Source organism: Paracoccus sp. PAR01 (genome assembly GCF_014851995.1).
GTDB lineage: Bacteria > Pseudomonadota > Alphaproteobacteria > Rhodobacterales > Rhodobacteraceae > Paracoccus > Paracoccus litorisediminis.
The window spans coordinates 556,625-612,206 of record NZ_JACVAW010000001.1 but is presented as its reverse complement, the minus strand read 5'-3'; the positions used below and the strand labels follow the sequence as shown (position 1 = coordinate 612,206).

The following is a 55,582-nucleotide window of genomic DNA, read 5'->3' as shown; positions in this document are numbered from 1 at the left end:
CTGGCTCGACCTACAAAGCGGTGATCCGCATCGGCCATGGCTGCGACGGTAAGCCGACCAAGACGCTGCGCGTCCAGATCCCCGAAGGCTTCTACAATGCCAAGCCCATGCCGAAAGCCGGCTGGCAGCTGAAGGTCGTGACCGGCGATTACGCCCGTCCCTTCGACAATCACGGCACGCCCATGACCAAAGGCGCGCGCGAAATCATCTGGACCGGTGGCGAACTGCCCGACGAATTCTACGATGAATTCGTCCTGCGCGGCTCGGTCGGGCCGGATCTGGCGCCGGGCAGCACGATCTATTTCCCGACCATTCAGGAATGCCAGAACGCCAAGGAAGCGTGGATCGACGTGACCGGGGCCGAGGATGTCGCCTATCCCGCCCCCGCGCTGAAGATCACCGAGAAGAAGGCGGGCGGTCATGGCCACCACGCCGCAGCAGCCCCGGCCCATGCCGGTCACGCCGAGGCAGGCCATGCCGAAGCGGCAGGCGATGCGGTGATCGGCGATCTGACCATCACGCAGGGCTATAGCCGCGCGACGCCTCCGGGCGCGCCGGTGGGCGGCGGCTTTCTGACCGTCGCCAATGGCGGGGCCGAGGCCGACCGGCTGGTCGCGGCGACAAGCCCGGCGGCCAAGAAGGTCGAGATCCATGAAATGGCGATGGAAGGCGACGTGATGAAAATGCGTCAACTGCCCGAAGGCGTGGAAATCCCCGCCGGCACCAGCGTCGAGCTGAAACCGGGCGGGCTGCACCTGATGCTGATGGGTCTGGAACATCCGCTGGTCGAGGGTGACAGCCTGCCGCTGACCCTGACCTTTGAAAAGGCAGGCAAGGTCGATCTGTCGCTGAAGGTCGGGCCGATGAATGCCAAGGGGGATGCCCATGCCCACTGATCCCTTGCGCAAGATCCGCTGGCTGCTTTGGGCATTGGTCGGCATCGCCGCGCTGGCGGCGGCGTGGTTCACGGTGATCTCGCCCCGGCTGACGACGCTGTCCGAGGCCGGGACCGACAATCTGGGTCGCGGCGACTACAAGCTGGTCGCCACCGACGGGACGGAATTCACGCAGGACAGCCTGAAGGGTCAGCCCTCGGCGGTGTTCTTTGGCTTTACCCATTGTCCCGATGTCTGCCCGACCACGCTGGGCGAGGTCGCCGGCTGGCAAGAGGCGGTGGGCGGCAAGCTGCGCGTGTTCTTTGTCACCGTCGATCCCGAACGCGACACTGCCGAGAAGCTCAAGGAATATGTCTCTTGGGTGGATGGCGTGACCGGCGTGACCGGCTCGCCCGAGGAGATCGCCAAGGCCACGCGTGCTTTCCGCGTCTATGCGCGCAAGGTTCCGGCCGAGGACGGCTACACCATGGACCATTCCGCGATGACGCTGCTGTTCGATGCCGAGGGCCGCTATTCCGGCCTGATCGGCTATCAAGAGGACCCCGCCCGGACCAAGGCGAGTCTGCAGAAGCTGCTGGGAAGCTGAAAATGGAAATGCCGGGCCTGAGCGCCCGGCATTTTCCTTTGCCTGCATGCGTGGCTGTGGGTGGGCTGATGCCTGCCTGTCGCTGCGGATGTAGGGGATCTGGGATGCTGGCTGGCGATGTGCTGGCTTGCTTCCTGAAGCCTATGTAGGGGTTATCTGCGGGAGTGTCAAGAAACTCAATTAAATCAAATACTTGAGTGTTTTGATTGGGTTTTTGCCACCCGGCAAGCCACTGGAATTGCTGCGGCTTTTCCGCAGCCTCTTGACCGCGTGACCGCAGGGGTTAGCCTTGCGCGAGATTTTCGGAGGGCATGATGGATCTGATGGGCAAGGCGACCGAGCTGGTCGGCGCGGCGATGGTGGCACTGCGTCGCAAGGATTCGCCGGAAAAGCAGGCCGTGGGTACCAGCCCCGCGATTCCCAAGGCGCGCGAACAGGGCATCATGACCCTGAAGATGCCGACTGCCGCAGGCTGGGCCGCAGGGCAAAAGCCGGTCGCGGCAGCGGGATTGCAGGTCAATGCCTTTGCCAGCGGCTTGCAGCATCCGCGCTGGATCGAGGTCCTGCCCAATGGTGACGTGCTGGTGGCCGAGGCGCTGCAATCGGACCGCAAGCCGCGTTCGCTGATGGATCACGCAATGATCGCCACCATGCGCCGCGCGAAAGCCGTGGGCATCAGCGCCAACCGCGTCAGCCTGTGGCGCGACAAGGATGGCGATGGCGTCGCCGAACATCGCGAGGTTTTCGTCGAAAAGCAGAACCAGCCCTTTGGCATGGCGCTGGTCGGCGACACTTTCTATCTGGGCAATACCGACGGGATTGTGGCTTTCGGCTATGATCACGGCACCGGCAAGCTGGTCGGCAATGGCAAGAAACTGGTCGATTTCAAGCCCGGCGGGCACTGGACGCGCAGCCTGATCGCCTCAACCGATGGCAAGCGGATCTATGCGGGCGTCGGCTCGCAAAGCAATATCGGCGATGAGGGGCTGGAGGCCGAAGAAGGCCGCGCCGCGATCTGGGAATTGGATCTTGAAACCGGCAAGGCCCGGGTCTTTGCCGGGGGGCTGCGCAACCCCGTCGGCCTTGCATGGGAGCCGGTCACCAATGCGCTGTGGACCGTGGTCAATGAACGCGACGGTCTGGGCGATGAGACGCCGCCGGATTACCTGACCTCGGTCAAGGATGGCGGCTTCTATGGCTGGCCCTATTGCTACTGGGGGCAGACGGTCGATGACCGCGTGCCGCAGAATGCCGGGCTGGTCGCCAGCGCGGTGCAGCCGGATTACGCGCTCGGTGGGCATACCGCCTCGCTGGGGCTGTGCTGGATGCCCGAGGGCACGCTGCCCGGTTTCGGCGCGGGGATGGTGATTGGCCAGCACGGGTCGTGGAACCGCTCGATCCTTAGCGGCTATCGGCTGATCTTTGTGCCCTTCGCGAATGGCAAGCCCTCGGGGCCGCCGCGCGACATCCTGTCGGGCTTCCTGTCGCCGGATGAAAAGCAGTCCTATGGCCGGCCGGTTGGCGTCGCGGTCGGCCCGGATGGCAAATCGCTGCTGATGGCTGACGATGTGGGCGATGTGATCTGGCGGGTCAGCGCGGCCTAAAACCTCAGCAGGAAATGGTTGGCAATGTCGGGCTTGGTCCCGGTCAGGTTGGCCTTGGCGATCTGGTAGAGAAAGCCGAGGCCGCCGGTGCTGTTCCAGATCTCGGCCTCGGTGATGCTGAATTTCAGCAGCCGCAGGTCGGGGTCCTCTTGCCCGCCCTCGAACCAGGCCGAGGCGGTGCTGTTCCAGATCTCGTCCAGTTTTTCGCGGTCATCGGATAATTCCAGCTGCCCTTCGATCCGCGCCCATAGCCCCTCGGAATCCTCGCCGACGACGTGGATGGCGGGCTTGGGGCCGTCTGCCAGCTCTGCGACCAGATCGGTGCCTTGCGCGGTGATGAACCACAGGGCAAGGCCATGGGCAGCGGCGTAATGCGACATCGGGACCAGCTTCAGCCGGTCCCTTGTGCCCAGCATGCCGGCATTGACCTCATCCATGCGACGCCAGAACAGCTGCTGTTCCTGTGACATCATCATCCCCTTCTGCCGCTGGGGAAACGTCCGGGGCAGGGCGGGGTTCCTGCGGGGGCGTTTGACAAACTGCCCTCGCGCGGGTTCAAGCGGCGAAAGGCCGCGTGGTCGGCGAAGGAGTGTGTGATGGTTGAGATTCCGCAAGTGGCAGAGCTGCGATCCTTGGGCGATGAGGCGAAGGCGGTCGAGGCGGCTGCCTATCACAAGGCGAAACGGGTCTATCTGGGCGTAAGCGTCCCCGAGATCGATGAGCTGGCCAAGGGCTGGCGTGCCGATCTGGATGTCGAAGGCCGCCTGGAACTGGCGCAGGCGCTGTGGGAGACCGATATCCACGAAGCTCGGGTGGCGGCGGCGAAACTGCTGACGCAGGCGCGGATCCGGCCCGATGACGGGGCGTGGCGGCTGATCGCCTCATGGGTGCCGGATTTCAACGGCTGGGCGATTGCCGATCAGGTGATGAAGGCGGGTGAGAAACGGCTGGTCGCCGATCCCTCACGTCTGGATGAGGTCGAGACATGGTTGGTGCATCCCAGCTTCTGGGTGCGTCGCGCGGCATTGGTCGGCACGCTGCCTTGGACCCATCTGCGCAACCCCAAGCCCGATGAACTGGCGCAGCGCGAGCGGATACTAGGTTGGCTGGAGCGTCTGGCCGATGACCGCGACGGTTTCGTCCAGAAGGCCATCGGCTGGTGGCTGCGCGACCTGTCCAAGCACGAACCGCAGCGGGTGCGCGACTGGCTGGAAGCGCATGGAGCGCGGCTGAAGCCTTTTGCCCGACGCGAGGCCCTGCGCCGGATCGGAGACTTGCCCGGGATGGACGATCAGCCGGGGACCGAAGATCTGCCCCCGGTTGACGATCAGCCTTCGTAGACCTCGATCGAGGGCAGGTCGGTCAGGCTGACCCCCAGCATCTGCAGTGCCGGCAGCGACACCTGGCTGCCTGCGCTGGCCGGGCCACCCAGCGGGATCAGCCGGACATTGGCGGATTTGCCGGTGGCCGGGTTGACGATGCGACCATTCCCCTCGGATTTCACGAGCGGCGTCTTGATCCAGAAGCCCGATTGCGACGGATCACCCAGCGAGGCGATGGTGACGCCCAGCTTGCGCCCCGCGGTCGTGGGGGCTGCGGCCTGCGCCTTTTCGGCACCGGTGGTGGTATCAAGCTGTGCCGCCGATTGCGCGCCAGCGACGCCGATGGACGAGGTGCCCACGGTCTTGCCCGAGCTGCGCGGCGCGGTCGCGCCCGCAATCGCGGCAGATTCGGTGGTAACCCCCACGTCATCGGCGGCAGTGCCCTTGGCGGGCGGCTTGGCGCTGTCGCCCGTCTGAGTGCAGGCGGCAAGGGCAAGGATGGTCACAAGGCCGCAAAGGCGCAGGAATGGCTTGGTCATGGTCATGTCCCCGTCATTCTTTTCAATTGAATGTCGCGGAAAGGCTAACCCCGGCCTCGGCGTACTGTCCACCCGAACCCTCGATTTAGGTTGCGACAATCTTAACCAGTCGACACGCTTGTGCCGATGCCGCGCCGCTCTTATCTTGAGCGTATGGACGCGCAGGCCCCTCTGATCGACCCGTTTGCCCGACCGATCACCTACCTTCGGGTGTCGGTGACGGATCGTTGCGATTTTCGCTGCACCTATTGCATGGCCGAGCACATGCAGTTCCTGCCCAAAAAGGATCTGCTGACGCTTGAGGAACTGGACCGGCTGTGTTCGGTCTTTGTCGGCATGGGCGTGCGCAAGCTGCGGGTAACCGGGGGCGAGCCCTTGGTCCGGCGCAATATCATGGAATTCTTCCGCGCGATGTCGCGGCATCTGGGGCAGGGGCTGGATGAGCTGACCCTGACCACGAATGGCAGCCAGCTGGCGCGTTTCGCGGATGAGCTGGCCTCATGCGGCGTGCGGCGGGTCAATGTCTCGCTGGACACGCTGGACCCGGAACGCTTTGGCAAGATCACCCGCTGGGGCCGGTTGCCGCAAGTGCTGGAGGGGATCGAGGCCGCCAAAGCCGCCGGTATCCGCGTCAAGATCAACACCGTCGCGCTGAAGGGCTTCAACGAGGATGAGCTGTTCCCGCTGCTGGACTGGTGCGCGAAAAACGACCACGACCTGACTTTCATCGAGGTCATGCCGATGGGCGACATGTCCGAGCAGGAGCGTCTGGGCCAATACTGGCCAATCTCGGACCTGAGCAGCCGGTTGGAGGATCGCTTCACCCTGACGCCACTGTCTGAGCGCACCGGCGGTCCCGCGCGCTATGTGCGGATCAATGAGACCGGGCAAAAGGTCGGCTTCATCACGCCGCTGACCCATAATTTCTGCGAAAGCTGCAATCGGGTGCGGATGACCTGCACCGGTGAGCTGTTCATGTGTCTGGGGCAGGAAGACCGCGCCGATCTGCGCGCGCCGCTGCGGGCCAGTGAAAGCGACACCGCCCTGCGCGACGCCATCCGCGAGGCGATCCGCCACAAGCCCAAGGGCCATGATTTCGACTATTCGCGTCAGCATGTCGCCGGTCAGATGACCCGCTACATGAGCCATACCGGCGGCTGATCAGCGATAGTCCAGCGTGACGATATCCTTGATGTGACGCGCGCCGCGCAGATCGCCGGGCACGACCATGCGCAAGCCATCGGGGATCGGCGCGCCATTCATCTCATAGGCCAGCAGCACCGGGCGATTGCCGAATTCGGGCGCGATTTCCCCGATGGAGAAGGCGACTTGGTGCCCGTCCCCCGCCGTGACCAGCAGCGTATGGCGCAGGGCGGCCTTGTGATCCTCGGTCACGACACCCTGCGCGACCAGCAGATCCCACAGCAGCACGCCCTTATACAGGCCCGATTCGATGCCCTTGGAGCTGCGATAGACGGTGGTGGTTTCCGTCACCGGCAATTGCGTAAGGCTGGCCGCGTCCAGCGTCACCGGCGGGTGGTCCGGCGTGTTCAGCCGGGCGCTTTCTCCGGCCACGGCGCTGCCCGTCCAAAGCATGGCAAGGACGAGCAGGCCGGGGAGGGAAGCGATTCGATGTGTTTGTATGTGCATATCGAAATGCTGGCAGATGCCGACGGCTCGGGCAAACGGAATCTGGACGGGTCAAGAATGTTCGCGAGATGTTCTTTCAAGGTTGCCATTTTCCATCCGATGCCTATCTGATGCGTTTGGCGGAATCAGGACGTGACGATGGAACAGAAGTTCATCGAGGTTCGCGGCGCGCGCGAGCACAATCTGAAGAACGTGGACATGGATATTCCGCGCGACAAGCTGGTGGTGATCACCGGCCTGTCTGGCAGTGGGAAATCCAGTCTCGCCTTCGACACGATCTATGCCGAGGGGCAGCGACGCTATGTAGAAAGCCTGTCGGCCTATGCGCGGCAGTTCCTCGACATGATGGGCAAGCCGGATGTGGACCATATCAGCGGTCTTTCCCCGGCGATTTCCATCGAGCAGAAGACCACCTCCAAGAACCCGCGCTCGACCGTCGGCACGGTGACCGAGATTTACGACTATATGCGGCTGCTGTTCGCGCGCGCGGGCACGCCCTATAGCCCCGCCACCGGCCTGCCGATCGAGGCGCAGCAGGTGCAGGACATGGTCGACCGGGTGATGGAGATGCCCGAGGGCACCCGCGCCTATCTGCTGGCCCCCATCGTCCGCGACCGTAAGGGCGAGTATAAGAAAGAGTTCCTTGAGCTGCGGAAGCAGGGCTTCCAGCGCGTCAAGGTGAATGGCGAATTCCACGATCTGGACGAGCCGCCGACCCTCGACAAGAAATTCCGCCACAATATCGACGTTGTCGTCGACCGCATCGTCGTGCGCGAGGGGATGGAGACGCGGCTGGCCGACAGTTTCCGCACCGCGCTGGATCTGGCCGATGGCATCGCGCTGCTGGAAACCGCGCCCGCCGAGGGCGAGGGCGATCCGGAACGCATCACCTTCAGCGAAAACTTCGCCTGTCCTGTCAGCGGCTTCACCATCCCGGAAATCGAGCCGCGGCTGTTTTCCTTCAACGCGCCTTACGGGGCCTGCCCGGTCTGCGACGGGTTGGGGATGGAATTGTTCTTTGACGACCGGCTGATTGTGCCGGATCAGGCGCTGTCGCTGGCGCAGGGCGCGTTGGTGCCTTGGGCCAAGTCGAAATCGGCCTATCTGACCCAGACCATCAATGCGCTGGCCAAGTTCTATGGCTTCGACAAGAAGACCGCGTGGAAGGACCTGCCGCATTCGGTGCAGGAAATGTTCCTGCGCGGCTCGGGCGCGGATGAGATCCCCTTCCGCTTCGACGATGCCGGTCGTGTCTATGAGGTCACCCGCCAGTTCGAGGGCATCATCCCGAACATGGAGCGGCGCCTGCGCGAAAGCGACAGCGCCTGGGTGCGCGAGGAATTCGAGAAATACCAGAACAACCGCCCCTGCGGCGCCTGTGAAGGGTTCCGCCTGAAGCCCGAGGCGCTGGCGGTGAAAATCGCCGGCAGCCATATCGGCAATGTCACCCAGCTTTCGATCCGCGAGGCGCTGGCCTGGGTGACCGATGCGCCGAACCATCTGACCAAGCAGAAGAACGAGATCGCTCATGCGATCCTGAAGGAAATCCGCGAGCGTCTGGGGTTTTTGGTCAATGTCGGTCTGGATTACCTGACGCTGTCTCGCGCGGCGGGCACGCTCTCGGGGGGTGAAAGCCAGCGGATCCGGTTGGCAAGCCAGATCGGCTCGGGGTTGACCGGGGTGCTTTACGTGCTGGACGAGCCCTCGATCGGGCTGCATCAGCGCGACAATGACCGATTGCTGGCGACGCTGAAGGGGCTGCGCGATCAGGGCAATTCGGTGCTGGTGGTCGAACATGACGAGGACGCGATCCGCCATGCCGATTACGTCTTCGACATGGGGCCGGGCGCTGGCGTGCATGGCGGGCAGGTGGTGTCCAAGGGCACGCCTGCGGAAATCGCCTCGGACCCGAGCAGCCTGACCGGGCAATACCTGTCCGGTCTGCGTGAGATCCACATCCCCGATGAGCGCCGCAAGGGCAATGGCAAGGCGGTCAAGGTCGTCGGCGCAACCGGCAACAACCTGAAAAACGTCACTGCCGAATTCCCCTTGGGCAAATTCGTTTGCGTCACCGGGGTCTCGGGCGGCGGCAAGTCGACCCTGACCATCGAGACGTTGTTCAAGACTGCCAGCCTGCGCCTGAACGGCGCGCGCCAGACCCCCGCGCCCTGCGAGACGATCAAGGGGCTGGAACTGCTGGACAAGGTCATCGACATCGACCAGCGCCCGATCGGTCGGACGCCGCGCAGTAACCCCGCGACTTATACCGGCGCCTATACCCATATCCGCGACTGGTATGCGGGGCTGCCCGAATCCAAGGCGCGCGGCTACAAGCCGGGCCGCTTCAGCTTCAACGTCAAGGGTGGCCGCTGCGAGGCCTGTCAGGGCGACGGCGTCATCAAGATCGAGATGCATTTCCTGCCCGACGTCTATGTCACCTGCGAGACCTGCAAGGGCAAGCGCTACAACCGCGAGACGCTGGAGGTCCAGTTCAAGGGCAAGTCCATCGCCGACGTGCTGGACATGACCGTCGAGGACGCGCAGGAGTTCTTCAAGGCCGTGCCGACCATCCGCGAAAAAATGGACGCGCTGCTCGAGGTGGGCTTGGGTTACGTCAAAGTCGGCCAGCAGGCCACGACGCTGTCTGGCGGCGAGGCGCAGCGGGTCAAGCTGTCCAAGGAACTCAGCCGCCGCGCCACCGGCAAGACGCTGTATATCCTTGATGAACCCACCACCGGCCTGCATTTCGAGGATGTGCGGAAACTGCTGGAAGTGCTGCACAGCCTTGTCGATCAGGGCAATACGGTGGTGGTGATCGAGCATAACCTTGATGTCATCAAGACCGCCGACTGGATCATCGACATCGGCCCCGAGGGCGGGGATGGCGGCGGGCGCATCGTCGCCACCGGCACGCCCGAACAGGTGGCCGAGAACCCCGAAAGCCATACCGGCCGTTATCTGGGTCCGATGTTGGAGGCCGCGCGGCAGCGCGCCGCCGAATGAACGCAAAGCTTTGGCAGCGGGCCGAGGGGGCGGGCATGGCGCTTGGCGGCGTCATGGTCGCGGGCTTTTCCTCGGTTGGCTGGCCGTGGTGGGTCTGGTTGCTGGCGCTGGCCGCGCCGGATCTGGGCATGCTGGGCTATCTGGCCGGGCGCCGGGTCGGGGCTGCGGTCTATAACGCCGCGCATCTTTATGCCGTACCCTTCCTGCTGATGATGCTGGGCGTGGCTGCGGGTCATGTCGGCCTGATCGCCGCGGGTGGGTTGTGGCTGGCGCATATCGGGGCTGACCGGGCGCTGGGATATGGGCTGAAACTGCCGACCGGGTTCCGCGACACCCATCTGGGACGCATCGGTTCCGACTGAATTGCTTGGTTTTTGACGTGACCTCGCCTTGCCACGCGGCAAATCGTTGGCGGGGGCAGGTCCATGTGGTTACAATCCCGAACATTGCAGCCGCCACCGTTGACCCTGCCCGCAGGCAGAGCTAAAGGGGCGCTTAGCCAAACCCATCGCGGGCCGCCAACCGGGTTCCTGCGAGCGAAAGGGAGCCCAAATCCAGTGGAATACCTGCTGCAAGAATATCTGCCGATCCTGGTTTTTCTGGGAATGGCCTCCGCGCTGGCGATCGTGCTGATTCTGGCCGCCGCCATCGTTGCCATCCGTAACCCGGACCCGGAAAAGGTCAGCGCCTATGAATGCGGCTTCAACGCCTTCGACGATGCGCGGATGAAGTTCGACGTCCGGTTTTATCTGGTGTCGATCCTGTTCATCATTTTCGACCTTGAAGTCGCCTTCCTGTTCCCCTGGGCTGTCGCCTTTGCGGGCCTGACCGAAGTGGCCTTCTGGTCGATGATGGTCTTCCTGGGCGTCCTGACGGTTGGCTTTGCCTATGAATGGAAGAAAGGGGCGCTGGAATGGGCGTGATGACCGGTGCCAATACGGCCGGCGCAGATCGTGAATTCGCCACGGCCGAACTGAATCGCGAGCTGCAGGACAAGGGTTTCCTGCTGACCACGACCGAAGACATCATCAACTGGGCGCGCAACGGCTCGCTGCACTGGATGACCTTTGGTCTGGCCTGCTGCGCGGTCGAGATGATGCATACCTCGATGCCGCGCTACGACCTTGAGCGCTTCGGGACCGCGCCGCGCGCTTCCCCGCGCCAGTCGGACCTGATGATCGTCGCGGGCACGCTGACAAACAAGATGGCCCCGGCTTTGCGCAAGGTCTATGACCAGATGCCCGAGCCGCGCTACGTCATCTCGATGGGCAGCTGCGCCAATGGCGGCGGCTATTACCATTATTCCTATTCCGTGGTGCGTGGCTGTGACCGCATCGTGCCGGTGGACATCTATGTTCCGGGCTGCCCTCCGACTGCCGAGGCGCTGCTTTACGGCATCCTGCAACTTCAGCGCCGCATCCGGCGCACCGGCACTCTGGTGAGGTAAGCCATGTCTGACGAGGCCCTGCTGGAACTGGCCGAGCATATTTCGCTGCGCCGTCCGAACGACGTCGTTTCGACCGAGGTGGCCTATGGCGAGCTGACGGTAAACGTCACGCCGTCCGGGCTGATCGGTCTGATCGAGTTCCTGCGCAACGACGCGAACTGCCGTTTCTCGACGCTGATCGACATCACGGCGGTCGACAACCCGGCGCGTCCGGTGCGCTTCGATCTGGTCTATCACCTGCTGTCGATGTACCAGAACCACCGCATCCGCGTGAAAGCGCAAGTGCGCGAAGACGAGATCGCCCCTAGCCTGACCGGGGTTTTCCCCGGTGCCGATTGGTATGAGCGCGAGGTCTTCGACATGTTCGGGATCCTGTTCTCGGGGCACCCGGACCTGCGCCGCATCATCACCGATTACGGCTTCCGCGGCCATCCGCTGCGCAAGGACTTCCCGACCACGGGTTATGTCGAGGTGCGCTGGAACGACGAAGAGAAGCGCGTGGTCTATGAACCCGTGAGTCTCGTTCAGGAATATCGCCAGTTCGACTTCCTGTCCCCGTGGGAGGGCGCGAAATACGTGCTTCCGGGTGACGAGAAGGCGCCCGAGGCGAAGAAGTGACCGCAGCGGCGCAGCTCAACTGCGCGCCACGCATCGCATGTAAGGGATGACCATGGACGGCGACATCCACAAGAACAACTATGACGACGGATCGATCGACGCCCTGACCGGCGAACAGAGCATCCGCAACTTCAACATCAACTTCGGTCCGCAGCACCCTGCGGCCCACGGCGTGCTGCGCATGGTTCTGGAACTCGACGGCGAGATCGTCGAGCGTGCCGACCCGCATATCGGCCTGCTGCATCGCGGCACCGAGAAGCTGATGGAAAGCCGCACCTATCTGCAGAACCTGCCCTATCTGGACCGCCTCGATTACGTGGCCCCGATGAACCAGGAACATGCATGGTGTCTGGCGATCGAGAAACTGACCGGCACGGTCATTCCGCGCCGCGCCAGCCTGATCCGGGTGCTTTTCTCGGAAATCGGGCGGATTCTGAACCACCTGATGGGCCTGACCACCGGCGCATTGGATATCGGCGCGCTGACCCCGCCGCTTTGGGGCTTTGAAGCTCGCGAAGAACTGATGATCTTCTATGAGCGCGCCAGCGGTGCCCGTCTGCACGCGGCGTATTTCCGTCCCGGCGGCGTCCATCAGGATCTGACCCCGGACCTGCTCGATGACATCGAGGAATGGTGCGAGCGCTTCCCGCGTCTGGTCGATGACCTTGACACGCTGCTGACCGAGAACCGGATCTTCAAGCAGCGTCTGGTCGATATCGGCATCGTGACCGAGGAAGACGCGCTGAAATGGGGCTATACCGGCGTCATGGTGCGCGGCTCGGGCATGGCCTGGGACCTGCGTCGCAGCCAGCCCTATGAATGCTACGACGAGTTCGATTTCCAGATCCCGGTCGGCAAGACCGGCGACTGCTATGACCGCTTCCTGTGCCGTATGGCCGAGATGCGCGAATCGACCAAGATCATGAAGCAGGCCATCCAGAAGCTGCGCGCGGAACCCGCGGGCGACGTTCTGGCACGCGGCAAGCTGACCCCGCCGAAGCGCTCGGACATGAAGCGCGACATGGAAAGCCTGATCCACCACTTCAAGCTTTACACCGAGGGCTTCAAGGTTCCGGCAGGCGAGGTCTATGCCGCCGTCGAGGCGCCCAAGGGCGAATTCGGCGTCTACATGGTCTCGGACGGCACCAACAAGCCGTGGCGTGCCAAGCTGCGGGCTCCGGGCTTTGCCCACCTCCAGTCCATCGACTGGATGTCCAAGGGTCACATGCTGGCCGATGTACCGGCGATCATCGCCACTCTTGATATCGTTTTCGGAGAGGTTGACCGCTGATGCTGCGCCGTCTTTCCCCTGTTCAGCCGGACTCGTTCGAGTTCAGCCCCGCCAACCTTGAATGGGCGAATGCCCAGATCACCAAATATCCGGAAGGTCGCCAGCAATCGGCGATCATCCCGGTCCTGTGGCGTGCGCAGGAACAGGAAGGCTGGTTGTCCCGCCCGGCGATCGAATATTGCGCGACCCTGCTGGGGATGCCCTATATCCGCGCGCTGGAAGTGGCGACCTTCTACTTCATGTTCCAACTGTACCCGGTCGGCACCGTCGCCCATATCCAGATCTGCGGGACCACGACCTGCATGATCTGCGGCGCCGAGGACCTGATCCGCGTCTGCAAGGAAAAGATCGCGCCGACCTCGCACACGCTGTCGGCCGATGGCCGCTTCAGCTGGGAAGAGGTCGAATGCCTTGGTGCCTGCACCAACGCGCCCATGGCCCAGATCGGCAAGGACTTCTACGAAGACCTGACCGTCGAGAAACTGGCCGCGCTGATCGACAGCTTTGCCGCTGGCGAAGTGCCGCAGCCCGGCCCGCAAAACGGCCGTTTCTCGGTCGAGCCGCTGGGCGGGCCGACGGTCCTGAAGGATCTGTCGGGCGAGGCGCATAATGGCAGCGTCGCCATCGCAGTGGGTCTGGGCGACACGATCAAGCGCATCGACGGCACCGAGGTTCCGGTCACAACGCCTTGGCTGGCAAAGTGACCACTTCGGAAAAGGGTGTTATCAACGACTGACGGATAGGGCGCGCGCCTCGGACAGACAGGAGACTGGCGACGATGGAACGTAAGGTTTGCAACAGGAATTGCTGGATCTTGGGTGCGATTGCCGGGGTCGTTGTCTTGTTGTTCACCTCGGGCATCGGGGATCGGGGCTTCTTTACCGGACTTTTCCTTGGGGTGCTGACCTTTGGCATGTTCGGCGCGACTCTGGTCTGGTTGCTTTGCGCCGACCGCCCCGAACTGTCGCAGTCCGATGACATCGTGTCGGCGCAGGATTGGCGGCGCGAGGCGCTGGACAGCGAGCCCGAGACGATGCTGGTTCCGGCCAGCCTGTCCGAGCCGGTGACCGGGGCCAGCCAGATGCCGATCATGGCAGGGGCGATGCCTGCGGCCAAGCCTGCAGCCGCGACCGCGCCAGTGGTCGAGGCTGCTCCGGTGGCGGCGAAGCCCGCGCCGACGCCAAAGCCCGCGCCCGCCAAGGCGGCTGCGGCCAAGGCCGAGGAACCCGCAGACGATCTGCGGCGGATCAAGGGGGTCGGGCCGAAGCTGTCGGACTGGCTGCGTGAAAACGGCGTGACGCGCTTTGCGCAGATCGCGGCCTGGGACGCGGCGACTGTTGCCGATTTCGCCCACCGGCTGGGCCGGATGGGTGGCCGGATCGAGGCGGATGACTGGGTGGGCCAGGCCCGTTTGCTGGCCGAAGGACATCAGACCGAGCATTCCCGCGCGGTCGACCGCGGCGAGGCCACTTGATGCCCCGCCCGGCAAAGGATAGCTCGTCGCGCGCGGCAGGGGCCGGTGCGACGGTCGTGGATTCGGGCCAGATGCGGCTGGTGGCGGTGGTGATCACCGTGACCATGCTGGGCTGGCTGGGTCTGCAATGGATGGGGGGCCAGATGGGCTGGCCCGCGAAATACGCCTTTCTCGCCGATCTGGTGGCGATGGGGGCCTTGATCTGGTCGCTTCTGGTGACCTGGCGGATCTGGCGGCGGCGCAATGCGCCCTCGCAGGGACAAGGATGAATTTGGGATGCTGAACGATCAGGACCGGATCTTTACGAACATCTACGGCATGGGCGATCGCAGCCTGGCCGGGGCGCGTAAGCGCGGCCACTGGGACGGCACTGCCGGAATCATCCAGCGCGGTCGCGACTCGATCATCAATGAAATGAAGGCTTCGGGCCTGCGTGGCCGTGGCGGCGCAGGCTTCCCGACCGGCATGAAATGGTCCTTCATGCCCAAGGAATCGGATGGCCGTCCGTCCTATCTGGTCATCAATGCCGACGAATCCGAGCCCGCGACCTGCAAGGACCGCGAGATCATGCGCCATGATCCGCATACCCTGATCGAGGGCGCGCTGATTGCCAGCTTCGCCATGGGCGCACATGCCGCCTATATCTATATCCGTGGCGAGTTCATCCGCGAGCGCGAGGCCCTGCAACTGGCCATCGACGAATGCTATGACGCGGGCCTTCTGGGCAAGAACGCCTGCGGCTCGGGCTGGGATTTCGACCTGTACCTGCATCACGGTGCCGGCGCCTATATCTGTGGCGAGGAAACCGCGCTGATCGAATCGCTGGAAGGCAAGAAGGGCATGCCCCGGATGAAGCCTCCGTTCCCGGCGGGCGCGGGGCTTTATGGCTGCCCGACCACGGTGAACAACGTCGAATCGATCGCGGTGGTGCCGACCATCCTGCGTCGCGGCGGCGAATGGTTCGCGGGCTTCGGCCGTCCGAACAACGCGGGCGTCAAGCTGTTCGGCATGACCGGCCACGTCAACACGCCCTGCGTCGTCGAAGAAGCCATGTCGATCCCGATGCGTGAGCTGATCGAGAAGCATGGCGGCGGCGTCCGCGGCGGCTGGAAGAACCTGAAGGCCGTGATCCCCGGCGGCGCGTCCTGCCCGGTGCTGACCGCCGAGCAGTGCGAAAACGCCATCATGGACTATGACGGCATGCGCGAGTTGCGTTCCAGCTTCGGCACCGCCTGCATGATCGTGATGGATCAGGACACCGACATCATCAAGGCGATCTGGCGTCTGTCCAAGTTCTTCAAGCATGAAAGCTGCGGCCAATGCACGCCCTGCCGCGAAGGCACCGGCTGGATGATGCGCGTCATGGAACGTCTGGTCCGCGGCGAGGCCGAGGTCGAGGAAATCGACATGCTGTTCGACGTGACCAAGCAGGTTGAAGGCCACACCATCTGCGCCCTTGGCGACGCAGCCGCCTGGCCGATCCAGGGTCTGATCCGCAATTTCCGCGAGGAGATCGAGGATCGCATCAAGGCGAAACGCACCGGGCGCATGGGCGCCATGGCTGCGGAGTAATCAGGGCATGGTCGCCATCCCCCAACATGATCCGGCACGGCGGTCCCCCTCGGGGGACCCTGCGCGTTTGCGCGCCGAGATTATCGGGGGGATCACGACCGGCTCGCGCCTTGGTGTGCGGAATGGGCAAGGCCCCGATGTTATGACGAAGCGCCATGACAAGGAGGCATTTGCCATGAAACCCATTGCCGCCGCACTGATCGCGGCCACGCTTCTTGCTGCCGGTCCCGCCGCCGCGCTGGAACCGCTGGCGCAGGAAAAGCACATCAACGACCGTCTGGTCTCGGCCCGGATCGCCGACCGTATCCGCCGCGAATGCCCGACCATCGACGCACGCATCCTTTACGCCTATGGTGAGGCCCGCAAGCTGAAGCGCTATGCCGAGCAGAAGGGCTATTCCGCCAAGCAGATCGACGCCTTTCTGGACGACAAGGCCGAGAAGAAACGCATCTATGCCACCGCCGAGGATTACCTGACCCGCCATGGTGCGAAAAAGGGTGACGCGCAAAGCTTCTGCGCGATCGGCAAGCAGGCGATCGCCGACAAGAACCTGATCGGCAGCTTCCTGGTGGCGAAATGAAAAAGTGGATGAACCGCATTGGGCTGGCCCTCATGGCCGCGTCCGCCGCTGCCATGATCGCGGCGGATGCCTTTGCCGGTGAGCCCTCGGATCCGTTCGCGCCGACGGCGCAGAAATTCTACCTTGAATTCGACATGCTCGCGCCGACCGACATCAATTGCGATGCCGATGGGCCGGGCGTGCGCACATGGGTCACGCGCAATATCGCCGGCAAGCCGATCCTGCGCGTCACCGGCAATGCGCGGGACGCCCATATCGAGTGCTGGCGCTCGGATGGCAGCCGCTACACCACGACCGCCAATCGCGAGCTGTTCTACAATACCGGCGAAGCGATCCATGGCACCGTCACCTTCAATCGCGGCAGCGACGCGATGACCGTCGTCCTGCGGCGCGGCGAACGTGAGCGGATCGCCAAGGTCGTTCACCGTTCTTTCGTCAGGGTGAAGTGATAATGACCCTGCGCGCAGACATGACTGCTGAAATGAAAACCGGGCCAGCCTTCGGCCAGCATTTGAATCGTGCGGAAACCGCCGGAGCTTGTTCCGGCAAGGCGACGCTTCGCCACCGCGACGGATAAGGAAAGACAAGATGGCAGATCTTCGCAAGCTCAAGATCGACGACAAGATTATCGAGGTCGATCCGAACATGACCCTGATCCAGGCCTGCGAATTGGCCGGGGTCGAGGTGCCGCGCTTCTGCTATCACGAGCGGCTGTCCATCGCCGGCAACTGCCGCATGTGCCTTGTCGAGGTTGTCGGCGGCCCGCCGAAGCCTGCCGCCTCCTGCGCGATGCAGGTCAAGGATCTGCGTCCCGGTCCGGATGGCGCGCCGTCCGAAGTCCGCACCAACTCGCCGATGGTCAAGAAGGCCCGCGAAGGCGTGATGGAATTCCTGCTGATCAACCACCCGCTGGATTGCCCGATCTGCGACCAGGGCGGCGAATGCGACCTGCAGGATCAGGCCATGGCCTATGGTGTCGATTTCTCGCGCTTCCGCGAGCCGAAGCGTGCGTCTGAGGACCTGAACCTTGGGCCGCTGGTCGAAACCCACATGACCCGCTGCATCAGCTGCACCCGCTGCGTGCGCTTCACCACCGAAGTCGCGGGCATCACCCAGATGGGCCAGACCGGTCGCGGCGAAGACAGCGAGATCACCAGCTACCTGAACGAGACGCTGGTCTCGAACATGCAGGGCAACATCATCGACCTGTGCCCGGTTGGCGCGCTGGTCTCGAAGCCCTATGCCTTCACCGCCCGTCCGTGGGAACTGACCAAGACCGAGTCGATCGACGTGATGGACGCGCTTGGCGCCAGCATCCGTGTCGACACCAAGGGTCGCGAAGTCATGCGCATCCTGCCGCGCAACCATGACGGCGTGAACGAGGAATGGATCAGCGACAAGACCCGTTTCGTCTGGGACGGTCTGCGCCGCCAGCGTCTGGACAAGCCCTATATCCGTGAAAACGGCCGCCTGCGCGCCGCCACCTGGCCCGAGGCGCTGGAAACTGCCGCCCGCGCGATGAAGGGCAAGAAGGTCACCGGCCTGATCGGTGATCTGGTCCCGGTCGAGGCCGCCTTCAGCCTGAAGCAGCTGGTTGAGGGTCTGGGCGGCAAGGTCGAAAGCCGCACCGACGGTTCGCGCCTGCCCGCAGGCAACCGCTCGGCCTATGTCGGCAATGCCAGCATCGCGGACATCGACAGCGCCAAGCGCATCCTGCTGATCGGCACCAACCCGCGCGAGGAAGCGCCGGTCCTGAACTCGCGCCTGCGTCGCGCTTGGGCCAATGGCGCGCAAGTCGCGCTGATCGGCGAGGCCGTGGACCTGACCTTCGATTACGCCCATCTGGGCACCGACCGCGCCGCTTTGGCCGATCTGCTGACGCAGGATCTGGCCAGCGACGGCACGCCGGGTCTGGTCATCGTGGGGCAGGGCGCGCTGAGCGAAGCCGATGGCGAGGCCGTTCTGGCCCATGCCATGCGCATCTGCGAACTGGGCGGTTGCAAGCTGCTGGTCCTGCATACCGCCGCTGGCCGCGTCGGCGCGCTGGATGTGGATGCCGTGACCGAAGGTGGCCTGACCGCCGCCATCGAGGGCGCCGAGGTCATCTACAATCTGGGCGCGGATGAGGTCGACATCGCCGCCGGTCCCTTCGTGATCTATCAGGGCAGCCACGGTGATCGCGGGGCGCATCGCGCCGACCTGATCCTGCCGGGTGCCTGCTACACCGAGGAAAGCGGGCTGTTCGTCAATACCGAAGGCCGTCCGCAACTGGCCATGCGCGCAAACTTCGCGCCGGGCGAGGGCAAGGAAAACTGGGCGATCCTGCGCGCGCTGTCGGCCGAACTGGGCAAGACCCAGCCTTGGGACAGCCTTGCCGGGTTGCGCCGTGCGCTGGTTCAGGCTGTGCCGCATCTGGCGCAGATCGATCAGGTCCCGGCCAATGAATGGCAGGCGCTGGAGCTGCGCGACATGGGTCGCGCGACCTTCCGCCTTGCGGTGAAAGACTTCTACCTGACCAACCCGATCGCGCGCAGCTCGCCGCTGATGGGGGAACTTTCGGCAATGGCGGCGGCGCGCAAGGCGCCTGCAATGGCAGCGGAGTAAACACGCATGGGGAGCCGCTTTGCAGCGCTTTTCGGGATCGGACTGATGGCGTCGCTGTTGGCGGGCTGCGACTCGGACAGCACTGACGCCTCGCGGCCCCCCGCAAAGCCGGAAGAGCTGAACGTGACGGTCGTGCAAAGCGATGCCGGCGCACCCGGCAAGAAGGTGATCTCGCGCGGGCGGGTCTCGACCAAATCGGGCGAGATCTTGATTCTGGAACCCGACGGCTCGGTCAGCGAGATGACGCTGGACAGCCCCGAGGGGAAGGACGCCTTCGCGCTGACCGAAGCGGACCTGCTGATGCTGAACGAGAACATGCAGCTTGACCTGTCGGGCGTGCCCAATATGGGCCCGGTCCGTGCACGCGGGCTGACGGCGCAGGAAAAGGCACTGGCCGATTTCCGTGCCCGCACACAGCCGCTGAAGCTCAATCTTCCGGCAAGTTTCACGGCCGAGCCCAAGGACTTCCAGGGCGCGACCGTCAAAGCATGGCCCAGCAAGCGCAAGAGCGGGGATAGCCTGATCGAAGTGACGGCAAATCTTCGCAGTGGGGTGGACGCCGACACGGCGTTCGCCTATGCCACATGCGCGCTGGCCAATTGGGCGGATGCGAACGGAACGCCGTACGCTCGCCACATTCGGACATTGCGCGACAAACGCAATGGCAAGATCGTCGTCGGCTCGGTTTTTACCCTGTCAGGGAAAAAACCTATGGGGCTGACGGTGATGACAACGAAAGACACCTTGCAGGAATGCAAGTCGCGCGGCATTCCCGCGGCGTGATGAGAGGGACGAAAGATCATGGCTGAGTTTTGGGCCTCATCCTACGGTTTCGCGCTGATCCTGCTTTTGCAGGGTCTGGCAGTCATTGCCTTTGTCATGGGCTCGCTGATCTTCATGGTCTATGGCGACCGTAAGATCTGGGCCGCCGTGCAGATGCGCCGTGGTCCGAACGTGGTCGGTCCCTGGGGCCTGCTGCAGACCTTTGCCGACGCGCTGAAATACATCGTCAAGGAAATCGTGATCCCGGCCGGGGCGGACAAGTTCGTCTTCTTCCTGGCCCCGTTCCTGTCGATGATGCTGGCGCTGTTCGCCTTTGTCGTGATCCCCTTTGACGAGGGCTGGGTCATGGCCAATATCAACGTGGGCATCCTGTTCGTGTTCGCCGCGTCCTCGCTTGAGGTTTACGGCTCGATCATGGGCGGCTGGGCCTCGAACTCGAAATACCCGTTCCTCGCCTCGCTGCGTTCGGCCGCACAGATGATTTCCTACGAAGTCTCGATGGGCCTGATCATCATCGGCATCATCATCTCGACCGGGTCGATGAACCTGACCGAGATCGTGCATGCGCAGAAGGGCGACTGGGGTCTGCTGAACTGGTACTTCCTGCCGCATTTGCCGATGGTCGTGCTGTTCTTTGTCTCGGCGCTGGCCGAAACGAACCGCCCGCCCTTCGACTTGGCGGAAGCTGAATCGGAACTGGTCGCGGGCCACATGGTCGAATATTCGTCCACGCCCTACCTGCTGTTCATGGCCGGTGAATACATCGCCATCTACCTGATGTGCGCGCTGCTTTCGCTGCTGTTCTTCGGCGGCTGGCTGTCGCCCGTCCCGTTCATCGCCGACGGCTGGTGGTGGATGGTCATCAAGATGTGGTTCTGGTTCTACATGTTCGCGATGGTGAAGGCGATCGTGCCGCGCTACCGCTACGACCAGCTGATGCGTATCGGCTGGAAGGTGTTCCTGCCGCTGTCGCTGGGTTGGGTTGTGCTGATCGCGATCCTGGCCCGTTACGAAGTCTTCGGCGGCTTCTGGGCCCGCTGGGCGATCGGGGGATAACATGTCTTCCAACAAGCTAGCCGAGGCATTCGCCACAGCCAGTGAGACCGACAAGATCGAACTGGCCCATTTCCTCGCCAATAATCTTGACACGGCGGAGCATGCGAAGGACGGCGCGCGGGTGCGCGAGTATGTCGCCGCATTCGACCGCTTCGCGGCACCCAGAAAAGGGGAGCATTTCTGATGGCCTTCGATTTCGCGCGGGCGACCAAATATTTCCTGATGTGGGATTTCATCAAGGGTTTCGGCCTGGGTATGCGCTATTTCGTGTCGCCCAAGCCGACGCTGAACTACCCGCATGAAAAGGGCCCGATTTCGCCGCGTTTCCGCGGTGAACACGCCCTGCGCCGCTACCCGAACGGGGAAGAACGCTGCATCGCCTGCAAGCTGTGCGAAGCGGTCTGCCCGGCTCAGGCCATCACCATCGATGCCGAACCGCGAGAGGACGGCTCGCGCCGCACCACGCGCTACGACATCGACATGACGAAATGCATCTATTGCGGCTTCTGTCAGGAAGCCTGCCCGGTCGATGCCATCGTCGAAGGCCCGAACTTCGAATACGCGACCGAAACCCGCGAAGAGCTTTTCTATGACAAGGAAAAGCTGCTGGCCAATGGCGAGCGCTGGGAATCGGAAATCGCGCGCAACCTGCAACTGGATGCGCCCTACAGATGACCGACGCGTTCACCAAGCTTTTCGCGCAGATGATGGCATCTAGCCAGGAAATGGCGCGGGCGTGGAATCCCGCGCTCGAACATTTCGACATGCGCGCGATGGAAAAGCTGGTGCCCGTCATGCCGGCGGACATGCTTGAGCTGTGGTTCGGCAAGACTTTCAACCGTGAGGGGCTGGACGCCAAGACGCGTCTGCTTCTGACAATCGGCGCGATTACCGTTCAGGGCGCGCTGGCCGAGCCGCAACTGCGTCTGACCATCCGTCAGGCGCTTGCGACCGGCGCCACCAAACGCGAGATCGCCGAGACGATCTTTCAGATGAGCATGTTCGGCGGGCTGCCTGCGATGCAGAAGGCGCTCGAGATCGCCCAGAGCGTCTATGCCGAGGAGGACGAGGAATGATGACCTTCGCTTTCTACCTGTTTGCGATCAGTGCCTGCGTCGCAGGCTTCATGGTCGTGATCAGCCGCAACCCGGTTCACTCGGTGCTGTGGCTTATCCTTGCCTTCCTTTCCGCGTCGGGCCTGTTCGTCCTGCAAGGGGCGGAATTCGTCGCCATGCTGCTGATCGTCGTCTATGTCGGCGCGGTGGCGGTGCTGTTCCTGTTCGTGGTGATGATGCTTGACGTCGATTTCGCCGCGCTCAGGGGGGAACTGGCGCGTTATCTGCCGCTGGCCTTGCTGATCGGTATCGTGCTGCTGGCGCAGCTGGGCATCGCCTTCTCGGGCTGGACCCCGGCCGAGATCGCCGAAAGCCAGCGTGTCGCCCCCATCGTCGAGGGCGTGCAGAACACCAAAGGTCTGGGCATGCTGATCTATGATCGCTACCTGCTGAACTTCCAGATCGCAGGCCTGATCCTGCTGGTCGCGATGATCGGGGCGATCCTGCTGACCATGCGCCACCGCCGCGACATCAAGCGCCAGAACGTGCTGGAGCAGATGTGGCGCGACCCGGCCAAGACCATGGAAATGAAAGACGTGAAGCCGGGGCAGGGGCTGTAAGCCCGCACCTCGCGCGAACCTTAGCCAATCGGGACCGCCACAGGGCGGTCCATCCAGCGAACGGATTTTTCAACGGGCGAAGGCCCGGAGGGACCACGAAGATGATCGGATTGACACATTATCTTGTCGTAGGGGCGATACTTTTCGTCACCGGCATTTTCGGGATCTTCGTGAACCGAAAGAACGTCATCGTCATCCTGATGTCGATCGAACTGATGCTGCTGGCGGTGAATATCAACTTCGTCGCCTTCTCGACCCATATGGGCGATCTGGTGGGGCAGGTCTTCACCATGTTCATCCTGACGGTCGCTGCCGCCGAGGCCGCCATCGGCCTTGCAATCCTCGTGGTCTTCTTCCGCAACCGCGGCACGATCGCGGTGGAAGACGTCAACGTGATGAAGGGTTAAGACGGCATGGAAAAGATCGTCCTCTTCGCGCCCCTGCTAGCCTCGATTATCGCGGGCTTCGGCTGGCGGCTGATCGGCGAGAAAGCCGCGCAATATCTGACCACAGGGGTTCTGTTCCTGTGCTGCCTGCTCAGCTGGGTGCTGTTCCTGGGCTTTGACGGCGTGCCGCGCCACATCCCGGTCATGGACTGGGTTGTGTCGGGTGATTTCGTCACCGAATGGTCGATCCGCATGGACCGGCTAACCGCGATCATGCTGATCGTGGTGACCACGGTTTCGGCGCTGGTCCACATGTATTCGCTGGGCTACATGGCCCATGACGACAACTGGGACCACCACCACGAGCATTACAAGGCGCGCTTCTTTGCGTACCTGTCGTTCTTCACCTTCGCCATGCTGATGCTGGTGACGGCGGATAACCTGCTGCAGATGTTCTTCGGCTGGGAGGGCGTCGGTGTCGCCTCGTACCTGCTGATCGGCTTCTACTACAAAAAAGAAAGCGCGAACGCCGCTGCGATGAAGGCATTCATCGTCAACCGCGTCGGTGACTTCGGCTTCCTGCTGGGCATCTTTGGCCTGTACTGGCTGACCGGCTCGATCCATTTTGATGCGATCTTCGCCCAAGTGCCGGAAATCGCTCAGACCAACATGCATTTCCTGTGGCGCGAGTGGAACGCAGCGAACCTGCTGGGCTTCCTTCTGTTCGTCGGCGCGATGGGCAAGTCGGCGCAGCTTCTGCTGCACACCTGGCTGCCGGACGCGATGGAAGGCCCGACGCCGGTTTCGGCGTTGATCCACGCCGCGACCATGGTGACCGCGGGCGTGTTCCTGGTCTGCCGCATGTCGCCGCTGTATGAATTCGCCCCGGATGCGAAGAACTTCATCGTGATCGTCGGTGCGACCACCGCCTTCTTCGCGGCGACGGTTGGTCTGGTGCAGAACGACATCAAGCGCGTCATCGCTTATTCGACCTGTTCGCAGCTGGGCTACATGTTCGTGGCCGCGGGCGTCGGCGTCTATTCGGCCGCCATGTTCCACCTGCTGACCCACGCCTTCTTCAAGGCGATGCTGTTCCTTGGTGCCGGCTCGGTCATCCACGCGATGCATCACGAACAGGACATGCGGAACTATGGCAATCTGCGTAAAAAGATCCCGTTGACCTTCTGGGCAATGATGATCGGCACTTTTGCGATCACCGGCGTCGGCATTCCGCTGACCCATATCGGCTTCGCAGGCTTCCTGTCGAAAGACGCGATCATCGAAAGCGCCTGGGCTGGCAATACCTATGCCTTCTGGATGCTGGTCATCGCGGCCTGCTTCACCAGCTTCTATTCGTGGCGCCTGATCTTCCTGACCTTCTTCGGCAAGGAACGCGGCGATCACCATGCGCATGAACATGCCCATGAAAGCCCGGCCATCATGACCATTCCGCTGGGCGTTCTGGCCATCGGCGCGGTCTTTGCCGGTATGGTCTGGTTCGGTCCGTTCTTTGGCGACCACCACAAGGTCACCAGCTTCTTCCACATCCCCGGCGCGCATGAGACGACCGAGGGTGAGGCGGTCCCGGCTGAACACGGCACGGCCCCGGTCGAGCATGTCGCGACCGAGACCGCTACGGCTGAACACGCAGCACCTGCTGCCCCGGCTGCTACCGCGACCGAACATGCCGCCCCGGCTGCCGAGGGTGAGCATGCGGCAACCACCGCCCATGAAGTCGCAGCCCCGGTCGGTGGCGCGATCTACATGGCGCCTGACAACCACATCATGGACGAGGCGCACCACGCCCCGGCCTGGGTGAAGGTCTCGCCCTTCATCGCGATGCTTCTGGGCCTGTTCACGGCGTGGATCTTCTATATCCGCAGCCCGGAGATTCCGGCCAAACTGGCAAAGGCCCAGCCCGCGCTTTACCAGTTCCTGCTGAACAAGTGGTACTTCGACGAAATCTACAACTTCATCTTCGTCCGCCCGGCGCTGTGCCTTGGCCGTCTCCTTTGGAAAAAGGGCGACGGGGCCACGATCGACGGGGCGATCAACGGGGTTGCCATGGGGATCATCCCGCGCCTGACGCGCGCGGCGGTCCGGGTGCAATCGGGCTATCTGTTCCACTACGCCTTCGCCATGGTCGTCGGCATCGTGGGCTTGCTGATCTGGGTGATGATGCGGGGCGCGCACTGATATGACGAACCTTCTTTCCATCATCACCTTCCTGCCCATCGTTGCGGCAGGGATCATGGCTCTGTTCCTGCGCGGTCAGGACGAGGCGGCGGCGCGCAATGCCAAATGGCTTGCGCTGCTGGCGACGACGGCCACCTTCCTGATCTCGCTTTTCGTTCTGTTCGGGTTCGATCCGGCCAATACCGGCTTCCAGTTCGTCGAGGACAAGGCCTGGATCATGGGCCTGCGCTACAAGATGGGCGTGGACGGGATCTCGGTCCTGTTCGTCCTGCTGACCACCTTCATGATGCCGCTGACCATCCTTTCGTGCTGGACGGTCGACACGAAGGTCAAGGAATACATGATCGCCTTCCTCGTGCTGGAAGGTCTGATGATCGGCGTGTTCACCGCGCTGGATCTGGTCCTGTTCTACCTGTTCTTCGAGGCCGGCCTGATCCCGATGTTCCTGATCATCGGTATCTGGGGTGGCAAGGACCGCATCTATGCGTCCTTCAAGTTCTTCCTTTATACCTTCCTCGGCTCGGTGCTGATGTTGGTCGCGATGATCGCCATGTATCGCATGGCGGGCACCACCGACATTCCGACGCTGCTGACCTTCGACTTCCCGCATGAGACCTTCCGCCTGCTGGGCGTGACGGTGATCGGCGGGATGCAGATGCTGCTGTTCCTGGCCTTCTTTGCCAGCTTCGCGGTCAAGATGCCGATGTGGCCGGTCCATACCTGGCTGCCCGACGCGCACGTTCAGGCGCCGACCGCCGGTTCGGTCCTGCTGGCCGCGGTTCTGCTGAAGATGGGTGGCTACGGCTTCCTGCGCTTCAGCCTGCCGATGTTCCCGGTCGCCTCGGACATCATGCAGCCGGTGGTGTTCTGGATGTCGGCCATCGCCGTCGTCTACACCTCGCTGGTGGCACTGGCGCAGTCGGACATGAAGAAGGTCATCGCCTATTCCTCTGTCGCCCACATGGGCTACGTGACCATGGGGATCTTTGCCGCGAACCAGGTCGGCGTCGATGGCGCGATCTTCCAGATGCTGTCGCACGGCTTCATCTCGGGCGCGCTGTTCCTTTGTGTCGGCGTCATCTATGACCGGATGCATACCCGCGAGATCGACGCCTATGGCGGGCTGGTCAACCGGATGCCGGCCTATGCCGCCGTGTTCATGTTCTTCACCATGGCGAACGTGGGCCTGCCCGGCACCTCGGGCTTTGTCGGCGAATTCCTGACGCTGCTGGGGACGTTCCGCGCGAATACCTGGGTGGCGCTGGTCGCGGCCTCGGGCGTGATCTTCTCGGCGGCCTATGCGCTGTGGCTGTATCGCCGCGTGACGCTGGGCCAGCTGCTGAAGGAAAGCCTGAAGTCGATCACCGACATGACCCCGCGCGAGCGCTGGATCTTTGTGCCCCTGATCGCGATGACGCTGATCCTGGGTGTGTATCCGCGCCTTGTGACCGATGTGACCGGCCCGGCTGTCGCCGCGCTGCTCAATGACTACAACCAAAGCCAGCCGGTGGTGGAAACCGCCGCGGCTGCGACAAGCCACTAGGGGGCGGACATGACCTCGCTCGATTTCACGACCATTCTGCCCGAGGCGCTGCTGGCAGCCTATGCGCTGGCCGCCCTCATGGTCGGAGCCTATCTCGGCAAGGACAAGCTGGCCCGGACGCTGCTCTGGACCACGGTCGCGGCCTTCCTGATCGTCGCCGCCATGGTGGGTCTGGGTGGCCGTCCCGATGCGCAGGCCTTCTACGGCATGTTCACCGATGACGGCTTCTCGCGCTTTGCCAAGGTGGTGATGCTGGTTTCGGCCGCCGCCGTCCTTGCGATGAGCGTCGATTACCTCGAACGCCGCCGCATGCTGCGCTTCGAATTCCCGATCGTGGTGACGCTGTCGGTCATCGGCATGATGCTGATGGTCTCGGCGGGCGACCTGCTGACCCTGTATATGGGCCTTGAGCTGCAATCGCTGGCGCTTTACGTGATCGCCGCGATGCGCAAGGACTCGGTGCGTTCGTCGGAAGCCGGTCTGAAATACTTCGTTCTGGGCTCGCTGTCCTCCGGCCTGCTGCTTTACGGCGCCTCGCTGGTCTATGGCTTCTCGGGCACGACCAATTTCAGCGGCATCATCAACGCGGTGCAATCCGGTCACCTGTCGCTGGGCGTGCTGTTCGGTCTGGTGTTCATGCTGGTCGGCCTGTCCTTCAAGGTGTCGGCGGTTCCGTTCCACATGTGGACCCCGGACGTCTACGAAGGCTCGCCCACGCCGGTCACCGCCTTCTTCGCCACCGCCCCCAAGGTTGCGGCGATGGGTCTGATCGCGCGTCTGGTCTTTGACGCCTTCGGTCAGGTCATCGGCGACTGGAGCCAGATCGTCGCGGCGCTGGCCGTGCTGTCGATGTTCCTGGGTTCGATCGCCGGTATCGGCCAGACCAATGTCAAACGCCTGATGGCCTATTCCTCGATCGCCCATATGGGCTTTGCGCTGGTTGGCCTTGCCTCGGGTTCGACGCTGGGCGTGCAGGCGATGCTGATCTACATGACCATCTATGCGGTGATGAATGTCGGCACCTTCGCCTTCATCCTGTCGCTGGAGCGTGACGGCACGCCGGTCACCGATCTGGCCTCGCTGAACCGTTTCGCCTGGACCGACCCGGCCAAGGGTCTGGCCATGCTGGTGCTGATGTTCAGCCTTGCCGGTGTGCCGCCGACCTTGGGCTTCTTTGCCAAGTTCGGCGTGCTGAATGCGGCGGTTGATGCGGGCATGGGCTGGCTGGCGGTGCTGGGCGTGATCGCCTCGGTCATTGGCGCGTTCTATTACCTGCGTATCGTCTACTACATGTATTTCGGTTCCGAGACCGACGGCGTGACCAGCCGCATGAGCGCCGTCCAGTATCTGGCGCTGATGATCCCGGCTGCAGCCATGCTGTTCGGCGCGATCAACATGCTGGGCGTCGATGCCGCTGCAGGCCGCGCCGCCGAGGCTCTGGTCGGCCACACCGCCGAGATTGCCCCGACTGCCGCCCCCGAAACGCTGCCGGCCGAGCCCGAACGCGTTGAGTGATACCTGGCCCGAGGGCGTGGGCCGGCATGTGCTGGCCCGCACCGACAGCACGAATAGCGAGGTCCTGCGCCTTGCACCGTCGCTGAGCGGTCCGGCCTGGATCATGGCACATCAGCAGGCGGCCGCACGCGGTCGCCGCGGACGAGAATGGGTGATGCCTGCGGGTAACTTCGCCGGCACGCTTTTCTTGCGGCCCAAGGGCGGTCCCGCCGCTGCCGCGCAGATTTCCTTTGTCGCCGCCTTGGCCCTGCATGACGCGCTTGGCGATGCCTGCGGTCCTTCGGCACGGCTTTCGATCAAATGGCCCAATGACGTGCTGCTGAATGGCGGCAAGGTCGCGGGCATCCTGCTGGAAAGCGCGGGCTCGGGGAATGACCTGACCGGGCTTGCCGTCGGCATCGGCGTGAACCTTGCCGCCGCTCCGGATCGGGGCGCGGTCGAGCCGCATGCCGTCACCCCGGTTTCCGTGCTGGGCGAGACCGGCTTTGCCGTCAGCGCCGAAGAATTCCTTGATCTGCTTGCCCCGCATTTCGCGCGATGGCTGGCGCAGCTGGACACTTATGGCTTTGCGCCGATCCGCAACGCTTGGCTGTCCCGCGCCGCCCGTCTGGGCGAGACGATCATCGCCCGCACCGGCGCGACCCAGACGCAGGGCGTCTTTGAGGGCATCGACCAGACCGGCGCGCTGGTCCTGAACACTCCGTCCGGCCGGCAGATCCTGCCCGCGGCGGATGTCTATTTCGGAGTCTGAGCAATGCTGCTCTGCATCGATACCGGGAACACGAACACCGTCTTCTCGGTCTGGGATGGTGAGCGTTTCCGCGCCCTGTGGCGGATCGCGACCGACCACCGCCGTACGGCGGATGAATATTTCGTCTGGCTGTCGACGCTGATGACGTTGCAGAAGCTGGACCTGAACATCACCGACTGCATCATCAGCGCCACCGCGCCGCGCGTCGTGTTCAATCTGCGGGTTCTGTGCAACCGCTATTTCGACACGCGCCCGCTGGTCGTGGGCAAGCCCGACTGCCTGCTGCCGGTCGCGCCGCGCGTCGATCAGGGCACGACCGTCGGTCCTGACCGGCTGGTGAACACGGTCGGCGCATTCGACCGCCACGGGCCGGACCTGATCGTGGTCGATTTCGGAACTGCGACCACGTTCGATGTGGTCGATACGGACGGCGCCTATGTCGGCGGCGTGATTTCTCCGGGCGTGAACCTCTCGCTCGAAGCTTTGCATATGGGTGCGGCCAGTCTTCCGCATGTCGACGTGACGATGCCCATGAAGGTCATCGGCACCAATACCGTTGCCTGCATTCAGTCAGGCATTTTCTGGGGCTATATCGGCCTTGTGCAGGGGATCGTCGAAAAGATCCGGCAGGAACGCGGGAGGGCGATGAAGGTCATCGCCACCGGCGGACTTGCGCCGTTGTTCGATCAAGGTTTTGATCTGTTCGACGCGATCGAGGATGACCTGACCATGCACGGCCTGCGCCTGATCCACGATTATAACAAGGAGATGGCCCATGGCTGAACGCCTGATCTATCTGCCGCTGGGCGGCGCGGGCGAAATCGGCATGAACGCCTATGTCTATGGCTACGGCGAATCGGGCAAGGAACGCCTGATCGTCGTCGACCTGGGCGTGACCTTCGGCGACATGGACACCGCACCCGGCATCGACCTGATCATGGCCGATGTCGCCTGGCTTGAGGAGAACCGCCACCGTATCGAGGCGATCTTCATCACCCACGCGCATGAGGACCATGTCGGCGCGCTTGGCCTGCTGTGGGGCAAGGTCCAGAAGCCGATCCATTGCCGCCGCTTCACCGGTGCCATCGCGCGCCTGAAGATGGAGGAGATGGGCCAGCCCATCGATCAGATCCACATCCACGCCCCGCGCCCCGAGGTCATCACCGCCGGGCCGTTCCAGGTGCAGTTCGTGCCGGTCAGCCACTCGATCCCGGAAAGCTCGGCGCTGGTCATCGACACGCCCGCTGGCCGCATCGTCCATACCGGCGACTTCAAGCTGGACGGCACCCCCGTGGTGGGCGAGCGCTTCGACCCGATCCTGTGGCGCGAAATTTCGCGCGAGGGTGATGGGGTCAAGGTGCTGACCTGCGATTCCACCAACATCTTCTCGACCCATCCCGGCCGGTCCGAGGCCGTGCTGGCCAACCCGATCCTCGACTGGGTGATGGCCCAGCCGCAGTTGGTCGTGGCCACCACCTTTGCCAGCAACGTCGCCCGCCTGATGACCCTGGCCGAGGCCGCCATTGCCTCGGGGCGCAAGATCTGCCTGCTGGGCCGCGCCATGCGCCGTATGGTCACCGTGGCGATCGAAACCGGCATTCTGGACCGCTTCCCGCCGGTGGTCAGCCCCGAGGAAGCCGCCGAGATGCCGCGTGACAAGGTCATGCTGATCGTCACCGGCAGTCAGGGCGAACGCCGCGCCGCCAGCGCGCAACTGTCGCGCGGCCGTTATCTGGGTATCCAGCTGAAGGAAGGGGACAGCTTCCTGTTCTCGTCCCGCACCATCCCCGGCAACGAACGCGGCGTGATCCGCATCCAGAACCAGCTGAGCGAGCTGGGCGTTGACCTTTATGACGCCGATGACGGGCTGTATCACGTCTCGGGCCATGCCAACCGCCCCGACATCGAGGCCGTGCATGACCTGATCAAGCCGCAGATGGTCATCCCGATGCATGGCGAGCACATGCATCTGCGTGAGCATATGAAGCTGGCGGAATCGCGCGGCATCGCCTCGATGGTGGTGACGAACGGGATGATGGTGGATCTGGCCGGGAAAGCCCCCCGCGTGGTCGACCAGATCGATACCGGGCGGCTGTATCTGGACGGCACGGTGCTGATCGGTGCGATGGACGGCGTGGTCCGCGACCGTATCCGCATGGCGCTGAACGGCAAGGTCATGGTCTCGGTCATCGTGGACGAGGATGACAGCCCGCTGCCCGACGCTTGGGTTGAACTGTCCGGCCTGCCCGAAACCGGCCGCGCGGGCGTTCCGCTGGCCGGGAATATCGAAAGCGAGCTGGCCGAGTTCCTCGAACGCGCCGATGACCGCACGGTGATGGATGACGACCGGCTTGAGGAAGCCATCCGCAAAATCACCCGTCAGGTCTCGATGGAAGAGATCGGCAAGAAGCCCGAAGTTCAGGTGATCATTTCGCGACTCGCTGCGGAATGACTTGACGTCGCGCCGCGCCCTTCTTATGGGCGCGGCATGACCGAATTCGATCCGAATCCCCCGCGCCGCAATTTCTATGGCCGTCGTCACGGCAAGACCCTGCGGCAAAGCCAGAAGGGCTACCTGTCCGAGGACCTCGGGACATTGCGTCCGCGCGGCATCACGCTGCAGGACAATCCCGACCGCGCGCCGGTTTCGCCGGCCTCGATCTTTGGCGATGACCGCCCGGTCTGGCTGGAAGTAGGCTTCGGCGGCGGCGAGCACATGGTCCACATGGCTGCCCGCTACCCGGAAATCGGCATCATCGGCTGCGAGCCCTTCATCAATGGCGTCGCCATGCTGCTGGGCAAGATCCGCGCCGCGGGCGTGGAAAATGTCAGCGTCCATCCCGGCGATGCGCGCGACCTGATGGACGTGTTCCCGGAAAACTCGGTCGACAAGGCCTTCCTGAACTATCCGGACCCCTGGCCCAAGGCGCGCCACCACCGTCGCCGCTTCGTGACGCCGGAGCACCTGATCCCGCTTGCCCGCGTGATGAAGCCCGGTGCGGAATTCCGCGTGGCCAGCGACATTCCCGACTACATCCGCCAGACGCGCGAGGAAGTGCCGCCTGCGGGCTTCGACCTGATCCATGACAGCGCCGAGCCTTGGGACGATTGGCTGTCGACGCGCTACGAACAAAAGGCGCTGCGCGAGGGTCGCGTGCCGCATTACGTGACCTTCCGCCGCCAAGGCTGAAGGGCAGGGGCGGAATCTGTCGGGGGCTGATTGCAAGCGGCCCCCGTGACCGCTATCACCTTGCGCGACAAGCCAAGGGGGCCCTCCATGTCACATTCCGCCGAACCGCTTCCGATGACCTCCCGCCGCTCGGGTCCGCTGAAGGGCGAGGCCAAGGTTCCCGGCGACAAGTCGATCAGCCACCGCGCGCTCATCCTTGGCGCGCTGTCGGTGGGCGAAACCCATATCACTGGCCTTCTGGAAGGGCAGGACGTTCTGGACACCGCCAAGGCCATGCAGGCATTTGGCGCGCAGGTCGAGCGTCTGGGTGAGGGTGAGTGGAAGGTCAATGGCGTCGGCGTCGGCGGCTTCTCCGAGCCCGAGGGCGTGATCGATTGCGGCAATTCCGGCACCGGCGTGCGCCTGATCATGGGCGCGATGGCGACAAGCCCGATCACCGCGACCTTTACCGGTGACGCCAGCCTGTCGCGCCGCCCGATGGGCCGCGTCACCGACCCGCTGGAGCTGTTCGGCTGCGAAGTCACCGCACGTGAAGGCAAGCGCCTGCCAGTGACTATCAAGGGCGCGGCCGAATCCGTCCCGGTGCGCTACAAAACCCCGGTGGCAAGTGCCCAGATCAAATCCGCCGTGCTGCTGGCCGGGCTGAATGCGCCGGGCCAGACGGTGGTCATCGAAGCCGAACCGACCCGTGACCATACCGAGCGCATGCTGGCCGGTTTCGGCGCGACCATCACCACCGAGGTGACGGATGAGGGGCGTGTGATCACCCTGACCGGCCGCCCCGAGCTGAAACCCCAACCCGTGGCCGTACCGCGCGACCCGTCCAGCGCGGCCTTTCCGGTAGCGGCGGCGCTGATCGTGCCCGGATCGGAAATCCGCGTTCCAGGCGTCAGCCGCAACCCGACGCGCGACGGGCTTTACGTCACGCTGCTGGAAATGGGCGCGGACATCACCTTTGAAAACCCGCGCGAAGAGGGCGGCGAGCCGGTCGCCGACCTGCTGGTCCGCCACGGGCCACTGAAAGGCGTGACCGTTCCACCCGAGCGCGCCGCCAGCATGATCGACGAATTCCCGATCCTGTCGGTCATCGCCTGTTTCGCGACCGGCACGACCGTGATGCAGGGCGTCCATGAGCTGCGCGTCAAGGAAAGCGACAGGATCGAGGCCATGGCCACCGGCCTGCGCGCAAACGGTGCCTCGGTCGAGGAAACTCAAGATACCATGACCGTTCATGGCTCCGGCGGGTTGCGGGGCGGCGCCAGCGCCGTCACCCATCTGGACCACCGCATTGCCATGTCCTTCCTTGTCGCGGGCCTTGCCTCGGAGCAGCCGGTCAGCGTTGACGATGGCAGCCCGATCGCGACCTCGTTCCCTGACTTCCTGCCGCTGATGAAGGCGCTTGGCGCGGATATCGCGTAAGGTCGAAAGCCCGCGACTGTCGAACTGCCCGGAATGGGTATTTAGAAAACGGTGAAATCCCTTGGGGGTCTCACCGTTTTCAAATAGCCAGACCCTAAGCTGCGCAGGGCGCGTCCCTAGTCGGTCTTGGCGATGGCGGGATAGCCGATCGTGGCCAGCGTCGCGCGGATCTCGTCGAGGATGGCGGGGTCGTCGATTGTTGCCGGAGGTTTGAAATCCAGCCCGTCGGCCATCTTGGTCATCGTCGCCCGCAGGATCTTGCCCGAGCGGGTCTTGGGCAGGCGTTTGACCACGCAGGCCGAACGAAATGCCGCGACTGGGCCGATACGCTCGCGGACCAGTTTCACCACCTCGGAAACCAGTTGCTCATCGGGGATATTCACACCTGACTTGAGGCAGAGCAGCCCCAGCGGGATCTGACCGCGCAGCGGGTCTGCCGCACCAATCACCGCGCATTCGGCGACGGCGGGGTGGCTGGCAAGGACTTCCTCGATCGCGCCGGTGGACAGGCGGTGCCCGGCGACATTGATCACGTCATCGGTGCGGGCCATGACGTAAAGGTAGCCGTCCCGGTCAAGATAGCCCGCATCGCCGGTTTCATAATAGCCGGGGAAGTGGTCGAGATAGCTTTTGCGGAAGCGCTCATCGGCGTTCCACAGCGTCGGCAGGGTGCCGGGTGGCAAAGGCAGGCGGATGGCGATGGCGCCCAGCGTCTCGGGTGGAACCGGGTTGCCGCCCTCATCCAGCACGCTGATGTCATAGCCGGGCATCGGGACCGAGGGGCTGCCGGGTTTGATCGGCAGCGGCTCGATCCCCAGAGGGTTTGCGGCGATCGGCCAGCCGGTTTCGGTCTGCCACCAATGATCGATCACCGGCACGCCCAGATGTTCCTGCGCCCACATAACCGTATCCGGGTCGGCGCGTTCGCCGGCCAGGAACAGGGCCTGCAGATCGTGCAGCTTGTAGCGCTTGATCCATTTCCCTTCCGGGTCCTCGCGGCGGATGGCGCGCAGCGCGGTGGGGGCGGTGAAGAAGCTTTTGATGCGGTGGTTCTGGATCGTGCGCCAATAGACGCCGGGATGGGGCGTGCCGACGGGCTTGCCTTCAAAGACGACGGTGGTGGCCCCGGCCAGAAGCGGGCCATAGCAAATATAGCTGTGGCCGACGACCCAGCCGACATCCGAGGCGGCCCAAAAGCGGTCCCCGGCCTCGATATTGTAGACGTTCTTCATCGACCATTGCAGCGCGACCAGATGGCCCGCCGTGTGGCGCACGACGCCCTTGGGCTGGCCGGTCGTACCCGAAGTGTAAAGGATATAGGCGGGGTGGTTGCCCTCGACCGGGACGCATTCGGCGGGGCGGACGCCGTATTGGAAGCCGTGCCAGTTGAAATCGCGGCCCTCGACCAGCTTGGCCACTTCCTGTTCGCGCTGGAAGATGACGCAGAATTCGGGCTTGTGGCTGGCAAGGTCGATGGCGGCATCCAGCAGCGGCTTGTAATGGACGACGCGGTCGGGTTCCAACCCGCAGGAGGCCGCGATCATCGCCTTGGGCGTGCAGTCGTCGATGCGGACCGCCAGTTCATGCGCGGCAAAGCCGCCGAAAACCACCGAATGGATCGCCCCCAGCCGCGCACAGGCCAGCATGGCGACCACCGCTTCGGGGATCATCGGCATGTAGATGATGACGCGGTCGCCCTTTTCGACGCCGCGCATGCGCAGCGCCCCGGCCAGCGAGGCCACGCGGTCCTGCAATTGGCGAAAGGTGATGCCCTTGGTCGAAAGCGTGACCGGGCTGTCATGCATGATCGCGACCTGATCGCCGCGACCGGCCAGAACATGGCGGTCCACCGCGTTCCAGCAGGCGTTCACCATCCCATCCGAGAACCATTCATAGAACGGGGCATTTTCGTCGAAGAGCGCCTTTGAGGGCTTTTTGACCCAGTCGATCGCCTCGGCAGCCTGCATCCAGAACCCTTCCGGGTCGGCCTGCCAACCGGCATAGATGTCCTGATACCCCATTCCTGCTCTCCTCCCAAAGACGGGAAGAGAGTTGCGCGTCAGGATCGGTCGGGCAAGGTTCTTGATGGGTTTGGCGGATCGCTTTGCTGCGGCGATCCGCCGCAGGGCTTAGCCGTAATGGCCGACCGGGGTGCCGGCCAGAACGCTCATGTTCAGCAGGCCACGGGTGGTGACCGATTGGGTGACGATATGGGCCTTGTTGCCCATGCCCATCAGGATCGGGCCGACTTCAAGACCGTCCGCCTTCATCTTGAGCGCGTTGCGCACCCCCGAAGCCGCGTCGGTATTGGCAAAGACCAGCACGTTGGCCGCGCCTTCAAGCCGCGAATGCGGCATCAGCCGTTCACGCACCGACGGGTCAAGCGCCGCATCCATGTGCATTTCACCCTCAACCACGAAATCCAGCCCCTTGGCGTCAAGGATCGCCATGGCCTCGCGCATGCGCTTGCCGGTTTCGGTGTCCAGATTGCCGAATTGCGAATGACAGCAAAGCGCGATCTTGGGCGTCAGGCCGAAGCGGCGGACATGACGGGCCGCGCCAAGGGTGATTTCGGCCAGCTGCTGGGGATCGGGCGTGTGGTGAACCTGCGTATCGGCAATGAACAGCGGCCCGTCCTCAAGGATCATCAGCGACAGCGCGCCATGCGGGCGCAGCCCGTCACGGGCCAGCACCTGATTGATGTAGTTCAGGTGCCAGTGATACTGCCCGAAGGTGCCGCAGATCAGGCTGTCGGCCTCGCCACGATGGACCATGACCGCGCCGATGGCGGTGGTGTTGGTGCGCATGATGGCGCGGGCGACCTCGGGGGTCACGCCGCGGCGGGCCATCAATTCGTGATAGGTGCCCCAGTAATCGCGGTAGCGCGGGTCGTTTTCGGGGTTCACGATCTCGAAATCGCGGCCGGGGCGGATCGGCAGACCGGCGCGTTCGGCGCGCATCTCGATGACCTCCGGGCGGCCGATCAGGATCGGCGCGTCGGTGGTTTCCTCGATCATGGCATTGGCTGCGCGCAGCACGCGTTCGTCCTCGCCTTCGGCAAAGACGATGCGGCGGTTCACGGTGGCCGCGGCCTCAAAGACCGGGCGCATGATCATGGCCGAGCGGAAGACCGAGCCGTCCAGCTTGCGCTTATAGGCGTTCACGTCATCCAGCGGGCGGGTGGCGACGCCGGTTTCCATCGCGGCCTTGGCGACGGCGGTGGACACCACGCCGATCAGGCGCGGGTCGAAGGGCTTGGGGATCAGGTAATCGGGGCCGAAGCTGAGCGTTTCGCCGCGATAGGCCATGGCGGCCTCGGCCGAGGTCGTCGCACGGGCCAGCGCCGCGATGCCCTCGATGCAGGCCAACTGCATTTCGTCATTGATCGTGGTTGCACCGACATCCAGCGCGCCGCGGAAGATGAAGGGGAAGCACAGGACGTTGTTGACCTGGTTCGGATAATCGCTGCGGCCGGTGGCGATAATCGCGTCGGGGGCGACGCTGCGCACATCCTCGGGCAGGATTTCCGGGGTGGGGTTCGCCAGGGCAAAGACGATCGGGCGCTTGGACATCTTGGCGACCATCTCGGGCGTCAGCACGCCGGGGCCGGACAGGCCAAGGAACAGGTCCGCGTCGCCGATCACGTCATCCAGAGTGCGCAGATCGCTTTTCTGGGCGTATTCGGCCTTTTGCGGGGTCATCTGCTCGGTCCGGCCTTCGTAGACGAGGCCGGCGATGTCGCAGAGCCAGACGTTCTCGCGCCGGACGCCCAGTTTCAGCAGCATGTTCAGGCAGGCGATGCCCGCCGCGCCGCCGCCGGTCGAGACGACCTTGATATCCTCGAAGGACTTGCCCGCGATGCGCAGGGCGTTGGTCGCAGCTGCGCCGACGACGATGGCGGTGCCGTGCTGGTCGTCATGGAAGACCGGGATATTCATCCGCTCGCGGCAGATCTTTTCGACGATGAAGCAATCGGGGGCCTTGATGTCTTCAAGGTTGATCGCGCCAAAGCTGGGCTCCATCGCGCAGACGATCTCGGCCAGCTTTTCCGGGTCGGGCTGGTCCAGCTCGATGTCGAAACAGTCGATATTGGCGAATTTCTTGAAGAGGACGGCCTTGCCTTCCATCACCGGCTTCGAGGCCAGCGCCCCGATATTGCCAAGGCCCAGAACGGCGGTGCCGTTCGAAACCACGGCGACCAGATTGCCGCGTGCGGTATAGCGCGCCGCGGTCGAGGGATCGGCCTTGATTTCCAGGCAGGCTTCGGCGACGCCCGGCGAATAGGCCCGGCTTAGGTCGCGTCCATTGGCAAGCGGTTTGGTGGCGCGCACCTCAAGTTTTCCCGGGCGGGGAAACTCGTGGTAATCCAGCGCGGCCTGCCGTGCATTGTCCTGCCTGCGTTCTTCCATGATGCGACCTCCTCTCAAGATGGTTCAGCGTTAAACTAATTTTGACGCGACGAACAGGGGGCGCGTCCGAATGGCTTGGACTTGCAACACCCCGAGGCCGGGCGCAATGATGAAGGGGCGAATGACGGCTATGTGAAAAGGTGCGGAAGTGACGCTTCTGGATGCGGCGCGCGACGTGCGCGAACGGGCCTATGCGCCCTATTCGAAATTCAAGGTGGGCGCGGCCATTCGCGGGACCTCGGGGCAGGTCTATCGTGGCTGCAATGTTGAAAACGTGGCCTATCCCGAAGGCACCTGTGCCGAGGCCGGGGCCATCGCCCTGATGGTCGCCAGCGGCGAGACCGAGCTGATCGAGGTCGCGGTGATTGCCGACAGCCCCAGCCCGGTGCCGCCCTGCGGCGGCTGCCGCCAGAAGCTGGCCGAGTTCGGCAAGCCCGACACACCGGTGCTGCTGGCGACCACCTCGGGGGTGACGCTTTCGACCACCATCGGCGAACTTCTGCCGGGGCGCTTCGACATCAGCCACATGTCGGGCATCGAATGAGCCAAAGCGATCCGCGTCCGGTGATTGCGGGGGTCCGCGACGGGCGCGGGCTGGACGACCACGGCGCGGCGCTGATCGCACGCGGGCTGGCCGATGGTTCGGTCAGCGATGCGCAGGCCGGGGCATTCGCCATGGCCGCGCTGCTGGCCGGTCTGGGCGAGGGGGGGCGGGTCGCCCTGACCCGCGCCATGCGCGATTCGGGGCGGGTGCTGCGCTGGGATCTGCCCGGCCCGGTGGTCGACAAGCATTCGACCGGGGGCATCGGCGATACGGTCAGCCTGATCCTTGCGCCGATCGTCGCCGCCTGCGGGGCTTACGTTCCGATGATCTCGGGGCGGGGTCTGGGACATACTGGCGGCACGCTGGACAAGCTGGAGGCCATTCCCGGTTTCCGCACCCAATTGTCCGAGGATGAGTTTCGCCGGACCGTCGCCGCGACCGGCTGCGCCATTGTCGCGGCGGGCCGCGATCTGGCCCCCGCCGATGCGCGGCTTTACGCGATCCGGGATGAGACGGCGACAGTGGGGTCCATCGACCTGATCACCGCCTCGATACTGTCCAAGAAACTGGCGGCGGGGCTGGACGGGCTGGTGCTGGATGTAAAGCAGGGCTCGGGCGCGTTCCTGCGCAGTCCCGAGGCCGCGCTGGAACTGGCCCGCGCGCTGGTCGAGACCGCGAATGGCGCAGGCTGCCGGACGATGGCCTATATCACCGACATGGATCAGCCCTTGGCCCGCGCCGCCGGCAATGCGCTGGAACTGCGCGAGGCGATTGCCGTCCTGAAAGGCGCGAGGGGCGCGCTGGCGGAACTGTCGCTGGACCTGTCCGTTGCCTGCCTTGCGATGGCCGATCTTGAGGGGGCGGGGCAGGCCTTGGCCACGGGTCACGCGGCGGAACGCTTTGCCCGCATGGTCGTGGCGCAGGGCGGGCCTGCGGACCTGCTGGAGCGTCCCGAGGCCCATCTGCCCGACGCCCCGGTGATCCTGCCGATTCCTGCGCGGGGCCGCGTTGCCGCCATCGACACGCAGGCCTTGGGCCATGTCGTTGTGGCCCTTGGCGGTGGGCGGCTGCATGCGGGCGATCGCATCGATCCCCGCGTCGGGCTTGCGGATCTGTTGCGTATCGGCGAAGAGGCGGGCCCTGACCGCCCCTTGGGCTTTGTCCATGCCGCGACAATGTCCGCGGCCGAGGCGGCCATCGCCAGCGTGCAGTCCGCCTATCTGATGGGGGACGGCCCCGCACCCGGCCCATTGATCCGCTGCGAGGTTTCGCCCGAATGACCACCCCGACCCAGACCCGCGCCTTTCTGATCGTGATGGATTCCGTCGGCATCGGCGGCGCGCCGGATGCCGCGCGCTTTTTCAACGGCCATGTCCCCGATACCGGCGCGAATACCTTGGCCCATATCGCGCAGGCCCGCCCGCTGCACATGCCGCATCTGGATGCTCTGGGGCTGGGGGCGGCGGTGCGATTGGCCAGCGGGCAGGATGCCCCCGGCCTTGGCGCCAAACCGCAGGGCCTGTGGGGCGCCGCAAGCGAGGTTTCCCCCGGCAAGGACACGCCTTCGGGTCATTGGGAACTGTCGGGCGTGCCGGTGCCATGGGACTGGCATTATTTCCCTGACACCCGCCCCAGTTTTCCCGCCGATCTGACCGCGCGGATCGCGCAGGCGGCGGGGACGGACGGCATTCTGGGCGATGAACATGCCTCGGGAACCGAGGTCATTGCCCGCCTCGGCGAAGAACATGTGCGGACCGGCTGGCCGATCTGCTACACCTCGGCCGACAGTGTCTTGCAGATCGCCGCACATGAGGAGGCATTCGGTCTGGAGCGGCTCTACCAGCTGTGTCAGGACGTGGCGGCGATGGTGCATCCGATGCGGGTGGGCCGGGTCATCGCCCGGCCCTTCCTTGGTGCGGATGGGCAGTTCAGCCGCACCCCCAACCGCCGCGATTACGCTATCTCTGCGCCCGGTCAGACCATTCTGGATGCGGCGCAAGCGGCGGGCCGCGTGACCCATGCCATCGGCAAGATCGGCGACATCTTCTCGCATCGCGGAATCAGCCACCTGCACAAGGGCAAGTCCGACGCCGATCTGGCCGACCATCTGATCCGTCTGGCGGATGAGGCCCAGCCGGGCAGTCTGACATTTGCCAATTTCGTCGAATTCGACAGCCTTTACGGTCATCGCCGCGACATTCAGGGCTATGCCAATGCGCTGGAATGGTTCGACACCGTCGCCGGGCAGTTCATCGACCGGCTGCGTCCCGGCGATCTTGCGATCTTCACCGCCGATCACGGCAATGACCCCAGTTGGATCGGCACCGACCACACGCGCGAACGTGTCCCGGTCTTGGGTTGGGGCATGGGCCCGCGCGCCATCGGACAGGTGGATTTCGTCGATATCGCGGCCTCGCTCGCGGATCATCTTGGCCTTGCTGCCGTCGGACCCGGAAAGTCGTTCCTATGAAGTCGCTGAAAAAGGTCGAGCTGCACCTGCATCTGGAAGGCGCGGCCCCGCCTGCCTTCATTCGCGGTCTGGCGCGCGAACATCATACCGATCTGAGCGGCATGTTCGACGATCAGGGCCGCTACCATTATCGCGGCTTCAATGACTTCCTGCGCGTCTACGAGGCCGCGACCAGCGTCGTGCGCGGCCCTGCCGATTACGCCCGTTTGCTGTCCGCCGTGCTGAACGAATGCGGCGAACAGGGCGCGATCTATGTCGAGCTGTTCGTCTCGCCCGAATTCTGCGGCGACGCGGATCTTTCCGCATGGCGCGACCATCTGGGTGCGATGGAGGAGGTGGCGAAAGCCTATGCGCTTTCGGGCGTCGAAAGCCGCGCCATCCTGACCTGCATCCGCCATTACGGGCCCGACCGCGCGAAAAAGACCGCGATCTGCGCCGCCGAGACCGCTGGCGGCTGGGTTGCAGGCCTTGGTCTGGCCGGGGCCGAGGATCTGGGCGAGCCCAAGGATTTCGCCTGGTCCTTCGACTGCGCGCGCGAGGCAGGACTGGGCCTGACCGCCCATGCCGGGGAATGGCGCGGGCCGGAATCGGTGCGTGGCGTCCTGGATCTGGGCGTGACCCGGATCGGCCATGGCATCCGTGCCATCGAAGACCCGGCGCTGGTCCGCGATCTGGCCGAGCGTGAAATCACGCTGGAGGTCTGCCCCGGATCGAATGTCGCATTGGGTGTCGTGCGCGACTGGGCTAGTCACCCGATCGCGCGGCTGGCTGATGCCGGAGTGCGCGTCACCGTCTCGACCGACGATCCGCCGTTTTTCCACACCACGCTTTCGCGTGAATACGACATGCTCGCAGACCGGTTCGGCTGGGCGGAAACAGAATTCCGCCAGATGAACCTTTGGGCCGCCGAGGCCGCCTTCTGCGACAATGAAACCAGGGACCGCCTGAAACAGGAGCTTTCATGACCCAACAGCATCTGACCGTCGTCGACCATCCGCTTGTCCAGCACAAGCTGACGCTGATGCGCGACAAGACCACCTCGACCGCCAGCTTCCGCCGCCTTCTGCGCGAGATCAGCCTGCTTCTGGCCTATGAGGTCACGCGCGAACTGGAGATGACCACCGTCACCATCGAGACGCCCTTGCAGGAAATGCAGGCCCCGCTGCTTGAGGGGAAAAAGCTGGCGCTGATCTCGATCCTGCGCGCCGGGAACGGGCTGATGGACGGAATTCTTGAGCTGATCCCGGCGGCGCGCGTGGGCTTCATCGGCCTTTACCGCGATCCCGAGACGCTGCAGCCGGTCGAATATTACTGCAAGGTTCCCAAGCAGTTGGACGCTCGGATGACCATCGTTGTCGATCCGATGCTGGCCACCGGGAATTCCTCGGTCGCGGCCATCGACATGCTGAAGAAGGAAGGGGCCAAGAACATCCGTTTCCTGTGCCTGCTGGCCTCGCCCGAGGGTGTGGCGCGCATGAAGGAAGCCCATCCCGACGTGCCGATCGTCACTGCCTCGCTGGATGAGCGGCTGGATGATCATGGCTATATCGTTCCGGGTCTGGGCGATGCCGGCGACCGCATGTTCGGAACAAAGTGAGGCCGCGTTAACCGCATCTTCAGCCCTGCCGTCGTATCCCCTTTGCGCAAGGGCTGATCGGGGGCAGGGTGAATGCGGTTTTCATGGTTCTGGTTCTTGGCGGGACTGTTCCTGCCTTTGGCGGCGCTGGCCCTCGCCCCGGCCGAGTTGCCGCCCCCCGATTTCCCCGGACGGCAATATATCGACAGCAAGGGCTGCGTCTTTCAGCGGGTCAATGACAGCTGGTCGGCGCGGTTGGCGCGTGACGGCAGCCCAACCTGTGGCTACCCGCCCTCGCTCTCGATCCGGGGGGCGGACGGGCGGCCCAAATTGCAGGCGCTGGACCCCGATGCGGGTAAGACTCGCGCCCAGATCCTGAACGAGAAACTGGCGCGCACGGTCCTGACCAATCTGCAACCCGGCGAGTTGGTTGGTGATCCGCAATCGCCCGAGGTCTTGCCAGATATGGGCCCTGAACACGCCTCGACCGCGCCGCTGGACGATCTGAAGGCGGCCTTGCGCGCAGCCCCCGCCATCCGTGCCGAAATGAGCCGAGAGATCCATCCGAACCTGCGGCTGTGCCGGCTGCTGGGCCATGACAGCCGGGCGGGCGGCAAGGACACGCGCGATCCGACACAAGGTTTCTGCGCGGGCTTGCGTACACCAGACCTGTCGCGGTTGGCCTTTGCCCGACCCTTGGGGCGCGCGAAATCTGCCCCTGCGGTGTCCGGCAAGCCGGCTGCTTCGACTGCCAAATCCAAGGCTGAAGCCAAGGCACCCCCCAAGCAGGTCCCAAAGGTGAAGTCTGCCCCGGCAGTCGCCAAGGCAATCGCTGAAAAGAAGAAATCCACCCAAGCTCAGGGTCCGGCCAAGGTTCAACCGGTCAAGCAGCTCATCGCGGCGCAGGCAAAACCAGCGGCGGTGAAGGAGCCCCCCAAGACACCTGAAAAAGCACCGGAAAAGCCGCAGGCCCCAGCGGTGCCCAAGGGCGCACGCCATGTCCAGATCACCAGCTTCAAGACCAGCGCCGAGGCTGCGGAACTGGCCCGCCGTGTCGCAGTGCTGGGCTATCCCGTCCTGCGCGCGCGTTTGGCCGAACGCGGGGCGGATACGCAGATCCTGCTGGCCGGGCCATTTGCAAGCCCCGACGCGCTGTCACAAGCGTTGGAAAAACTGCGCAAGGCAGGCTTTGCACAAGCCGTGCCGCGTTAGGCTACTGGTCGCAGATCTGGCGCAGCGCCGCCCAGTCGCGCTCGCCCAACACCGGTTTGGGTGTAGCGGTGCGGAACGGGTCGGCCTCGATCAGGCCCAGTACGGCCTCTCCGGTCGGGTCCAGCGCGCGGGCATAGGGCTCGCTTGAGACGCCGGCACGGGCAAAGAACCCCAATAGCGGCTCGTCCTCGGGGCGGGGTGGTGGCCCTGCCAGAAGCTTTTCGGCATAGCCAGAAAGCGCCGCGGGCGGCAGGGAGCCATTGGTCAGCAATTGCACGGTGCCGCGCGGGCCGACTTGGCGCAACGCCTCCAGCATCGGGTCGCTTTCGGCCGCGCGGGCCTGTGCGGCCAGAAGATGACCGGCAAGGATTTCGGGCGTCGCGCCTTCGCCGATCAGATCGGTGCCGATTACCGTAATCGGACCCGGCAGCCGTCGCGCGCCCTGCTGGGCAGTGGGCAGGACGACGATATCGGCCTCGGGGCCAAGCAGGCGGGCCGCCAGCTTGTGGCGCACCATGTCGCCTGCCGGACGGGAACACGCGGTTCCAGCGGTCTTTTCAAGATCGGCCAGCACCAGCCGCCCGATCTCGGCGCGCTGGGCTGGGGGCGCGATATCAGCGGCATGGCGCAGCAGCGCGGATGGCCCCCAGGCCGCCCCGGCCCCCGCCGCGATCAGCAGGCCCAGCAGCACCATCCAGCCGCGCAACCTGCCGCGATGAGGCCGGTTCGCCTCGATCACGTCATGCACTTTTTCGATGGCGGCGATCATCAGCTCATCGTCGACCTCGACCATTTCGGCATCGTCGGGGCCGGGGGCATATTGCGCCGGAATCTTGCCCGGATTGAGCCGCATGACCGCAGGCAGGGACCAGTGCGACAGGGGAATTTCGGTGCGAAGATCGGTCAGCACGATGGTCGCGTCGCCGAACGAGACGATCACGTCGCGCAACTCGGCTTCGGCCGACCCGCGCCAGCGTCCTGCGGCTTCAAGCCTTTGATATTTGTCTAGCGCCGTCATGCCTGCGTCACGGAACTCCGCTGCATGATGCCGAGCATAGGCAAGCCGTTGCGGCGGTCAACATGGGCTATCGGGGGCAGGCTTGCGATCCGCATCAAAGCCACGCGGCGATTGCGTGTCTGATGCCCCGGCAGGGTGCGGGTGCGATCGGGTTCTGATGGGCGAGAGGCTTTGGCGATGCCTGAAAGCACCGGGCGGGAGAGGGTAGCAGTGCTGCCTCTGACACGAAGGGTTTGTCCGCACCACACGTTGATCAGATCGGGTGAACCGGTCGGATGTGGCTTGCGGAAATCCCCGCCAGTTCGATTGCTTAACGCGGGAAGGTGTCGGGGCGAGGTACGAGAAATGACGGCCCTTCCTCTGACCCGAATGACACGGCCAATCTTACGGATCGATTGCTGGCTGGATCGAGATAAAGGCCGCGATTCCCTATCCGCCGCGACCCACCGATTCGGCAACGATGCCAGCCCTGGGTGTTCCGAACTGTATTCGGCCACCAACGGTTTACCGTTCGGGAGCGTCAAGCGGCGCGAAGGGCCACGCTCTACCGCTCCGATGCAACGACGCCCCACGTCATTCGATGATTCTGAACGAAACTCGAGGGGGTGGATCGAAACAAAGCCAGATGCCAGTTCCCGGCTGTTCGCGGCATCACAGGGTCTGCGATCCGCGATTTGGCGTGGGGCGGGGTGTCCCCCTATGGCCAGCGCAGGTTCGTCGAACCGCCCAACCCTCATGAAATGTCCTGCTGACGGGGATGCGTTACCGGTCTTGCGGATAATATCGCGGCACGGGTGACGGCCCCGCCCGGTTCGGGCAGGGCAGGGCTTGGACAGCGCGGCAGGGCAGGGCAACTCCTGAGTCTCGATGGGATCAGGCGTTCCCCGGTACTGGGATGCCGCGTTCGCGGGCCAGATCGCGGATGCGGTTCTGCAGCTTCTCGAAGGCGCGGACCTCGATCTGGCGGATGCGCTCACGCGAGACGTCGTAGCGGGTCGACAGGTCCTCGAGCGTCATCGGGTTGTCGCGCAGACGGCGCTCCATCAGGATGTCTTTCTCGCGGTCGTTCAGCACATCCATGGCCGAGATCAGCAGCTCGCGCCGCGCCGAAAGCTCATCGGCTTCGGCAAAGGCCTCGGCCTGATTGGCCGTGTCGTCCTCGAGCCAGTCCTGCCATTGCGCGGTGGATTCGCCATCGCCCGCCCCGACCGTCGCATTCAGCGAGGCATCGCCCCCCGACAACCGGCGGTTCATGTCGATGACTTCCTGTTCCGACACGTTCAGGTCGGTCGCGATCTTGGTGACGTTTTCCGGGCGCAGGTCGCCTTCCTCCAGCGCACCCAGTTTGGACTTGGCCTTGCGCAGGTTGAAGAACAGTTTTTTCTGGGCGCTGGTCGTGCCCATTTTGACCAGCGACCAGGACCGCAGGATATATTCCTGGATCGAGGCGCGGATCCACCACATCGCATAGGTGGCAAGGCGGAAGCCCTTTTCCGGGTCGAAACGCTTGACCGCCTGCATCAGGCCCACATTGGCCTCGGAAATCACTTCGGCTTGCGGCAGGCCATAGCCGCGATAGCCCATGGCGATCTTGGCGGCCAGACGCAGGTGGCTGGTCACCAGCCGTTTCGCGGCCTGAGGGTCCTCATGATCCACCCAGGCCTTGGCCAGCATGTATTCCTCCTCCGGCTCCAGCAGGGGAAACTTGCGGATTTCCTGCAGGTAGCGGTTCAGGCCCTGTTCGGGGCTGGGAGCTGGAAGGTTCTCGTAATTGGCCATTTGAAATTCCCTTGTCCCGCACGCGGGCGGGTCTGTGTGAACGCTATCATGACGCGCCGGGTTCCCTCGGGGAAGAGCCTTGCGCAGTCCCGTTTCGCAGCATGTCCAGCAGCGCGGCCATGTCTGGCGGCAATGGGCTGGAGAAGGCCAGCGTCTCGCCGGTGACCGGGTGGACGAAGCCCAGTTCGGCGGCATGCAGGGCCTGGCGCGGGAAGGCGGCCAATGCCGCCACCGCATCCGCCCCCAGCGCCTTGGTCGAGGGCTTGCGCGCCCCACCATAGACCGGGTCCCCGACCAGCCCCAGCCCGGCATGGGCCATATGCACGCGGATTTGATGGGTGCGGCCGGTCTCAAGCCGACACTCGACCAGCATGACCGAGGGGGGCGTGCCAAAGGCTTCCAGCAGCCGCGCCCGCGTCACCGCATGGCGGCCACGGTCGAAACTGACGGCCTGACGCTGGCGGTCGCTGGGATGGCGGCCCAGCATGGTGGTGATGCGCAGCACGCCTCCGGGCTCAAAGACCAGCCCCTTCAACCCGCGCAGCCGGGCGTCGGCCGGGTCGATCATGCCATGCGCGATGGCAAGGTAACGGCGATGCGCCGAGTGATCGGCGAATTGCGCGGCCAGCCCCTGATGCGCGCGGTCGGTCTTGGCCACGACCAGCAGACCCGAGGTCTCCTTGTCGATGCGATGGACGATGCCGGGACGCGCCGCGCCGCCGATGCCCGACAGGCTGTCGGCGCAATGCGCCAGCAGCGCGTTGACTAGCGTGCCATTCGGTGCGCCGGGAGCGGGGTGGACGACCATGCCGGCGGGCTTGTCGACCACGATCAGGTCGTCATCCTCATAGGCGATGGTCAGGGGAATCGCCTCGGGCTGGGCTTCCAGCGGTTCGGGCTCGCCGACGGTGACGCGGTATTCGCCCGGCTCGGATTTGGCCTTGCCGTCGGTGACGGGGCCCAGCGGGCCGTTGACCGCGCCTTCGGCAATCAGTTTCGACAGACGAGAGCGCGACAACGCGGCCTCCTCTGGCGCGAGGCTGGCAAGGGCTTTATCTAGCCGGTCGGAAAGTCCCTCGGGGACGTGGATGAGGATATCGGGCATGGCACGGGATGATAGGGCGGAACCGGGGGCCGAGGAAATGCTGCCGATGCTGCGCTGGCTGCGAATCCTTGTGACCTCATTGGCCGCAGTGATGGGAATCGGGGTTCTGGCGATCGTGGGTCTGCTGTGGCTGCGCCTGTCCGAGGCACCGCTGCCTGAACTGCCAGACCAGATCGCATTGCCCGAGGGGGCGAAACCCGCCGCCGTCACCTTTGCCCGCGACTGGATCGTGGTGGTGACGGAAGCGGGAGAGGTCCTGCTTTACGACAAGCAGGGCCAGCTGAAGGATCAGGCGTCGGCGCCCGTGGCCGCACCCTGAACGCCCTTGCCCTCCAGCGCGTCCAGACGGGCTTGCAGGGCGGCATTCTCGGCGCGGGCCTTGATCGCCATTTCGCGCACGGCCTCGAATTCCTCGCGGGTGACGAAATCGCGATCGGCCAGCCAGCGGTCGATCCAGCTGTTGAAGGCGGTCTGGGCCTCGTCCTTGGCACCGTGGGCCACGCCCATGGCATTGGTCATCAATTTCGAGAGATCGTCAAAGAAACGGTTATTGGCGGTCATGGCGGGCCTTTCGTAATCCGGTTGCGCCCTATATGGCCCCGGCAGGGCCGCGGTTCAATCGGGCGGCGCATGTTGACACCCCCACCCGCGCGGCTAGCCTGCGCCCGGATGCCGAGGAGCCCATGATCCCCTTTCCCGACATTACGCCCGAGATTTTTACCATCCACCTGTTCGGCATGGCCTTTTCGCTGCGCTGGTACGCACTGGCCTATCTGGTCGGGCTGATCCTTGGCTGGCGCATCCTGGTCTGGCTGATGCGGCGTCCCGCGCTATGGGGCGACCGTGCGCCAATGCGTCCCGAACAGGCCGAGGAATTGCTGACCTGGGTGGTGCTGGGCGTCGTCCTTGGCGGGCGGCTGGGATTCATCCTGTTCTATGAGCCGGGCTATTACCTGTCCAATCCGGGCCAGATCCTGCAACTGTGGAATGGCGGCATGTCCTTCCATGGCGGCTTTCTGGGCGTGGTGCTGGCCGCCTGGCTTTATTGCCGCAAGCACGCCATTGTCCCGCTGCGGCTGGCCGATGCGCTGGCGCTGGCCACCCCGATCGGTCTGGGGCTGGGGCGGATCGCGAATTTCATCAATGCCGAGCTATGGGGCCGTCCGACCGATTTGCCCTGGGGCGTGATCTTTCCGGGCGAAGCCGCGCAGGCCTGCTTCGGTGTGACCGGGCTATGCGCCCGCCATCCCAGCCAGCTTTATGAGGCGGCACTTGAGGGCGTGGTGCTGGCGCTGGTCCTGTTCGCGCTGGTCCGTCGCGGTGCGCTGCGGCGTCCGGGGCTGGTGCTGGGCGTCTTTGTGATGGGCTACGGGCTGTCGCGCTTTGTGGTCGAGTTCTTCCGTCAGGCCGATGCACAGTTCATCACGCCCGACAATCCGCTGGGCCATGTCATCGGCGGGCCGGTCTGGGGTCTGAGCATGGGACAGGTGTTGTCGCTGCCGATGATCCTGATCGGCTTGGCGTTCTTCCTGCGCGCGCGGATGCGACCGGCGGTCGCACAAGTCGCATGACGCCGCTGGGCCGCCTGATCGCGGCGCAGATCCGGCTGTCGGGGCCGATGCCTCTGGATGAATACATGCAGCTTTGCCTGCTGCATCCTGAACATGGCTATTACGCGACCCGCGATCCCTTTGGCGCGCAGGGCGACTTCACCACCGCGCCCGAAATCAGCCAGATGTTCGGAGAGATGATCGGGTTGGCCTTGGCGCAGGCCTGGCTGGATCAGGGCGGCCCCACGCCCTTTACGTTGGCCGAGATCGGGCCGGGCCGGGGCACGCTGATGGCCGATATCCTGCGCACCATCCGTGTTGTGCCGGGTATGCTGGATGCGGCGCAGGTTACGCTGATCGAGGCATCCGCCCATCTGCGTCGGGTCCAGCGCGATAAGCTGGGCGACATCGCCCATCTGGACAGCGCCGCGCAACTGCCGCGGCAGCCGCTGTTTCTGGTCGCGAACGAGTTCTTCGACGCCTTGCCGATCAACCAGTTCCAGCGCGTGGCGGATGGCTGGGCCAAGCGGATGGTGACGATGGACGAACAGGGACGGCTGGCCTTGGCACTGGGTCCGGCGGTGCCGGGACCGGATGCACCCTTGGGCCAGATCCGCGAGAGTTGCCCGGCGGCCATTCCGGCGGCGCAGGAAGTGGCGCGGCGGATTGCCGAGCATGGCGGCTGCGCGATCATGATCGACTACGGGAACTGGGCCGGGCATGGCGACACTTTTCAGGCCTTGCGTGCCCATAAGCCCGAGGATCCCTTGGAAAATCCGGGCGAGGCCGACCTGACCGCCCATGTCGATTTCCAACCTTTGGCGATGGCCGCGACTGCGGCGGGGGCGCAGGCCTCGCGCATGGTCACGCAGGGCGAATGGCTGGCGCGGCTGGGGATTGCCGCCCGCGCCGAGCGGCTGGCGCAAGCGGGGGATGCCGGCGCAGGGGCCGCGCTTCATCGCTTGACCGCGCCCGAGGAAATGGGTCACCTGTTCAAAGTTCTGGCGTTCTGGGCGTCCCGCGCCCCGGTGCCGCCCGGTTTCGAACCCTTGGAGCCTTATGCACACGACGCTTGAGATCCTGACTCATCCGCTGCTCGAACCCGTGCGGCATGGCTTTTTCACCCGCAAAGGCGGCGCGTCCTCGGGGCTGTTCTCGGGGCTGAACTGCGGCTACGGCTCCAGCGATCAGGGCGAAATCGTCACGATCAACCGCGGTCGCGTCGCCGAGGCGATGGGCGTGCCCCTGAACCGGCTGACCACGGTGCATCAGGTCCATTCGCCGGATGTGGCTGTGCTGCGCAGTGGCGATCAACCGGCTGATTTTACCAAGATCCGTGCGGATGGGATCGTCACCGATCAGCCGGGCACGGCCTTGGCGGTACTGACCGCCGATTGCCAGCCGATCCTGCTGGCGGATGCGCAGGCCGGCGTCATCGGCGCGGTTCATGCCGGATGGCGCGGCGCGCTTTCGGGCGTGATCGAGGCGACGGTGGGCGCGATGGCCGATCTGGGCGCGACCCGCATCCGCGCCGTCATCGGCCCCTGCATCAGTCAGGCCAATTACGAGGTCGGGCAGGAATTCATGGATGAGGTTCTGGCCGAAGACCATGATCATCATCGTTTCTTCGTCGAGGGGCCGAATGGCCGCCCGATGTTCGACCTGCCGGGATTCGGGCTGATGCGGCTGCGCGAGGCCGGGGTCGAGGCCGAATGGACCCGCCATTGCACCTATGCCGATCCGGGGCGCTTCTATTCCTATCGGCGCAGCACCCATCAGCATGAGGCCGATTACGGGCGGCTGATCTCGGTCATTGCGCTGTGACGCAATGGCGGCCTGCGCTGGTCGCGCATCGCGGCCAGTATCGGTTTGATTTTGCTGACATTTGCCCTGTGACATGCATGCGCAGGGCGTACGCGGCCTGTACGCGGGGCGTATGACGCGGATGGCGCTGTGGCTGGTCCGGGCGCTGCTGGTCATGGCCGTGCCACTGGCGCTGTGGCGGCTGGCCTATCCTTTGACGGACTGGGCCGCGCTGGCGCTGGTCCCCTTGGGCGCGGCGATCTGGCTGGGGTTTTATCGCCCGCTTTTGGGGCGCAGACGGGCCGAACTTGCAGTGGCGATCCGGCCGGAATCGCGGCTGGGTTTCTGGCTGACCGGACGGCTGGGGGCTGCGCTTGGCGCAACGGCCGGGGTGGTGATCGGACTGCCGGTGTTGGCCTGGGCGGGTTTGCGCAGCCAAGGCCTGGTGCTGGGGTTGCTGCTGGCGCTATGCGTGTTGTCCGGGCTGCTGGCGATCATGGCCGAGCGGGGACTGCGCCGGTCACTGACCGCGCCTTATGCGCGGGTGATGGGTCAGCGCATCGGCAGCGGCGCGGCGGCGATAATCGGGCTGATTCCTCTGGTCTGGCTGAACTGGGCGGTGATCCCGGTTCCGCATGGCATTACCGGCATGGGCCTGCCCGAGGCGGTCTCTGCCGCCATCGCGCAATTGCCGGCGCGGGGCACATGGCTGGATGAGGCGCTGGGCGGTTTCGCCGCGCTGGATACGGCGAAACTATGGCTGGCGGCGCAGTATCGCGGCGCGGCATGGGTCGGGCTGGTCTTCAGCCTTGATGCGGCGCTGGTCGCCTTTGTCACGGCGCGGTCCTTCGTCGCGGTGCTGGACTTCACCCGGCAGGATGGCGCGACATGAAGCGGGGCGGGCTGTTCATCCGCAGCTTCTGGGTGGCGATTTTGCTGATGGCGGCGCTGGTCATCGGGCTGTCGGTGATGGCCATGATGCGCGACCATCCGATTGTTGCCCGCATCCTGCCTCCGCCCGCGCCGGTGACGCATGAGATCCCGGAAACCCGGCTGGGTCAGATGATCCACGCCGCCGGAGAGGCCGCCTATGCCGCGCAGGCCTCGCGGCTGGACGGGCTGCTGGAGGCTGCCTTTGCGCCGGTCTATGCGGGCATCCCGGCCTATGCCGATTTCCATTACAGCGTGCTGGGCGAATACAGCGAACTGGGCGCCGCAGCCCTTGGCCAGATGAGCGAGGGGATGGAGACGCGGCTGTTTCCCCAGCTTGGCGCCGGGCTGGAGCATGTCGCCGCCGATCTGGATCAGGGCTTTGTCGCGACCTTCCGCGACCATCTGGAGGGGCAGATCAGCGACGAACTGGCCGCATCAGGCGCGAAGGTCGCCTTGGGCGAGATGACGCAGCATATCCAGCAGGATGCGGTGTCCCGCATCGCGGTGACCGCCCCCGTCGCGGTGGCGATCACCCTGACGGCGCAGCCTGCGGTCAAGGCGGCTGCCGCGCTGATGGCCAAGAAGATGGCCACGAAAATTGCCGGTAAGGCCGCCGCCAAGGGCGCGGTCAAGGCGACGGGCGTGGGCGGCGGCGCGGCCAGTGGTGCCGCGATCTGTTCGCCCGGCGGGCCGATTGCCAGCGTGCTGTGCGGTGCGGGGGCGGCGGCGGTGATCTGGTTCGGAACCGATGCGGCCATCGTCAATATCGACGAGTATTTCAACCGCGATGAATTCGAGGCCGACCTGCGCAAGATGATCGACGAGAACCGGGCCGAGGTGAAACAGGGCCTGCTGGCGGCGCTGAATGCGCGCCGCGAAGCGACCGAGGATTTCACATTCCGCGAGGCGGCAGGCGCGGATTAGCCCGCGGCGGCACGCAGTTCGACGATCTCGAAGGGGACGCCGGGTTCGTCCTTGGCGCAGCGGATCACAAGGCTGGTTTTGACCGAGGCGACATTGGGGGCCGAGGTCAGGCTTTCGGTCAGGAAGCGCTGGAAGGTCGGCAGATCCGGCGAGACGCATTTCAGGATGAAGTCGATCTCGCCGTTCAGCATGTGGCATTCGCGGACCAGCGGCAATTCGCGGGCCAGCGCCTCAAAGGCGGCAAGGTCGCGCTCGGACTGGCTGACAAGGCGGACCAGCGCAAAGACATGCACGTCGAAGCCCAGTTCCGACGGGTTGATGTCGGCGTGATAGCCACGGATGAAGCCGGCTTCCTCAAGCGCGCGGACCCGGCGCAGGCAGGGCGGCGCAGAGATGCCGACGCGCCGGGCCAGTTCCACATTGGTCATGCGGCCATCGGCTTGAAGCTCGGCAAGGATTTTCCGGTCGATCTCGTCCAGTCGGGCGGCGCTCATTCTTTTCCTCTTGGGCCTTTCATCGCCCGAAAATCTTGCCGGAAGCTATCTTGCCGGGCTGGGCTGCGCAATATTCTTTCCGCCCGCGGGCGGGCCCCTGCGGCGGATTGCATCGCGCGGCGGGGGTGACTACCTAGGGCGGGAAAAGCGAAAGGTCCAGTTGCCATGTCCCATGACGCCGCAGTTTCTGCCCCCGAAACCCTGCCCAAGCACACCCGTATCCTGATCGTCGGCTCGGGCCCTGCCGGGTATACCGCCGCCGTCTATGCCTCGCGCGCGATGCTCAATCCGGTGCTGATCCAGGGCATGCAGCCGGGCGGCCAGCTGACCATCACCACCGAAGTCGAGAACTGGCCGGGCGCGACCGAGATTCAGGGCCCCGAGCTGATGCTGAACATGGAAGCCCATGCCCGCGCCATGGGGGCGGCGATCTTCATCGACACCGTGACCAAGCTGGACCTGCAGGTGCGGCCTTTCGTCGCCCATCTGGATTCGGGGGCGCAGATCACCGCCGATGCCGTGATTCTGGCGACCGGCGCACAGGCCCGCTGGCTGGGGCTGGAATCGGAAGAGAAGTTCAAGGGCTTTGGCGTTTCCGCCTGCGCGACATGTGACGGGTTCTTTTATCGCAACCGCGAGGTCGTGGTGTTGGGTGGCGGCAATACCGCCGTCGAGGAGGCCCTGTTCCTGACCAATTTCGCCAGCAAGGTGACCTTGGTCCACCGCCGCGACAGCCTGCGCGCCGAAAAGATCCTGCAGGACCGCCTGTTCAAGCATCCCAAGGTCGAAGTGCTGTGGGATCACGAACTGGCCGAGGTGCAGGGCACCGAAGCGCCGCTGGGCGTGACCGGCGTGCGCGTCCGCAACGTCAAGACCGGGGCCGAGCAGGTCATCGGCGCGGATGGCGTCTTTGTGGCGATCGGGCATGCCCCGGCCTCGGAACTGGTCAAGGACCAGCTGGAATTGCATCACGGCGGCTATGTGAAGGTCGAGCCGGGCACCACCCGCACCTCGATCCCCGGCGTCTTTGCGGCGGGCGACCTGACCGACCATGTCTACCGTCAGGCGGTGACCAGCGCGGGCATGGGCTGCATGGCGGCACTGGATGCCGAGAAATATCTGGCCGAGCATCACATGGCCGGCGCGCCGAACCCGGACGTGGCCGAAATCCCGGCCTGACCTGATGAGGGGCTGTCCGCAGGGGCAGCCCTTTTTCGCAAGCTGGCGCGATTTCCGACCTTCCGGCGATTGCGGGACGGCGGCGGATGGCCAAGATTGCCCCGGTGACCCAGCCGAGAGTGCCGATGACCCAGCCCAACCACGCCCCGATCCGCGAGCTTTACGTCAGCCCGGAAGCCGCCGAGACGCTGAAATCCGATGCCGGGCGCATGCCCTCATGGGATCTGACGCCCCGGCAGGCCTGCGATCTGGAGCTGCTGATGAACGGCGGCTTCTTTCCGCTGCGGGGCTTCATGACGCAGGCCGATTACGACGGCGTGCTGGACGATATGCGGCTGTCGGCGGGCTATCTGTGGCCGATGCCGATCACGCTGGATGTCAGCCACGACTTTGCCGATGGTGTCGAGCCGGGGCAGGATATCGCGCTGCGCGATGCCGAGGGTGTCGTCCTTGCCATCATGTCGGTCACCGACAAGTTCAGCCCCGACAAATCGCGCGAGGCGGTGCAGGTCTATGGCGCGGATGATCAGGCGCATCCTTCGGTCCATTACCTGCATCATGTCGCGGGGCCGGTCTATCTGGGCGGCCCGATCAAGGGCATCCAGCCGCCGATGCATTACGATTTCCGTGGCAGGCGCGATTCCCCCAATGAATTGCGGGCGCATTTCCGCAAGATGGGCTGGCGGCGCATCGTCGCCTTTCAGACCCGCAACCCGCTGCACCGCGCCCATCAGGAACTGACCTTCCGCGCCGCGCGAGAGGCGCAGGCGAACCTGCTGATCCATCCGGTGGTCGGCATGACCAAGCCCGGCGATGTCGACCATTTCACCCGCGTCCGCTGCTATGAGGCGGTGCTGGACAAATACCCCCATGCCACCACGCATCT

57 protein-coding genes (2 of these 57 cut by a window edge) are annotated in these 55,582 nt (G+C 64.5%); 47 read left to right on the top strand and 10 right to left on the bottom strand.

Annotation, left to right across the window (positions count from 1 at the left end):
• The 3 genes from IB235_RS03135 to IB235_RS03125 all read left to right on the top strand — a co-directional run.
• Positions 1 to 896, top strand: partial view of a copper chaperone PCu(A)C gene (locus tag IB235_RS03135; RefSeq protein WP_192335480.1) — the 3' portion only. Its footprint begins 100 nt before the window's first position; 896 of the gene's 996 nt are visible here — the last part of the coding sequence; its start codon lies off the left edge, out of view; the stop codon is at positions 894 to 896.
• On the top strand, positions 886 to 1,482 hold the full coding sequence (locus IB235_RS03130) for an SCO family protein (protein WP_192335478.1): 597 nt from the start codon (positions 886 to 888) through the stop codon (positions 1,480 to 1,482). The genes IB235_RS03135 and IB235_RS03130 overlap by 11 nt, the downstream gene beginning before the upstream one ends.
• Before the next feature lie 314 nt (positions 1,483 to 1,796).
• Entirely contained in the window at positions 1,797 to 3,086 is a 1,290-nt protein-coding gene (locus tag IB235_RS03125) for a sorbosone dehydrogenase family protein (RefSeq protein WP_192335476.1), read from the top strand.
• On the opposite strand, the gene IB235_RS03120 is transcribed toward IB235_RS03125, so the two are convergent.
• A complete protein-coding gene (locus tag IB235_RS03120; RefSeq protein WP_225612027.1) occupies positions 3,083 to 3,556 on the bottom strand; it encodes a pyridoxamine 5'-phosphate oxidase family protein in 474 nt (157 codons plus the stop codon). The two genes, IB235_RS03125 and IB235_RS03120, sit on opposite strands and share 4 nt — an antisense overlap.
• A 126-nt stretch (positions 3,557 to 3,682) precedes the next feature.
• Between IB235_RS03120 and IB235_RS03115 the strand changes: the two genes are divergently transcribed.
• Complete coding sequence (locus IB235_RS03115) at positions 3,683 to 4,426, top strand: DNA alkylation repair protein (RefSeq protein WP_192335471.1); 744 nt, start codon at positions 3,683 to 3,685, stop codon at positions 4,424 to 4,426.
• Here the strand turns inward: IB235_RS03115 and IB235_RS03110 are convergent.
• Complete coding sequence (locus tag IB235_RS03110) at positions 4,414 to 4,947, bottom strand: hypothetical protein (RefSeq protein ID WP_192335469.1); 534 nt, start codon at positions 4,945 to 4,947, stop codon at positions 4,414 to 4,416. The two genes, IB235_RS03115 and IB235_RS03110, sit on opposite strands and share 13 nt — an antisense overlap.
• 126 nt (positions 4,948 to 5,073) lie before the next feature.
• Between IB235_RS03110 and moaA the strand changes: the two genes are divergently transcribed.
• The gene (moaA, locus tag IB235_RS03105) at positions 5,074 to 6,108 is read left to right on the top strand and encodes a GTP 3',8-cyclase MoaA (protein WP_170297590.1); all 1,035 of its coding nucleotides are present in this window, start codon (positions 5,074 to 5,076) and stop codon (positions 6,106 to 6,108) included.
• Here the strand turns inward: moaA and IB235_RS03100 are convergent, their stop codons facing one another.
• Positions 6,109 to 6,543 carry a molybdopterin-dependent oxidoreductase gene (locus tag IB235_RS03100; protein ID WP_192335467.1) on the bottom strand — a complete coding sequence of 145 codons (435 nt, stop codon included), beginning with the start codon at positions 6,541 to 6,543 and terminating at the stop codon, positions 6,109 to 6,111.
• Positions 6,544 to 6,735: 192 nt separating this feature from the next.
• On the opposite strand from IB235_RS03100, the gene uvrA reads away from it, so the two are divergent.
• The 28 genes from uvrA (at position 6,736) to aroA (ending at position 33,700) form a co-directional block, all read left to right on the top strand.
• On the top strand, positions 6,736 to 9,600 hold the full coding sequence (gene uvrA / locus IB235_RS03095; RefSeq protein WP_192335465.1) for an excinuclease ABC subunit UvrA: 2,865 nt from the start codon (positions 6,736 to 6,738) through the stop codon (positions 9,598 to 9,600).
• Positions 9,597 to 9,962 carry a DUF4260 domain-containing protein gene (locus tag IB235_RS03090; RefSeq protein WP_192335463.1) on the top strand — a complete coding sequence of 122 codons (366 nt, stop codon included), beginning with the start codon at positions 9,597 to 9,599 and terminating at the stop codon, positions 9,960 to 9,962. Before uvrA ends, IB235_RS03090 begins: the two co-directional genes overlap by 4 nt.
• Positions 9,963 to 10,157: 195 nt before the next feature.
• A complete protein-coding gene (locus tag IB235_RS03085) occupies positions 10,158 to 10,523 on the top strand; it encodes an NADH-quinone oxidoreductase subunit A (RefSeq protein WP_192335461.1) in 366 nt (121 codons plus the stop codon).
• Positions 10,523 to 11,047: an NADH-quinone oxidoreductase subunit B family protein gene (locus tag IB235_RS03080; RefSeq protein WP_155038551.1), complete on the top strand. Its 525-nt coding sequence runs from the start codon at positions 10,523 to 10,525 to the stop codon at positions 11,045 to 11,047. Before IB235_RS03085 ends, IB235_RS03080 begins: the two co-directional genes overlap by 1 nt.
• Before the next feature lie 3 nt (positions 11,048 to 11,050).
• Entirely contained in the window at positions 11,051 to 11,665 is a 615-nt protein-coding gene (locus IB235_RS03075; RefSeq protein ID WP_155038137.1) for an NADH-quinone oxidoreductase subunit C, read from the top strand.
• Between the two features lie 52 nt (positions 11,666 to 11,717).
• Positions 11,718 to 12,956, top strand: coding sequence for an NADH-quinone oxidoreductase subunit D (locus tag IB235_RS03070; protein WP_192335459.1), 1,239 nt, complete (start codon positions 11,718 to 11,720; stop codon positions 12,954 to 12,956).
• Entirely contained in the window at positions 12,956 to 13,660 is a 705-nt protein-coding gene (nuoE, locus tag IB235_RS03065) for an NADH-quinone oxidoreductase subunit NuoE (protein WP_155038135.1), read from the top strand. The genes IB235_RS03070 and nuoE overlap by 1 nt, the downstream gene beginning before the upstream one ends.
• Before the next feature lie 74 nt (positions 13,661 to 13,734).
• Entirely contained in the window at positions 13,735 to 14,430 is a 696-nt protein-coding gene (locus tag IB235_RS03060) for a hypothetical protein (protein ID WP_192335457.1), read from the top strand.
• Complete coding sequence (locus IB235_RS03055; RefSeq protein WP_155038133.1) at positions 14,430 to 14,699, top strand: DUF5337 domain-containing protein; 270 nt, start codon at positions 14,430 to 14,432, stop codon at positions 14,697 to 14,699. The genes IB235_RS03060 and IB235_RS03055 overlap by 1 nt, the downstream gene beginning before the upstream one ends.
• Before the next feature lie 7 nt (positions 14,700 to 14,706).
• Positions 14,707 to 16,002: an NADH-quinone oxidoreductase subunit NuoF gene (nuoF, locus tag IB235_RS03050; protein WP_155038132.1), complete on the top strand. Its 1,296-nt coding sequence runs from the start codon at positions 14,707 to 14,709 to the stop codon at positions 16,000 to 16,002.
• A 175-nt stretch (positions 16,003 to 16,177) separates the two neighbouring features.
• Positions 16,178 to 16,582: a DUF5333 domain-containing protein gene (locus tag IB235_RS03045; RefSeq protein ID WP_192335455.1), complete on the top strand. Its 405-nt coding sequence runs from the start codon at positions 16,178 to 16,180 to the stop codon at positions 16,580 to 16,582.
• A gap of 8 nt (positions 16,583 to 16,590) precedes the next feature.
• On the top strand, positions 16,591 to 17,031 hold the full coding sequence (locus tag IB235_RS03040) for a hypothetical protein (protein WP_155038130.1): 441 nt from the start codon (positions 16,591 to 16,593) through the stop codon (positions 17,029 to 17,031).
• Positions 17,032 to 17,170: 139 nt separating this feature from the next.
• Positions 17,171 to 19,186, top strand: a complete 2,016-nt coding sequence (nuoG, locus tag IB235_RS03035) for an NADH-quinone oxidoreductase subunit NuoG (protein WP_192335454.1) — start codon at positions 17,171 to 17,173, stop codon at positions 19,184 to 19,186.
• A gap of 45 nt (positions 19,187 to 19,231) precedes the next feature.
• On the top strand, positions 19,232 to 19,969 hold the full coding sequence (locus tag IB235_RS03030) for a hypothetical protein (protein WP_225612026.1): 738 nt from the start codon (positions 19,232 to 19,234) through the stop codon (positions 19,967 to 19,969).
• 18 nt (positions 19,970 to 19,987) lie between these two features.
• Positions 19,988 to 21,025: an NADH-quinone oxidoreductase subunit NuoH gene (nuoH, locus tag IB235_RS03025; protein ID WP_155038127.1), complete on the top strand. Its 1,038-nt coding sequence runs from the start codon at positions 19,988 to 19,990 to the stop codon at positions 21,023 to 21,025.
• Between the two features lies 1 nt (position 21,026).
• Positions 21,027 to 21,209, top strand: coding sequence for a hypothetical protein (locus IB235_RS03020; RefSeq protein ID WP_155038126.1), 183 nt, complete (start codon positions 21,027 to 21,029; stop codon positions 21,207 to 21,209).
• Complete coding sequence (gene nuoI, locus IB235_RS03015) at positions 21,209 to 21,700, top strand: NADH-quinone oxidoreductase subunit NuoI (RefSeq protein ID WP_134678826.1); 492 nt, start codon at positions 21,209 to 21,211, stop codon at positions 21,698 to 21,700. Before IB235_RS03020 ends, nuoI begins: the two co-directional genes overlap by 1 nt.
• Positions 21,697 to 22,101, top strand: a complete 405-nt coding sequence (locus IB235_RS03010; RefSeq protein WP_155038125.1) for a carboxymuconolactone decarboxylase family protein — start codon at positions 21,697 to 21,699, stop codon at positions 22,099 to 22,101. Before nuoI ends, IB235_RS03010 begins: the two co-directional genes overlap by 4 nt.
• Complete coding sequence (locus tag IB235_RS03005) at positions 22,098 to 22,700, top strand: NADH-quinone oxidoreductase subunit J (RefSeq protein ID WP_155038124.1); 603 nt, start codon at positions 22,098 to 22,100, stop codon at positions 22,698 to 22,700. The genes IB235_RS03010 and IB235_RS03005 overlap by 4 nt, the downstream gene beginning before the upstream one ends.
• Before the next feature lie 101 nt (positions 22,701 to 22,801).
• Positions 22,802 to 23,107 (top strand): NADH-quinone oxidoreductase subunit NuoK, encoded by a 306-nt coding sequence (nuoK, locus tag IB235_RS03000; protein WP_155038123.1) that lies wholly within the window; start codon positions 22,802 to 22,804, stop codon positions 23,105 to 23,107.
• 6 nt (positions 23,108 to 23,113) lie between these two features.
• Positions 23,114 to 25,282 (top strand): NADH-quinone oxidoreductase subunit L, encoded by a 2,169-nt coding sequence (nuoL, locus tag IB235_RS02995; RefSeq protein ID WP_192335452.1) that lies wholly within the window; start codon positions 23,114 to 23,116, stop codon positions 25,280 to 25,282.
• Between the two features lies 1 nt (position 25,283).
• Positions 25,284 to 26,825 (top strand): NADH-quinone oxidoreductase subunit M, encoded by a 1,542-nt coding sequence (locus IB235_RS02990; protein ID WP_155038121.1) that lies wholly within the window; start codon positions 25,284 to 25,286, stop codon positions 26,823 to 26,825.
• A 9-nt stretch (positions 26,826 to 26,834) separates the two neighbouring features.
• Positions 26,835 to 28,340, top strand: coding sequence for an NADH-quinone oxidoreductase subunit NuoN (gene nuoN, locus IB235_RS02985; protein WP_192335450.1), 1,506 nt, complete (start codon positions 26,835 to 26,837; stop codon positions 28,338 to 28,340).
• Positions 28,333 to 29,091, top strand: coding sequence for a biotin--[acetyl-CoA-carboxylase] ligase (locus IB235_RS02980; protein WP_192335448.1), 759 nt, complete (start codon positions 28,333 to 28,335; stop codon positions 29,089 to 29,091). Before nuoN ends, IB235_RS02980 begins: the two co-directional genes overlap by 8 nt.
• A gap of 3 nt (positions 29,092 to 29,094) precedes the next feature.
• Positions 29,095 to 29,874 (top strand): type III pantothenate kinase, encoded by a 780-nt coding sequence (locus IB235_RS02975; protein WP_155038118.1) that lies wholly within the window; start codon positions 29,095 to 29,097, stop codon positions 29,872 to 29,874.
• On the top strand, positions 29,867 to 31,543 hold the full coding sequence (locus IB235_RS02970) for a ribonuclease J (protein WP_192335447.1): 1,677 nt from the start codon (positions 29,867 to 29,869) through the stop codon (positions 31,541 to 31,543). The genes IB235_RS02975 and IB235_RS02970 overlap by 8 nt, the downstream gene beginning before the upstream one ends.
• Positions 31,544 to 31,579: 36 nt before the next feature.
• The gene (locus tag IB235_RS02965) at positions 31,580 to 32,281 is read left to right on the top strand and encodes a tRNA (guanosine(46)-N(7))-methyltransferase TrmB (RefSeq protein ID WP_192335446.1); all 702 of its coding nucleotides are present in this window, start codon (positions 31,580 to 31,582) and stop codon (positions 32,279 to 32,281) included.
• A gap of 87 nt (positions 32,282 to 32,368) precedes the next feature.
• Entirely contained in the window at positions 32,369 to 33,700 is a 1,332-nt protein-coding gene (gene aroA / locus IB235_RS02960) for a 3-phosphoshikimate 1-carboxyvinyltransferase (protein ID WP_192335445.1), read from the top strand.
• Between the two features lie 116 nt (positions 33,701 to 33,816).
• Here aroA and IB235_RS02955 read toward each other — a convergent pair whose 3' ends face one another.
• The gene (locus tag IB235_RS02955) at positions 33,817 to 35,721 is read right to left on the bottom strand and encodes a propionyl-CoA synthetase (protein WP_192335444.1); all 1,905 of its coding nucleotides are present in this window, start codon (positions 35,719 to 35,721) and stop codon (positions 33,817 to 33,819) included.
• 108 nt (positions 35,722 to 35,829) lie between these two features.
• Positions 35,830 to 38,109, bottom strand: a complete 2,280-nt coding sequence (locus IB235_RS02950) for an NADP-dependent malic enzyme (protein ID WP_155038113.1) — start codon at positions 38,107 to 38,109, stop codon at positions 35,830 to 35,832.
• 148 nt (positions 38,110 to 38,257) lie between these two features.
• Here IB235_RS02950 and IB235_RS02945 point away from each other — a divergent pair, with 148 nt between their 5' ends.
• The 6 genes from IB235_RS02945 (at position 38,258) to IB235_RS02920 (ending at position 43,911) form a co-directional block, all read left to right on the top strand.
• Positions 38,258 to 38,653, top strand: coding sequence for a cytidine deaminase (locus IB235_RS02945; RefSeq protein ID WP_192335443.1), 396 nt, complete (start codon positions 38,258 to 38,260; stop codon positions 38,651 to 38,653).
• The gene (locus IB235_RS02940; RefSeq protein WP_192335442.1) at positions 38,650 to 39,933 is read left to right on the top strand and encodes a thymidine phosphorylase; all 1,284 of its coding nucleotides are present in this window, start codon (positions 38,650 to 38,652) and stop codon (positions 39,931 to 39,933) included. The genes IB235_RS02945 and IB235_RS02940 overlap by 4 nt, the downstream gene beginning before the upstream one ends.
• A complete protein-coding gene (locus IB235_RS02935) occupies positions 39,930 to 41,123 on the top strand; it encodes a phosphopentomutase (protein ID WP_192335441.1) in 1,194 nt (397 codons plus the stop codon). Before IB235_RS02940 ends, IB235_RS02935 begins: the two co-directional genes overlap by 4 nt.
• Positions 41,120 to 42,088, top strand: coding sequence for an adenosine deaminase (locus IB235_RS02930; protein ID WP_155038110.1), 969 nt, complete (start codon positions 41,120 to 41,122; stop codon positions 42,086 to 42,088). The genes IB235_RS02935 and IB235_RS02930 overlap by 4 nt, the downstream gene beginning before the upstream one ends.
• A complete protein-coding gene (gene upp / locus IB235_RS02925) occupies positions 42,085 to 42,720 on the top strand; it encodes a uracil phosphoribosyltransferase (protein WP_192335439.1) in 636 nt (211 codons plus the stop codon). Before IB235_RS02930 ends, upp begins: the two co-directional genes overlap by 4 nt.
• A gap of 72 nt (positions 42,721 to 42,792) precedes the next feature.
• A complete protein-coding gene (locus tag IB235_RS02920) occupies positions 42,793 to 43,911 on the top strand; it encodes an SPOR domain-containing protein (RefSeq protein ID WP_192335437.1) in 1,119 nt (372 codons plus the stop codon).
• Position 43,912: 1 nt separating this feature from the next.
• On the opposite strand, the gene IB235_RS02915 is transcribed toward IB235_RS02920, so the two are convergent.
• The 3 genes from IB235_RS02915 to IB235_RS02905 form a co-directional block, all read right to left on the bottom strand.
• Positions 43,913 to 44,929, bottom strand: a complete 1,017-nt coding sequence (locus tag IB235_RS02915) for a hypothetical protein (protein ID WP_155038107.1) — start codon at positions 44,927 to 44,929, stop codon at positions 43,913 to 43,915.
• A gap of 873 nt (positions 44,930 to 45,802) precedes the next feature.
• Positions 45,803 to 46,708, bottom strand: a complete 906-nt coding sequence (rpoH, locus tag IB235_RS02910) for an RNA polymerase sigma factor RpoH (protein ID WP_155038106.1) — start codon at positions 46,706 to 46,708, stop codon at positions 45,803 to 45,805.
• A gap of 46 nt (positions 46,709 to 46,754) precedes the next feature.
• Positions 46,755 to 47,813 (bottom strand): RluA family pseudouridine synthase, encoded by a 1,059-nt coding sequence (locus tag IB235_RS02905; RefSeq protein ID WP_192335435.1) that lies wholly within the window; start codon positions 47,811 to 47,813, stop codon positions 46,755 to 46,757.
• On the opposite strand from IB235_RS02905, the gene IB235_RS02900 reads away from it, so the two are divergent.
• Positions 47,812 to 48,132 carry a DUF6476 family protein gene (locus IB235_RS02900; protein WP_225612025.1) on the top strand — a complete coding sequence of 107 codons (321 nt, stop codon included), beginning with the start codon at positions 47,812 to 47,814 and terminating at the stop codon, positions 48,130 to 48,132. The genes IB235_RS02905 and IB235_RS02900 overlap by 2 nt on opposite strands.
• Here the strand turns inward: IB235_RS02900 and IB235_RS02895 are convergent.
• Complete coding sequence (locus tag IB235_RS02895; protein WP_155038104.1) at positions 48,102 to 48,374, bottom strand: accessory factor UbiK family protein; 273 nt, start codon at positions 48,372 to 48,374, stop codon at positions 48,102 to 48,104. The genes IB235_RS02900 and IB235_RS02895 overlap by 31 nt on opposite strands.
• Positions 48,375 to 48,496: 122 nt before the next feature.
• Between IB235_RS02895 and lgt the strand changes: the two genes are divergently transcribed.
• The 5 genes from lgt (at position 48,497) to IB235_RS02870 (ending at position 53,023) form a co-directional block, all read left to right on the top strand.
• On the top strand, positions 48,497 to 49,384 hold the full coding sequence (gene lgt / locus IB235_RS02890; RefSeq protein ID WP_155038103.1) for a prolipoprotein diacylglyceryl transferase: 888 nt from the start codon (positions 48,497 to 48,499) through the stop codon (positions 49,382 to 49,384).
• Positions 49,381 to 50,439, top strand: coding sequence for a class I SAM-dependent methyltransferase (locus IB235_RS02885; RefSeq protein WP_192335433.1), 1,059 nt, complete (start codon positions 49,381 to 49,383; stop codon positions 50,437 to 50,439). The genes lgt and IB235_RS02885 overlap by 4 nt, the downstream gene beginning before the upstream one ends.
• The gene (gene pgeF, locus IB235_RS02880) at positions 50,423 to 51,187 is read left to right on the top strand and encodes a peptidoglycan editing factor PgeF (protein WP_192335431.1); all 765 of its coding nucleotides are present in this window, start codon (positions 50,423 to 50,425) and stop codon (positions 51,185 to 51,187) included. Before IB235_RS02885 ends, pgeF begins: the two co-directional genes overlap by 17 nt.
• 112 nt (positions 51,188 to 51,299) lie before the next feature.
• On the top strand, positions 51,300 to 52,058 hold the full coding sequence (locus IB235_RS02875; protein ID WP_192335429.1) for a hypothetical protein: 759 nt from the start codon (positions 51,300 to 51,302) through the stop codon (positions 52,056 to 52,058).
• Positions 52,055 to 53,023 carry a hypothetical protein gene (locus IB235_RS02870; protein WP_192335427.1) on the top strand — a complete coding sequence of 323 codons (969 nt, stop codon included), beginning with the start codon at positions 52,055 to 52,057 and terminating at the stop codon, positions 53,021 to 53,023. The genes IB235_RS02875 and IB235_RS02870 overlap by 4 nt, the downstream gene beginning before the upstream one ends.
• Here the strand turns inward: IB235_RS02870 and IB235_RS02865 are convergent.
• Positions 53,020 to 53,517, bottom strand: a complete 498-nt coding sequence (locus IB235_RS02865; protein WP_155038098.1) for an Lrp/AsnC family transcriptional regulator — start codon at positions 53,515 to 53,517, stop codon at positions 53,020 to 53,022. The two genes, IB235_RS02870 and IB235_RS02865, sit on opposite strands and share 4 nt — an antisense overlap.
• Positions 53,518 to 53,682: 165 nt before the next feature.
• Here IB235_RS02865 and trxB point away from each other — a divergent pair, with 165 nt between their 5' ends.
• Together trxB and IB235_RS02855 are read left to right on the top strand one after the other, a co-directional pair.
• On the top strand, positions 53,683 to 54,696 hold the full coding sequence (gene trxB, locus IB235_RS02860) for a thioredoxin-disulfide reductase (RefSeq protein WP_155038097.1): 1,014 nt from the start codon (positions 53,683 to 53,685) through the stop codon (positions 54,694 to 54,696).
• 125 nt (positions 54,697 to 54,821) lie between these two features.
• A protein-coding gene (locus IB235_RS02855) for a bifunctional sulfate adenylyltransferase/adenylylsulfate kinase (RefSeq protein WP_192335911.1) crosses the window boundary here: on the top strand, positions 54,822 to 55,582 show its start. It continues 949 nt past the right edge of the window; the window shows 761 of its 1,710 coding nt (coding positions 1-761); the start codon lies at positions 54,822 to 54,824; its stop codon lies beyond the right edge, outside the window.

Excerpts from the sequence above, each read along its gene's own strand:
- IB235_RS03130 (WP_192335478.1), top strand. The coding sequence starts at position 886 with ATGCCCACTGATCCCTTGCGCAAGATCCGCTGGCTGCTTTGGGCATTG.
- IB235_RS03125 (WP_192335476.1), top strand. The coding sequence starts at position 1,797 with ATGGATCTGATGGGCAAGGCGACCGAGCTGGTCGGCGCGGCGATGGTG.
- IB235_RS03120 (WP_225612027.1), bottom strand. The coding sequence starts at position 3,556 with ATGTCACAGGAACAGCAGCTGTTCTGGCGTCGCATGGATGAGGTCAAT.
- IB235_RS03115 (WP_192335471.1), top strand. The coding sequence starts at position 3,683 with ATGGTTGAGATTCCGCAAGTGGCAGAGCTGCGATCCTTGGGCGATGAG.
- IB235_RS03110 (WP_192335469.1), bottom strand. The coding sequence starts at position 4,947 with ATGACCAAGCCATTCCTGCGCCTTTGCGGCCTTGTGACCATCCTTGCC.
- moaA (WP_170297590.1), top strand. The coding sequence starts at position 5,074 with ATGCCGCGCCGCTCTTATCTTGAGCGTATGGACGCGCAGGCCCCTCTG.
- IB235_RS03100 (WP_192335467.1), bottom strand. The coding sequence starts at position 6,543 with ATGCTTTGGACGGGCAGCGCCGTGGCCGGAGAAAGCGCCCGGCTGAAC.
- uvrA (WP_192335465.1), top strand. The coding sequence starts at position 6,736 with ATGGAACAGAAGTTCATCGAGGTTCGCGGCGCGCGCGAGCACAATCTG.
- IB235_RS03090 (WP_192335463.1), top strand. The coding sequence starts at position 9,597 with ATGAACGCAAAGCTTTGGCAGCGGGCCGAGGGGGCGGGCATGGCGCTT.
- IB235_RS03080 (WP_155038551.1), top strand. The coding sequence starts at position 10,523 with ATGACCGGTGCCAATACGGCCGGCGCAGATCGTGAATTCGCCACGGCC.
- IB235_RS03075 (WP_155038137.1), top strand. The coding sequence starts at position 11,051 with ATGTCTGACGAGGCCCTGCTGGAACTGGCCGAGCATATTTCGCTGCGC.
- IB235_RS03070 (WP_192335459.1), top strand. The coding sequence starts at position 11,718 with ATGGACGGCGACATCCACAAGAACAACTATGACGACGGATCGATCGAC.
- nuoE (WP_155038135.1), top strand. The coding sequence starts at position 12,956 with ATGCTGCGCCGTCTTTCCCCTGTTCAGCCGGACTCGTTCGAGTTCAGC.
- IB235_RS03060 (WP_192335457.1), top strand. The coding sequence starts at position 13,735 with ATGGAACGTAAGGTTTGCAACAGGAATTGCTGGATCTTGGGTGCGATT.
- IB235_RS03055 (WP_155038133.1), top strand. The coding sequence starts at position 14,430 with ATGCCCCGCCCGGCAAAGGATAGCTCGTCGCGCGCGGCAGGGGCCGGT.
- nuoF (WP_155038132.1), top strand. The coding sequence starts at position 14,707 with ATGCTGAACGATCAGGACCGGATCTTTACGAACATCTACGGCATGGGC.
- IB235_RS03045 (WP_192335455.1), top strand. The coding sequence starts at position 16,178 with ATGAAACCCATTGCCGCCGCACTGATCGCGGCCACGCTTCTTGCTGCC.
- IB235_RS03040 (WP_155038130.1), top strand. The coding sequence starts at position 16,591 with ATGAACCGCATTGGGCTGGCCCTCATGGCCGCGTCCGCCGCTGCCATG.
- nuoG (WP_192335454.1), top strand. The coding sequence starts at position 17,171 with ATGGCAGATCTTCGCAAGCTCAAGATCGACGACAAGATTATCGAGGTC.
- IB235_RS03030 (WP_225612026.1), top strand. The coding sequence starts at position 19,232 with ATGGCGTCGCTGTTGGCGGGCTGCGACTCGGACAGCACTGACGCCTCG.
- nuoH (WP_155038127.1), top strand. The coding sequence starts at position 19,988 with ATGGCTGAGTTTTGGGCCTCATCCTACGGTTTCGCGCTGATCCTGCTT.
- IB235_RS03020 (WP_155038126.1), top strand. The coding sequence starts at position 21,027 with ATGTCTTCCAACAAGCTAGCCGAGGCATTCGCCACAGCCAGTGAGACC.
- nuoI (WP_134678826.1), top strand. The coding sequence starts at position 21,209 with ATGGCCTTCGATTTCGCGCGGGCGACCAAATATTTCCTGATGTGGGAT.
- IB235_RS03010 (WP_155038125.1), top strand. The coding sequence starts at position 21,697 with ATGACCGACGCGTTCACCAAGCTTTTCGCGCAGATGATGGCATCTAGC.
- IB235_RS03005 (WP_155038124.1), top strand. The coding sequence starts at position 22,098 with ATGATGACCTTCGCTTTCTACCTGTTTGCGATCAGTGCCTGCGTCGCA.
- nuoK (WP_155038123.1), top strand. The coding sequence starts at position 22,802 with ATGATCGGATTGACACATTATCTTGTCGTAGGGGCGATACTTTTCGTC.
- nuoL (WP_192335452.1), top strand. The coding sequence starts at position 23,114 with ATGGAAAAGATCGTCCTCTTCGCGCCCCTGCTAGCCTCGATTATCGCG.
- IB235_RS02990 (WP_155038121.1), top strand. The coding sequence starts at position 25,284 with ATGACGAACCTTCTTTCCATCATCACCTTCCTGCCCATCGTTGCGGCA.
- nuoN (WP_192335450.1), top strand. The coding sequence starts at position 26,835 with ATGACCTCGCTCGATTTCACGACCATTCTGCCCGAGGCGCTGCTGGCA.
- IB235_RS02975 (WP_155038118.1), top strand. The coding sequence starts at position 29,095 with ATGCTGCTCTGCATCGATACCGGGAACACGAACACCGTCTTCTCGGTC.
- IB235_RS02970 (WP_192335447.1), top strand. The coding sequence starts at position 29,867 with ATGGCTGAACGCCTGATCTATCTGCCGCTGGGCGGCGCGGGCGAAATC.
- IB235_RS02965 (WP_192335446.1), top strand. The coding sequence starts at position 31,580 with ATGACCGAATTCGATCCGAATCCCCCGCGCCGCAATTTCTATGGCCGT.
- aroA (WP_192335445.1), top strand. The coding sequence starts at position 32,369 with ATGTCACATTCCGCCGAACCGCTTCCGATGACCTCCCGCCGCTCGGGT.
- IB235_RS02955 (WP_192335444.1), bottom strand. The coding sequence starts at position 35,721 with ATGGGGTATCAGGACATCTATGCCGGTTGGCAGGCCGACCCGGAAGGG.
- IB235_RS02950 (WP_155038113.1), bottom strand. The coding sequence starts at position 38,109 with ATGGAAGAACGCAGGCAGGACAATGCACGGCAGGCCGCGCTGGATTAC.
- IB235_RS02940 (WP_192335442.1), top strand. The coding sequence starts at position 38,650 with ATGAGCCAAAGCGATCCGCGTCCGGTGATTGCGGGGGTCCGCGACGGG.
- IB235_RS02935 (WP_192335441.1), top strand. The coding sequence starts at position 39,930 with ATGACCACCCCGACCCAGACCCGCGCCTTTCTGATCGTGATGGATTCC.
- IB235_RS02930 (WP_155038110.1), top strand. The coding sequence starts at position 41,120 with ATGAAGTCGCTGAAAAAGGTCGAGCTGCACCTGCATCTGGAAGGCGCG.
- upp (WP_192335439.1), top strand. The coding sequence starts at position 42,085 with ATGACCCAACAGCATCTGACCGTCGTCGACCATCCGCTTGTCCAGCAC.
- IB235_RS02920 (WP_192335437.1), top strand. The coding sequence starts at position 42,793 with ATGCGGTTTTCATGGTTCTGGTTCTTGGCGGGACTGTTCCTGCCTTTG.
- IB235_RS02915 (WP_155038107.1), bottom strand. The coding sequence starts at position 44,929 with ATGACGGCGCTAGACAAATATCAAAGGCTTGAAGCCGCAGGACGCTGG.
- rpoH (WP_155038106.1), bottom strand. The coding sequence starts at position 46,708 with ATGGCCAATTACGAGAACCTTCCAGCTCCCAGCCCCGAACAGGGCCTG.
- IB235_RS02900 (WP_225612025.1), top strand. The coding sequence starts at position 47,812 with ATGGCACGGGATGATAGGGCGGAACCGGGGGCCGAGGAAATGCTGCCG.
- IB235_RS02905 (WP_192335435.1), bottom strand. The coding sequence starts at position 47,813 with ATGCCCGATATCCTCATCCACGTCCCCGAGGGACTTTCCGACCGGCTA.
- IB235_RS02895 (WP_155038104.1), bottom strand. The coding sequence starts at position 48,374 with ATGACCGCCAATAACCGTTTCTTTGACGATCTCTCGAAATTGATGACC.
- lgt (WP_155038103.1), top strand. The coding sequence starts at position 48,497 with ATGATCCCCTTTCCCGACATTACGCCCGAGATTTTTACCATCCACCTG.
- IB235_RS02885 (WP_192335433.1), top strand. The coding sequence starts at position 49,381 with ATGACGCCGCTGGGCCGCCTGATCGCGGCGCAGATCCGGCTGTCGGGG.
- pgeF (WP_192335431.1), top strand. The coding sequence starts at position 50,423 with ATGCACACGACGCTTGAGATCCTGACTCATCCGCTGCTCGAACCCGTG.
- IB235_RS02875 (WP_192335429.1), top strand. The coding sequence starts at position 51,300 with ATGACGCGGATGGCGCTGTGGCTGGTCCGGGCGCTGCTGGTCATGGCC.
- IB235_RS02870 (WP_192335427.1), top strand. The coding sequence starts at position 52,055 with ATGAAGCGGGGCGGGCTGTTCATCCGCAGCTTCTGGGTGGCGATTTTG.
- IB235_RS02865 (WP_155038098.1), bottom strand. The coding sequence starts at position 53,517 with ATGAGCGCCGCCCGACTGGACGAGATCGACCGGAAAATCCTTGCCGAG.
- trxB (WP_155038097.1), top strand. The coding sequence starts at position 53,683 with ATGTCCCATGACGCCGCAGTTTCTGCCCCCGAAACCCTGCCCAAGCAC.